Annotated in this window: 57 protein-coding genes (2 of these 57 only partly in view); 29 read left to right on the plus strand and 28 right to left on the minus strand. The window is 64.2% G+C overall.

What is annotated here, in order from left to right; genetic code table 11:
* Positions 1-473 carry the 3' portion of an aromatic amino acid exporter YddG gene (yddG, locus tag UP09_RS01820; protein ID WP_044536299.1) on the plus strand. 394 nt of this gene lie to the left of the window's left edge, so 473 of the gene's 867 nt are visible here — the last part of the coding sequence; the start codon falls outside the window, past its left edge; the stop codon is at positions 471-473.
* Positions 474-506: 33 nt separating this feature from the next.
* On the opposite strand, the gene UP09_RS01825 is transcribed toward yddG, so the two are convergent.
* On the minus strand, positions 507-938 hold the full coding sequence (locus UP09_RS01825; RefSeq protein WP_044536300.1) for a cupin domain-containing protein: 432 nt from the start codon (positions 936-938) through the stop codon (positions 507-509).
* Positions 938-1,705, minus strand: coding sequence for a hydroxyacylglutathione hydrolase (gloB, locus tag UP09_RS01830; RefSeq protein ID WP_044536301.1), 768 nt, complete (start codon positions 1,703-1,705; stop codon positions 938-940). The genes UP09_RS01825 and gloB overlap by 1 nt, the downstream gene beginning before the upstream one ends.
* Positions 1,706-1,834: 129 nt before the next feature.
* On the opposite strand from gloB, the gene UP09_RS01835 reads away from it, so the two are divergent.
* The gene (locus tag UP09_RS01835) at positions 1,835-2,563 is read left to right on the plus strand and encodes a methyltransferase domain-containing protein (RefSeq protein ID WP_044536302.1); all 729 of its coding nucleotides are present in this window, start codon (positions 1,835-1,837) and stop codon (positions 2,561-2,563) included.
* Between the two features lie 62 nt (positions 2,564-2,625).
* On the opposite strand, the gene UP09_RS01840 is transcribed toward UP09_RS01835, so the two are convergent.
* From UP09_RS01840 to UP09_RS01860, 5 genes are all read right to left on the minus strand, one after another.
* Positions 2,626-3,435, minus strand: coding sequence for a DUF4167 domain-containing protein (locus UP09_RS01840; protein ID WP_044536303.1), 810 nt, complete (start codon positions 3,433-3,435; stop codon positions 2,626-2,628).
* A 454-nt stretch (positions 3,436-3,889) separates the two neighbouring features.
* The gene (prmC, locus tag UP09_RS01845; protein WP_044536304.1) at positions 3,890-4,759 is read right to left on the minus strand and encodes a peptide chain release factor N(5)-glutamine methyltransferase; all 870 of its coding nucleotides are present in this window, start codon (positions 4,757-4,759) and stop codon (positions 3,890-3,892) included.
* Positions 4,756-5,835, minus strand: coding sequence for a peptide chain release factor 1 (prfA, locus tag UP09_RS01850; RefSeq protein WP_044536305.1), 1,080 nt, complete (start codon positions 5,833-5,835; stop codon positions 4,756-4,758). Before prfA ends, prmC begins: the two co-directional genes overlap by 4 nt.
* Before the next feature lie 54 nt (positions 5,836-5,889).
* Complete coding sequence (ptsP, locus tag UP09_RS01855; RefSeq protein ID WP_044536306.1) at positions 5,890-8,157, minus strand: phosphoenolpyruvate--protein phosphotransferase; 2,268 nt, start codon at positions 8,155-8,157, stop codon at positions 5,890-5,892.
* Between the two features lie 469 nt (positions 8,158-8,626).
* Positions 8,627-9,883, minus strand: coding sequence for an aspartate kinase (locus UP09_RS01860; RefSeq protein WP_044536307.1), 1,257 nt, complete (start codon positions 9,881-9,883; stop codon positions 8,627-8,629).
* A 220-nt stretch (positions 9,884-10,103) separates the two neighbouring features.
* Between UP09_RS01860 and UP09_RS01865 the strand changes: the two genes are divergently transcribed.
* The 4 genes from UP09_RS01865 (at position 10,104) to UP09_RS01880 (ending at position 12,809) form a co-directional block, all read left to right on the plus strand.
* On the plus strand, positions 10,104-10,571 hold the full coding sequence (locus UP09_RS01865; RefSeq protein ID WP_044536308.1) for a PH domain-containing protein: 468 nt from the start codon (positions 10,104-10,106) through the stop codon (positions 10,569-10,571).
* Between the two features lie 14 nt (positions 10,572-10,585).
* On the plus strand, positions 10,586-11,356 hold the full coding sequence (gene ubiG / locus UP09_RS01870) for a bifunctional 2-polyprenyl-6-hydroxyphenol methylase/3-demethylubiquinol 3-O-methyltransferase UbiG (RefSeq protein WP_044536309.1): 771 nt from the start codon (positions 10,586-10,588) through the stop codon (positions 11,354-11,356).
* Positions 11,357-11,458: 102 nt separating this feature from the next.
* Entirely contained in the window at positions 11,459-11,740 is a 282-nt protein-coding gene (locus UP09_RS01875) for a GIY-YIG nuclease family protein (RefSeq protein ID WP_044536310.1), read from the plus strand.
* Positions 11,741-11,909: 169 nt separating this feature from the next.
* Positions 11,910-12,809, plus strand: a complete 900-nt coding sequence (locus UP09_RS01880) for an EamA family transporter (protein ID WP_044536311.1) — start codon at positions 11,910-11,912, stop codon at positions 12,807-12,809.
* A 12-nt stretch (positions 12,810-12,821) separates the two neighbouring features.
* On the opposite strand, the gene UP09_RS01885 is transcribed toward UP09_RS01880, so the two are convergent.
* From UP09_RS01885 to UP09_RS01905, 5 genes are all read right to left on the minus strand, one after another.
* Entirely contained in the window at positions 12,822-13,262 is a 441-nt protein-coding gene (locus UP09_RS01885) for an EamA family transporter (protein WP_044536312.1), read from the minus strand.
* Positions 13,263-13,377: 115 nt separating this feature from the next.
* Positions 13,378-13,851 carry a DUF1178 family protein gene (locus UP09_RS01890; protein ID WP_044536313.1) on the minus strand — a complete coding sequence of 158 codons (474 nt, stop codon included), beginning with the start codon at positions 13,849-13,851 and terminating at the stop codon, positions 13,378-13,380.
* A complete protein-coding gene (locus UP09_RS01895; protein WP_044536314.1) occupies positions 13,848-14,726 on the minus strand; it encodes a carbon-nitrogen hydrolase family protein in 879 nt (292 codons plus the stop codon). Before UP09_RS01895 ends, UP09_RS01890 begins: the two co-directional genes overlap by 4 nt.
* On the minus strand, positions 14,726-14,998 hold the full coding sequence (gene grxC / locus UP09_RS01900; protein ID WP_044536315.1) for a glutaredoxin 3: 273 nt from the start codon (positions 14,996-14,998) through the stop codon (positions 14,726-14,728). Before grxC ends, UP09_RS01895 begins: the two co-directional genes overlap by 1 nt.
* Positions 14,999-15,031: 33 nt before the next feature.
* Positions 15,032-15,841: a ComF family protein gene (locus UP09_RS01905; RefSeq protein ID WP_044536316.1), complete on the minus strand. Its 810-nt coding sequence runs from the start codon at positions 15,839-15,841 to the stop codon at positions 15,032-15,034.
* A 76-nt stretch (positions 15,842-15,917) separates the two neighbouring features.
* Between UP09_RS01905 and UP09_RS01910 the strand changes: the two genes are divergently transcribed.
* Positions 15,918-16,760 carry a methyltransferase domain-containing protein gene (locus UP09_RS01910; RefSeq protein WP_044536317.1) on the plus strand — a complete coding sequence of 281 codons (843 nt, stop codon included), beginning with the start codon at positions 15,918-15,920 and terminating at the stop codon, positions 16,758-16,760.
* 18 nt (positions 16,761-16,778) lie between these two features.
* Here the strand turns inward: UP09_RS01910 and UP09_RS01915 are convergent, their stop codons facing one another.
* Positions 16,779-17,189 carry a (deoxy)nucleoside triphosphate pyrophosphohydrolase gene (locus tag UP09_RS01915; protein ID WP_044536318.1) on the minus strand — a complete coding sequence of 137 codons (411 nt, stop codon included), beginning with the start codon at positions 17,187-17,189 and terminating at the stop codon, positions 16,779-16,781.
* 173 nt (positions 17,190-17,362) lie between these two features.
* Here UP09_RS01915 and UP09_RS01920 point away from each other — a divergent pair, with 173 nt between their 5' ends.
* A complete protein-coding gene (locus UP09_RS01920; protein ID WP_044536319.1) occupies positions 17,363-18,718 on the plus strand; it encodes a TadE/TadG family type IV pilus assembly protein in 1,356 nt (451 codons plus the stop codon).
* Between the two features lie 102 nt (positions 18,719-18,820).
* On the opposite strand, the gene argJ is transcribed toward UP09_RS01920, so the two are convergent.
* On the minus strand, positions 18,821-20,062 hold the full coding sequence (argJ, locus tag UP09_RS01925) for a bifunctional glutamate N-acetyltransferase/amino-acid acetyltransferase ArgJ (protein WP_044536320.1): 1,242 nt from the start codon (positions 20,060-20,062) through the stop codon (positions 18,821-18,823).
* A gap of 160 nt (positions 20,063-20,222) precedes the next feature.
* Positions 20,223-21,140 carry a peptidylprolyl isomerase gene (locus UP09_RS01930; RefSeq protein ID WP_044536321.1) on the minus strand — a complete coding sequence of 306 codons (918 nt, stop codon included), beginning with the start codon at positions 21,138-21,140 and terminating at the stop codon, positions 20,223-20,225.
* Between the two features lie 344 nt (positions 21,141-21,484).
* On the opposite strand from UP09_RS01930, the gene secA reads away from it, so the two are divergent.
* Entirely contained in the window at positions 21,485-24,337 is a 2,853-nt protein-coding gene (secA, locus tag UP09_RS01935; protein ID WP_044536322.1) for a preprotein translocase subunit SecA, read from the plus strand.
* Positions 24,338-24,481: 144 nt separating this feature from the next.
* Here secA and UP09_RS01940 read toward each other — a convergent pair whose 3' ends face one another.
* Positions 24,482-25,132 (minus strand): glycoside hydrolase domain-containing protein, encoded by a 651-nt coding sequence (locus tag UP09_RS01940; RefSeq protein ID WP_044536323.1) that lies wholly within the window; start codon positions 25,130-25,132, stop codon positions 24,482-24,484.
* Positions 25,133-25,328: 196 nt separating this feature from the next.
* Between UP09_RS01940 and UP09_RS01945 the strand changes: the two genes are divergently transcribed.
* The 3 genes from UP09_RS01945 to UP09_RS01955 are packed head-to-tail and all read left to right on the plus strand — an operon-like array spanning position 25,329 to position 27,526.
* Positions 25,329-25,754 carry a hypothetical protein gene (locus tag UP09_RS01945; protein WP_044536324.1) on the plus strand — a complete coding sequence of 142 codons (426 nt, stop codon included), beginning with the start codon at positions 25,329-25,331 and terminating at the stop codon, positions 25,752-25,754.
* On the plus strand, positions 25,751-26,146 hold the full coding sequence (locus UP09_RS01950; protein ID WP_044536325.1) for a hypothetical protein: 396 nt from the start codon (positions 25,751-25,753) through the stop codon (positions 26,144-26,146). Before UP09_RS01945 ends, UP09_RS01950 begins: the two co-directional genes overlap by 4 nt.
* A 3-nt stretch (positions 26,147-26,149) precedes the next feature.
* Positions 26,150-27,526, plus strand: coding sequence for a lysozyme inhibitor LprI family protein (locus tag UP09_RS01955; RefSeq protein ID WP_044536326.1), 1,377 nt, complete (start codon positions 26,150-26,152; stop codon positions 27,524-27,526).
* A 92-nt stretch (positions 27,527-27,618) separates the two neighbouring features.
* On the opposite strand, the gene UP09_RS01960 is transcribed toward UP09_RS01955, so the two are convergent.
* Together UP09_RS01960 and UP09_RS01965 are read right to left on the minus strand one after the other, a co-directional pair.
* Positions 27,619-28,056: a VOC family protein gene (locus tag UP09_RS01960; RefSeq protein ID WP_044536327.1), complete on the minus strand. Its 438-nt coding sequence runs from the start codon at positions 28,054-28,056 to the stop codon at positions 27,619-27,621.
* 227 nt (positions 28,057-28,283) lie between these two features.
* Complete coding sequence (locus tag UP09_RS01965; protein ID WP_044536328.1) at positions 28,284-28,727, minus strand: MarR family winged helix-turn-helix transcriptional regulator; 444 nt, start codon at positions 28,725-28,727, stop codon at positions 28,284-28,286.
* 177 nt (positions 28,728-28,904) lie between these two features.
* On the opposite strand from UP09_RS01965, the gene UP09_RS01970 reads away from it, so the two are divergent.
* The 8 genes from UP09_RS01970 (at position 28,905) to UP09_RS02005 (ending at position 37,657) form a co-directional block, all read left to right on the plus strand.
* A complete protein-coding gene (locus UP09_RS01970) occupies positions 28,905-30,086 on the plus strand; it encodes a substrate-binding domain-containing protein (protein WP_044536329.1) in 1,182 nt (393 codons plus the stop codon).
* A gap of 51 nt (positions 30,087-30,137) precedes the next feature.
* Entirely contained in the window at positions 30,138-31,322 is a 1,185-nt protein-coding gene (locus tag UP09_RS01975; RefSeq protein WP_044536330.1) for a substrate-binding domain-containing protein, read from the plus strand.
* 174 nt (positions 31,323-31,496) lie between these two features.
* Positions 31,497-33,011, plus strand: a complete 1,515-nt coding sequence (locus tag UP09_RS01980) for an amidase (protein ID WP_044536331.1) — start codon at positions 31,497-31,499, stop codon at positions 33,009-33,011.
* A gap of 42 nt (positions 33,012-33,053) precedes the next feature.
* On the plus strand, positions 33,054-33,911 hold the full coding sequence (locus UP09_RS01985) for a branched-chain amino acid ABC transporter permease (RefSeq protein ID WP_044536332.1): 858 nt from the start codon (positions 33,054-33,056) through the stop codon (positions 33,909-33,911).
* Positions 33,912-33,915: 4 nt separating this feature from the next.
* Positions 33,916-35,136: a substrate-binding protein gene (locus UP09_RS01990; protein ID WP_044536333.1), complete on the plus strand. Its 1,221-nt coding sequence runs from the start codon at positions 33,916-33,918 to the stop codon at positions 35,134-35,136.
* Positions 35,137-35,144: 8 nt separating this feature from the next.
* Positions 35,145-36,239, plus strand: coding sequence for a branched-chain amino acid ABC transporter permease (locus tag UP09_RS01995; RefSeq protein WP_044536404.1), 1,095 nt, complete (start codon positions 35,145-35,147; stop codon positions 36,237-36,239).
* Positions 36,226-36,960 (plus strand): ABC transporter ATP-binding protein, encoded by a 735-nt coding sequence (locus UP09_RS02000; protein ID WP_044536334.1) that lies wholly within the window; start codon positions 36,226-36,228, stop codon positions 36,958-36,960. Before UP09_RS01995 ends, UP09_RS02000 begins: the two co-directional genes overlap by 14 nt.
* A complete protein-coding gene (locus UP09_RS02005; protein WP_044536335.1) occupies positions 36,953-37,657 on the plus strand; it encodes a branched-chain amino acid ABC transporter ATP-binding protein in 705 nt (234 codons plus the stop codon). The genes UP09_RS02000 and UP09_RS02005 overlap by 8 nt, the downstream gene beginning before the upstream one ends.
* A gap of 187 nt (positions 37,658-37,844) precedes the next feature.
* On the opposite strand, the gene UP09_RS37365 is transcribed toward UP09_RS02005, so the two are convergent.
* Positions 37,845-38,237 (minus strand): nuclear transport factor 2 family protein, encoded by a 393-nt coding sequence (locus tag UP09_RS37365; protein WP_044536336.1) that lies wholly within the window; start codon positions 38,235-38,237, stop codon positions 37,845-37,847.
* A 192-nt stretch (positions 38,238-38,429) separates the two neighbouring features.
* On the opposite strand from UP09_RS37365, the gene UP09_RS36705 reads away from it, so the two are divergent.
* A complete protein-coding gene (locus UP09_RS36705; RefSeq protein WP_197082582.1) occupies positions 38,430-39,149 on the plus strand; it encodes a TetR/AcrR family transcriptional regulator in 720 nt (239 codons plus the stop codon).
* Between the two features lie 16 nt (positions 39,150-39,165).
* Here the strand turns inward: UP09_RS36705 and UP09_RS02020 are convergent, their stop codons facing one another.
* Positions 39,166-40,635 (minus strand): NCS1 family nucleobase:cation symporter-1, encoded by a 1,470-nt coding sequence (locus UP09_RS02020; RefSeq protein ID WP_044536338.1) that lies wholly within the window; start codon positions 40,633-40,635, stop codon positions 39,166-39,168.
* 332 nt (positions 40,636-40,967) lie between these two features.
* On the opposite strand from UP09_RS02020, the gene UP09_RS02025 reads away from it, so the two are divergent.
* Both UP09_RS02025 and UP09_RS02030 read left to right on the plus strand, forming a co-directional pair.
* Positions 40,968-41,246 (plus strand): metal/formaldehyde-sensitive transcriptional repressor, encoded by a 279-nt coding sequence (locus tag UP09_RS02025; RefSeq protein WP_044536339.1) that lies wholly within the window; start codon positions 40,968-40,970, stop codon positions 41,244-41,246.
* 4 nt (positions 41,247-41,250) lie between these two features.
* The gene (locus tag UP09_RS02030) at positions 41,251-42,336 is read left to right on the plus strand and encodes a nickel/cobalt efflux transporter (RefSeq protein ID WP_044536340.1); all 1,086 of its coding nucleotides are present in this window, start codon (positions 41,251-41,253) and stop codon (positions 42,334-42,336) included.
* Between the two features lie 405 nt (positions 42,337-42,741).
* Here the strand turns inward: UP09_RS02030 and UP09_RS02035 are convergent, their stop codons facing one another.
* The 4 genes from UP09_RS02035 to UP09_RS02050 all read right to left on the minus strand — a co-directional run bounded on the left by UP09_RS02035 (position 42,742) and on the right by UP09_RS02050 (position 46,701).
* The gene (locus tag UP09_RS02035; RefSeq protein ID WP_044536406.1) at positions 42,742-44,193 is read right to left on the minus strand and encodes a L,D-transpeptidase family protein; all 1,452 of its coding nucleotides are present in this window, start codon (positions 44,191-44,193) and stop codon (positions 42,742-42,744) included.
* A gap of 229 nt (positions 44,194-44,422) precedes the next feature.
* On the minus strand, positions 44,423-45,385 hold the full coding sequence (locus tag UP09_RS02040; RefSeq protein ID WP_044536341.1) for an acetyl-CoA carboxylase carboxyltransferase subunit alpha: 963 nt from the start codon (positions 45,383-45,385) through the stop codon (positions 44,423-44,425).
* 168 nt (positions 45,386-45,553) lie between these two features.
* Positions 45,554-46,537, minus strand: coding sequence for a site-specific tyrosine recombinase XerD (gene xerD, locus UP09_RS02045; RefSeq protein WP_044536342.1), 984 nt, complete (start codon positions 46,535-46,537; stop codon positions 45,554-45,556).
* 17 nt (positions 46,538-46,554) lie between these two features.
* On the minus strand, positions 46,555-46,701 hold the full coding sequence (locus tag UP09_RS02050) for a hypothetical protein (RefSeq protein WP_016843561.1): 147 nt from the start codon (positions 46,699-46,701) through the stop codon (positions 46,555-46,557).
* A gap of 143 nt (positions 46,702-46,844) precedes the next feature.
* Between UP09_RS02050 and UP09_RS02055 the strand changes: the two genes are divergently transcribed.
* Genes UP09_RS02055 through UP09_RS02065 form a run of 3 tightly spaced genes read left to right on the plus strand, consistent with a single transcriptional unit; the run spans position 46,845 to position 49,953 of the window.
* Complete coding sequence (locus UP09_RS02055; protein WP_044536343.1) at positions 46,845-47,477, plus strand: shikimate kinase; 633 nt, start codon at positions 46,845-46,847, stop codon at positions 47,475-47,477.
* Positions 47,474-48,619 (plus strand): 3-dehydroquinate synthase, encoded by a 1,146-nt coding sequence (aroB, locus tag UP09_RS02060; RefSeq protein ID WP_044536344.1) that lies wholly within the window; start codon positions 47,474-47,476, stop codon positions 48,617-48,619. The genes UP09_RS02055 and aroB overlap by 4 nt, the downstream gene beginning before the upstream one ends.
* 23 nt (positions 48,620-48,642) lie before the next feature.
* Positions 48,643-49,953, plus strand: coding sequence for an HlyC/CorC family transporter (locus tag UP09_RS02065; protein ID WP_044536345.1), 1,311 nt, complete (start codon positions 48,643-48,645; stop codon positions 49,951-49,953).
* A 175-nt stretch (positions 49,954-50,128) separates the two neighbouring features.
* Here UP09_RS02065 and UP09_RS02070 read toward each other — a convergent pair whose 3' ends face one another.
* Together UP09_RS02070 and UP09_RS02075 are read right to left on the minus strand one after the other, a co-directional pair.
* Complete coding sequence (locus UP09_RS02070) at positions 50,129-50,572, minus strand: hypothetical protein (RefSeq protein WP_245301735.1); 444 nt, start codon at positions 50,570-50,572, stop codon at positions 50,129-50,131.
* A 157-nt stretch (positions 50,573-50,729) separates the two neighbouring features.
* Positions 50,730-51,005, minus strand: a complete 276-nt coding sequence (locus UP09_RS02075) for a BolA family protein (RefSeq protein WP_044536347.1) — start codon at positions 51,003-51,005, stop codon at positions 50,730-50,732.
* Positions 51,006-51,113: 108 nt separating this feature from the next.
* Between UP09_RS02075 and UP09_RS02080 the strand changes: the two genes are divergently transcribed.
* Entirely contained in the window at positions 51,114-51,755 is a 642-nt protein-coding gene (locus UP09_RS02080; protein WP_044536348.1) for a J domain-containing protein, read from the plus strand.
* Between the two features lie 164 nt (positions 51,756-51,919).
* Here the strand turns inward: UP09_RS02080 and UP09_RS02085 are convergent, their stop codons facing one another.
* The gene (locus UP09_RS02085; RefSeq protein WP_044536349.1) at positions 51,920-53,014 is read right to left on the minus strand and encodes a citrate synthase/methylcitrate synthase; all 1,095 of its coding nucleotides are present in this window, start codon (positions 53,012-53,014) and stop codon (positions 51,920-51,922) included.
* A 76-nt stretch (positions 53,015-53,090) separates the two neighbouring features.
* On the opposite strand from UP09_RS02085, the gene UP09_RS02090 reads away from it, so the two are divergent.
* Positions 53,091-54,314, plus strand: coding sequence for a citrate synthase family protein (locus UP09_RS02090; protein ID WP_044536350.1), 1,224 nt, complete (start codon positions 53,091-53,093; stop codon positions 54,312-54,314).
* A gap of 17 nt (positions 54,315-54,331) precedes the next feature.
* Here the strand turns inward: UP09_RS02090 and UP09_RS02095 are convergent, their stop codons facing one another.
* Positions 54,332-54,994 carry a DedA family protein gene (locus UP09_RS02095; protein WP_044536351.1) on the minus strand — a complete coding sequence of 221 codons (663 nt, stop codon included), beginning with the start codon at positions 54,992-54,994 and terminating at the stop codon, positions 54,332-54,334.
* A gap of 290 nt (positions 54,995-55,284) precedes the next feature.
* Here UP09_RS02095 and cobS point away from each other — a divergent pair, with 290 nt between their 5' ends.
* Positions 55,285-55,860, plus strand: partial view of a cobaltochelatase subunit CobS gene (cobS, locus tag UP09_RS02100; RefSeq protein ID WP_044536352.1) — the 5' portion only. The gene runs 423 nt beyond the window's last position; only the first 576 of its 999 coding nucleotides appear in the window; its start codon is at positions 55,285-55,287; its stop codon lies off the right edge, out of view.

Below are 55,860 nucleotides of genomic sequence, written 5' to 3' on the forward strand. Positions count from 1 at the left end.
CGGTGTTGCTGCTCGCCGGTAACACCGGCAGCTTCACGCAGGGCCAGATCCCAGGGTTCGCCGCGGCCTTCGTCGCCGCCTTTATCTGGGCGGCCTACTCGGTGATGTCACGCCGGCTCAAGGCGGTACCAACCGATGCGGTGGCGGGCTTCTGTCTGGCGACTGCGGTGCTCGCCGCGCTCGTACACATGCTGGTGGAGAGCACGGTCTGGCCGGCGACGCCGCTGCAATGGCTTGCGGTGATCGCGCTCGGCATCGGTCCGGTCGGTGCCGCGTTCTTCGCCTGGGACATCGGCATGAAGCGCGGCGACATCCGCGTGCTCGGTGCCGCGTCCTATGCCACGCCGCTGCTGTCGACCGCGTTCCTGATTCTCGCAGGCTTCGCCAAACCCAGCGCCAACATCGCGATTGCCGCGATCCTGATCGCCGGCGGCGGCCTGATCGCGGCAAAAGACATGGTGTTGCGAAAATGAATGTAGGATAGGTATCGCTTCGCTCCACCCATCCTACGAAGAGGGCTCCCAGCCCTTCGGTGCCAGCTCGAAATTCGCGAACTCGAATCCCGGCGCCACCGTGCAGCCGACCAGCGTCCAGTCGCCGGTGCTCTCGGCGGATTGCCATGTATCCGCGGGCACGACCGCCTGCGGCAACTCGCCCGCAGCGATGTCGGCGCCGAGTATGAATTTCCACTGCCCGTCGTCATCCGCAATCCTGAGCGTGAGCGGCGCGCCGGCATAGAAATGCCAGACCTCGACTGCATCGATACGGTGCCAGTGCGAACGCTCGCCGCATGCCAGCAGGAAATAGATCGCGGTCGAGCGCGCCCGCCCGTTGGCGTCGCAGCTTTTGTCGCGAAACGTCTCGCGATAGTGCCCGCCTTCGGGATGCGGCTTCAGTTCGAGCCGCGCGATGATCTCGGCAGCGGAGGGCTGAGACATCAGGACTTGTTCTTGCGCTCGCGCAGTTCGCCGAACACCGCGGCCGGGTCGGCGCCCTTCATGTGCAGCTTGGCCGCGACGGAGGGTTCGTCGGCGCGCAGGAACACGTTGGCCTTCTTCTCATCACCGAGCAGCACGGGGATCGTCGGCTTGTTCTCGGCACGCAGTTTTGTCACTTCCTCCGCGCGCGCCTGCAATGCCGGATTGTCTGCTTCGACTGACAGCGCGAACTTGACGTTGGAGGCGGTGTACTCGTGGCCGCAATAGAGTCGGAAGTCGTCCGGCAGCGCGCGCAGCTTCAACAGCGAATCCCACATCATGGGATAATTGCCTTCGAACACCCGGCCGCATCCGATCGAGAACAGTGTGTCGGCGGCAAACACCGCCTTCTCGCCATCGAACACGTAGGAGATGTGATCGAGGGTGTGGCCGGGCGTCTCCACCACCCGCGCCAAAAGACTGCCGACCTTGATCACGTCGGCATTGGCGGCGCGCAGGTCGACATTGGCGATCTTGGCCGATTTGTCGTGCGGTGCGACGACGCGGCAGCCGTATTTCTGCTTCAGCTCGGCGACGCCGCCGACATGGTCACCATGGTGATGCGTGATCAGGATATCGGTCAGCGTCCAACCCTCGCGCTCCAGCGCCTTGATGATCGGGCCTGCCTCGGGTGCGTCGATCGATGCCGTCGCCTTGGTCGCGGGATCGTGGATCAGGTAACCGAAATTGTCGGTCAGGCAGGTGAAGGTGCGAATTTCGGCGGCCATGTTATCTCCACGAACAAAAGGACGGGCGTTAACGCGCCCAATATAGGTGTGAAATATGGCGTTAACGCTCATGCGGCAACGCAATTTTCCGCGCGCCGTGGCCGTGAGCGGCATGTTAGATTGGGATTTATGGACGTCATCGACCTCCGGGACTTCTATTCGCAGCGCCTCGGCATCGTGGCCCGGCAGCTGATCAACCGTGGCATCCGTGCGCGATGGCCCAATGCGGAGGGCCTGCGGGTGCTTGGGCTCGGCTATCCGACGCCCTATCTCGGCCTGTTCCGCGAGTCCTGCGAGCGCTGCATCGCCTTCATGCCGGCGGCCCAGGGGGTGCTGAAATGGCCGACCGGCCGACCGGCGCTGGCGACCCTGATCGATGAATTCTCGATGCCGCTGCAGGATGCCGCGGTCGACCGCGTGCTGCTGGTGCATGCGCTGGAAATGTCCGACGATCCGGAGCGGCTGTTGCGCGAGGTCTGGCGCGTGCTGGCGCCGTCGGGGCGGCTGATCGCGGTGATCCCGAACAGGCGTGGCGTGTGGACGCGCACCGATGCCACGCCGTTCGGTCACGGCCGGCCCTATTCGCGCGGGCAGATCACGCAATTGCTGCGGCAGACCTGGTTCACGCCGACCTCGTGGAGCGAGGCGCTGTTCGTGCCACCGGTCGCCGGCGGCTGGTTCCTGCGTTCGGCGATGGCGTGGGAGCGGGTCGGTGCGGCGCTGTCGCTGCCGTTCGCCGGCGTGCATATCGTCGAAGCGAGCAAGCAGGTCTACCGCGCGATCCCGGCGCATCGCGAGCGCACGCCGCTGATCCCGTCGCTGCAGCCGGTGCTGGTGCCGTCGTCGCGACGCGGATAACAGAATCAAAAGAGCGGGTCGCCTGCGGCGCCCGCCCTTTTCTTCAGGATTGATCCGAAGCCTTATTCGTTGCCGGGATTGAAGTCCTCGCTCGGCGCAGGCTGCGTGGCCAGTTCTGGACGCGGGCCGTTTGGACGGCGGCGACGGCGCGGGAAGCGCTCACCACGCTCGCTGCGTTCAGCGCCGCCAGTGCCTTCAAAGGCGCCACTGACCGGGGGCTGCGCGCCGCCGGTGATGAAGGACGGCAGGCGATCGACACCGCCGGCATCGGCCAGCACCGGCTGCGGCTGATTCGGCGGCTGCGGCGCCTGATACTGCGGCTGCGGACGATGCTCGCGTTCGCGGTGCTCGCGCGGCTGCTGCTCACGCGGTTGGTGATCACGCGGCTGGTGCTCGCGCGGCGGCTGTTGGTCGCGCTGGTAGAGCTGCTGGCCGTTTTCGCGCACGTAGGGCTGCGGCTGCTGCGGCACGAAGCCCGGCTCCTGGCCGAAGTTCGAATAGCCGTCGCTATCGTCATCGCCGTCGTCGGACTGTGTCACCTCGCCGTCGGGACGCGGCGGTTGCTGATTCTGTCGGAATTGCTCCTGAGCGGTGGCAATGATCCGGTAATAATGTTCGGCGTGCTGGTAGTAGTTCTCGGCGGCGACCGGATCGCCGGAGGAGCGCGCATCGCGAGCGAGCTGAACGTATTTTTCGGCAACGTGCGAGGCAGTGCCGCGGATCTTGATATCGGGTCCGTTCGATTCGTACACCCGTGTCAGGGGATTCTGGCCGCGCCGGTTATTATTATTGTTATTATTATTGTTACTGCTGTTGTTATTGTTATTGTTATTGCGGTTGCGCATGCGCTTGTTGTTCTGACCGTTTCTCATATGTCGCCTTTATTCCAGCCCTGAAGTTATCAGTTCATAGCCTCGTTCGCTTCGGCGCGCAGTTATGCGTGCGGAATCGTCGTACCGTCCAAATTGGCTTCAATGTCGCCGACCATCTCGTTCAGCAAAGTCGCGTTCAACAATGACGCGTTCCCCAACCGCCAGCGGGTCTCGCCGGCGACCAAATCATTCCGCCCGTCGAGACAGGCCCAGTTCTCTCGCATAAGTCTTCAAGCGCAATTACAGGCTTTCGTTCGCTTGGCGGTCGAGAGCAGCACAGCTCCGGCTATTGCGCTCAATGTGACCTGCGGTTTGGAACCTTTTGATCGGCGGGCTCTCGCTCGAGAACCCTGGACACCACCCGTTCGCTACGGGGCCAGCACCGATGTTGTGGCCGGAACGTAGTCGTTCCCGGGGGATATTCCAAGAGGTTTTTTTGCGTTCCAATAGGACTTTATCGGGGCAACCGTCGGGCGGAAACCGCCCGCGGGATGCCCGCCAGGTCGGCTTTTGGCAGCCCGGTTGTGGTTAACCCGGCTGCCGTCATCAAGGCGTCAATGTCCCCGCTCTGGCCCTGGCCGGCCTCCACGACGAGGACGCCGTTGGGGGCCAGCAGGCCCGCGGATTGCGCGATCAGCGCCCGGTAAGCATCGAGTCCGTCGGCGCCGCCGTCGAGCGCCGCGCGTGGGTCATGGACGCGCACCTCGGTGGCGAGACCGGCGATGTCGGCGGAGCGGATATAGGGTGGATTCGAGACGATCAGGTCCAGGGAGCCGGACAGGCCAGCGGCGTAATCGCAAGCGATGAACGTCGCACGATCGGCGAGCCCGAGCCGCGCGGCGTTCTCGCGTGCCATCGCAAGGGCGTCCGTCGAAATGTCGGTGCCGAAGCCCCGTGCGTTGGGCAGTTCGGACAGCAGCGCCAGCAGGATCGCGCCAGAGCCGGTGCCGAGATCGGCCAACCGCAGCGGACGATCGATCGCGCGGTCGGCGCGCAATAGCTCCAGCGCGCGCTCGACCACCGTCTCGGTATCGGGCCGCGGCACCAGCGTCGCGGCGGAGAGTTTCAGCGGCAGCCCCCAAAACTCACTGACGCCGAGAATGCGCGCCACCGGCTCGCCGGCGAGACGGCGTTGCGCCAGGGCTTCCAGGTGGTCCGATTCGGCTGCGGTCAGGGTGCGATTCGCCGAAATGATCATGCCTGTCAGGTCAAGGCCGAGGGCGGTGCCGACCAGAAGCCGCGCATCGAGTTCGGCGGAGTCGTTGCCGGCGGCCTTGAGACGCACGGCGAGCGCGCGCCTGATGGCTTCGACCGTTTGGCTCACGCCGCCGCACCTTGCGCCGCAAGCTGCGCGGCCTGGTGCTCGGTGGTGAGCGCGTCGATCAGTTCGCCGATCGCCTCGCCCGCGATCACCTGCGGCAATTTGTAAAGCGTCAGATTGATGCGGTGGTCGGTGACGCGGCCTTGCGGGAAGTTATAGGTGCGGATCCGCTCGCTGCGGTCGCCGGAGCCGACCTTCTCCTTGCGGTCGGCCGAACGCACGGCGTCGATGCGTTGCTGCTCGGCGTCATAGATGCGCGAGCGCAGGATGTTCATCGCCGACGCCCGATTCTTGTGCTGCGAGCGGCTGTCCTGCATCATCACGACGATGCCGGTCGGGATGTGGGTGATGCGGATCGCCGATTCGGTCTTGTTGACGTGCTGGCCGCCGGCGCCCTGCGCCCGCATGGTCTCGATCCGCAAATCATCGCTCTTGATGTCGACGTCGACGTCCTCGACCTCCGGCAGCACCGCGACCGTTGCCGCCGAGGTGTGGATGCGGCCCTGCGTCTCGGTGTCGGGCACGCGCTGCACGCGGTGCACGCCGGATTCGAATTTCAGCTTGGCGAAGGCGCCGCGGCCCTGCACCTCGGCGATGATTTCCTTGTAGCCGCCGACGCTACCTTCGCTGGCCGAGATCACCTCGACCTTCCAGCCCTGCAAGGCCGCGAAGCGCTCATACATCCGGAACAGGTCGCCGGCGAACAGCGAGGCCTCGTCGCCGCCAGTGCCGGCGCGGATTTCCAGCACCACGTTGCGGTCGTCCATGGCGTCCTTGGGCAACAGCGCGACGCGGATCTTCTGTCCGAGCTCGTCGATACGCGCCTGCAGGGTTTCGAGCTCGGCTTCCGCCATGCTGCGCATTTCGGGATCGACGGCCGGATCCGTCAGTAGCGCCTCGGTGTCGGCAAGCTCGCTGCGCGCAGCGCGATAAGCCTTCACCGCATCGATCAGCGGATTGAGCTCGGCAAGCTCGCGCGTGATCGCAACGTAGCGCTCGGAGTTCACCTGGCCGAGCAGCTCGGCCTCCAGCGAGGCATGGTGGGCGAGCAGGATGTCGAGTTTGGCTTCGGGTAGCATGGCAGGTTCTCGAGTTGCAGAGGACGCAAGGTGGCTGAGGCGACGAGAGCGTCGCTACAAGGCCAGACCTTCGGCTTCTGCAAATTTCGTCAGTTGCTCGCGAATCGACACGCTGCCGGACGGCGCATCGAGCAGCGGCTCGATCATCGTCGCGGCTTTTTTGGCGTCGAGGTCGAGGATCATCGCCTTGACCGGGCCGTGCGCGGTGGCCGACAGCGACAGCGAGCGATAGCCGAGCGCGATCAGCGCCAGCGCGCCGATCGGCTTCGACGCCATCTCGCCGCACAGCGACGCGCTCTTCTTCGCGGCCTGCGCCTTGCGCACGATGTCGCGCAGCGCGCGCATGATCGGGGCCGACATGATGTCGAACCGTTCAGAGACCTTGGCGTTACCGCGGTCGACCGCGAACAGGAACTGGAACAGATCGTTGGAGCCGACCGAGACGAAGTCGACCTTCTTGAGGAGCTCGTCGAGCTGGTACAGCAGCGCCGGCACTTCCACCATGGTGCCGACGTCGATGCGCTCGGGCAGCGCGTGGCCATGCTGGCGCAGATAGGTCAGCTCGCGCTCGACGATCGCCTTGGCCTGGTCGAATTCGGCGACCTCGGAGATCATCGGGAACATGATCTTCAGCGCGCGGCCGCCGCCGGCGCGCAGCAGCGCGCGGATCTGGCCGCGCAGCAGGCCGGGACGGTCGAGGCCGAGGCGGATCGCGCGCCAGCCGAGCGCGGGATTTTCCTCGACCACGGTCTCCATATAGGGCAGCGCCTTGTCGCCGCCGATATCAAGCGTGCGGAAGGTGACGGGCTTTGCGCCGGCCGCGTCGAGCACGGTGCGGTAGAGCTGAAGCTGGTCGCTACTGCGCGGCAGGCTAGGGCTCACCATGAACTGCAATTCGGTGCGGAACAGGCCGATGCCGGCGCTGCCGGTGTCGTCGATATGCGGCAGGTCGATGGTCAGGCCGGCATTGATCAGAAGCTCGATCGGCTGGCCGTCCTTGGTCACGCAGGGCTTGTCGCGCAGCTCCGAATATTGCGCCTGCCGCCGCGCCCGGAAACGGACGCGCTCGGCATAGGCCGATTCGATCTCGGCCGAGGGGCGGATATAAATCTCGCCCGAGGTGCCGTCGACGATGATGGCATCGCCGGGATCCGCGATACCAGGCGCATTCGGTATCTCGCCGACCGCGGGGATGCCGAGCGCACGCGCGACGATCGAGACGTGGGAATTCGCGGTGCCTTCCTCGAGCACGAGGCCGCGCAGCCGCGTGCGGTCGTAGTCGAGCAGCGCCGCGGGACCCATCGCGCGGGCGATCAGGATGGCATTGTCGGGCAACTGCTCGCGCGACGGCGCGTGATTCTGGCCGACCAGCTGCCGCATCAGGCGATGGCCGAGATCCTCGAGATCGTGCAGGCGGTCGCGCAGATATGGATCGGTCGAGCGCAGCATGCGCGCGCGGGTGTCGGACTGCACGCGTTCGACGGCGGCCTCCGCGGTGAGGCCGGTGGCGACCGCCTCGTGCAGCTTGTGCGACCAGCCCTGGTCGTTGGCGAACATGCGGTAGGCTTCCAGCACCTCACGGTGCTCGCCGCCTTCGGCGACGTCGCCGCGCTCCAGCATGCGGTCGAGATCGGCGCGGAGGTTCGCCAGCGCGGTGTCGAGCCGCTTGATCTCCTTCGGCAGGTCCTCGGCGATGTAATTGGTGATGACGACGCGCGGCTCGTGCAGCACGACATGGCCGAGCGCGATGCCGTCGGAGAGGACTGCGCCGGTTTTGTGCAGCGAGTGCCGTGCCGCCGGCTCCGCGCCGGGCTGCGCCAGCGCGGCGAGCTCGCCCGAGGCGATCATCTCCGCCAGCACCATGGCGGTGGTCTGCAGCGCCTCGACCTCTTCCTCGACATAGGTGCGCTTGGCGCGATTCTGCACCACCAGCACGCCGAGCGTGTTGCCGGCGCGCAGGATCGGCACGCCGAGGAACGAGTGGTAGATTTCTTCGCCGGTCTCCGGGCGGTACGAGAACGCCGGATGGCTCTGCGCGTCGGACAGGTTCAGCGGCGTCGCCTCGCTGGCGACGAGGCCGACAAGGCCTTCATGCGCGCTCAGCACGGTGCGGTGCACGGCGTCGCGGTTCAGGCCCTCGGTGGCATATAATTCGAGCGTGGTGTCGACCCGCAGCACATAAGTCGAGCAGACCTCGGCCACCATGTTGGCCGCGATCAGCACCACGATCTTGTCGAGGCGTTCCTGGGCGGAGACTTGCTCCGCCATGGTTTCGCGGAGCCGTCTCAACAGGACGCGGGGGCCTCCCGACGCGCTCCGCATGTGCCTAAATCCTCCCCCGCAAGGCCGGCGTACCGAGGAACCGGCCGCTGGCGCAAAACGCGTCAAACCCGACAATTTTAGTGATTCGGCGTTGCCGCAAGCGCCGTTCTCCGCCGAATCAGGATCGCCAAAACTGTGGCACAGTTTGCGGCAGCCCACCTGACTGGCCGTATAGCCAATCGAGACTTGCTTTGCCAAGCAAAACGCCTGCCAGTAGCAAATAACGTCTGCGTCAGCGCAATGCTGCGACCGCTAAGAGAAATTCTAACTCTGGGCTGCGGTTGCTGGAGACCGCTTGTTCCGAGTGTGAGGGGCCGGGGCCTTCTCCTCGTCATTCCGGGGCGCGCCTTTTGGCGCGAGCCCGGAATCCATCGGACCACAAGTCAGTCGGTGGAACGGATTCCGGGTTCTCGCTTCGCGAGCCCTCAGGTGCGCAATTGCGCACCGGGGAATGACGAGGGAGAGATACCTACGCCTGATCGAGCCCGTACAGCGTGTGCAGCGTCCGCACCGCGAGTTCGGTGTAGGCGGCGTCGATCAGCACCGAGAACTTGATCTCGGAGGTGGTGATGGCGCGGATATTGATATTGCGCTCCGACAGTGCCTTGAAGGCCTTGGCCGCGACGCCGGCATGGCTGCGCATGCCGCTGCCGATCACCGAGACCTTGGCGACATCGGTCGCGGTGTCGAGCCGCTGATAGCCGATCTTCGCCTTGGAGGAGGTAATGGTATCCTTGGCGCGGTTGTAGTCGGTGGCCGGAACGGTGAAGGTGAGGTCGGTGGTCTTGCCGTCCTCCGACACGTTCTGCACGATCATGTCGACATTGATATTGGCATCCGCGAGCGGCCCAAAGATCGAGGCGGCGACGCCCGGCTTGTCTTCGATCTGGCGCACGGAGATCTGGGCTTCGTCCTTGGAGAAGGCGATGCCGGTGACGACGTGGCTTTCCATGATTTCCTCCTCGCTGCAGATCAGCGTGCCCGGCGGCTGGTTGGCGTGCGGGTCGATATCCTCGGGCTTGTCGAAGCTGGAGCGAACGAAGATCGGCATGTTGTGCACCATGCCGAGTTCCACCGAACGGACCTGCAGCACCTTGGCGCCCTGCGAGGCCAGTTCCAGCATGTCTTCGAACGCGATCCGGTCGAGCCGGCGCGCCTTCGGCACCACCCGCGGGTCGGTGGTGTAGACGCCGTCGACGTCGGTATAGATGTCGCAGCGGTCGGCATGCAGCGCGGCTGCGATCGCGACCGCCGAGGTGTCGGAGCCGCCGCGGCCGAGCGTGGTGATGCGGCCGGTCTGCGGGTTGATGCCCTGGAAGCCGGCGATCACGGCGACTTCCTTGCGGTCCTTGAATCGGCCGATGATCTCGGTGCCGTCGATGTCGAGGATGCGCGCCGAGGCGTGGGCGTCGGAGGTCTTGATCGGGATCTGCCAGCCCTGCCAGGAGCGCGCCTGGATGCCGATGCCCTGCAGCACAATCGCGAGCAGCCCGGAGGTGACCTGTTCGCCGGAGGCGACGATCGCGTCATATTCGCGCGCATCATGCATCGGCGAGGCGTCGGTGCACCAGGCCACCAGCTCGTTGGTCTTGCCGGACATCGCCGACACCACGACGGCGACCTCATGGCCGGCGTCGACCTCGCGCTTCACATGCTGCGCGACGTTGCGGATGCGATCGATATTGGCGACGGACGTACCGCCGAATTTCATCACGAGGCGGCCCATGACGACGCGTCTGTTCCCTTAAGAGGATAAGTAGGGTAACCCGCGCCGAAAACCGCAAGCGCAGGCACCGAAACGCGCGTATACATAGCGCCGCGCCCGGGGGCAAGCCGGTTCCTGCAGGTCTCTTATAGGTCTCCTGGGGGTCTCTTGTGGGGCTTTCGGGGGTCTTCCGGCCAGTTATGGGCGGGCTGTGGCGCGGCGGTAACTCGAGGCGGATGGTATGGGGCGTTATATCGACGATATCCTGCAGCCTGGCGAAAAGGTGCTGTATTCGACCAATGCGCACTGGGTGTTCTATTGGCCGGCGATCGTGGCCTGGATCGTGGCGGTGGCGCTTTTGATCGCCTCGCGCATAGTGACGGTGGACAGCCTCACGCTGGCGTGCCTTGCCTCTGCCGCGGTGGTGGCCATCGCAGCCCTGTACTGGTCCGCCACGGCCTGGTTCCACCGCTGGACCACCGAGACCGACGTGACCAATCTTCGCGTCGTGCACAAAACCGGATTCATCAAGCGGCGGACCTTCGAGATGAGTCTCGACAAGGTCGAGAGCGTCGACGTCAACCAGAGCATTTTAGGGCGCATCCTGAACTACGGCGACGTCACCATCCGCGGCGTCGGCGAGGGCTTCGAGAATATCCGCACCATCGCCTCGCCGCTAGCGTTCCGCAGTTCGATCACCGCGCGATAGGGGTGCGCGTAACCATGGCCATGCAGACAAGTCTTTCCAATTCCTCCGCCAATTCCTCGGCCAGCTCGGTCGATCCGGCCGAAATCGCGAAATTCTCGAAACTGTCGGACGAGTGGTGGGATCCGCGCGGCAAGATGGCGCCGCTGCACAAGATCAATCCGCTGCGGCTGACCTATATCCGCGATGCCGCCTGCCGCAAGTTCGAGCGCAACGCCAAGAGCCTGAGCTGCCTGTCGGGTTTGCGCATACTCGACATCGGCTGCGGCGCCGGGCTGTTGTGCGAACCGTTCACGCGGTTAGGGGCCCAGGTGATCGGAATCGATCCCTCCGTCAGCAACATCGCCGCAGCGAAACTGCATGCCGACAAGGGGCATCTGTCGATCGACTACCGCTGCACGACGCTGGAAGAGATGGACGTGCGCGAGCGCTTCGACATCGTGCTGGCGATGGAGGTGGTCGAGCACGTCGTCGACGTCGGCGCCTTCCTCAAGCGCTGCGCGGCGATGCTCAAGCCCGGCGGGCTGATGGTGGTCTCGACGCTGAACCGCAACTGGAAAAGCTTTGCGCTGGCGATCGTCGGCGCCGAATATGTGCTGCGCTGGCTGCCCCGCGGCACCCATGAGTGGAGCAAGTTCGTCACCCCCGCCGAGCTCGAGCGCTATCTCGCCGATGTCAGCCTGACCATCACCGAGCAGGCCGGCGTGGTCTACAATCCGCTCGCCGACAAATGGAGCATCTCGTCCGACATGGACGTGAATTACATGGTGGTGGCGGAGGACGTGTAACGTTGGCTTGCCAGCCCTGGCCACATAATCAGCGTCGTCCCTGCGAAAGCAGGGACCCATAACCACCGGCCCATGTGATTGGGCAAGGTCCGCGTTCCGAGCATGTATTACGTCTACATCCTCGCAAGCCGGCGCCATGGCACGCTATATATCGGCGTGACGAATTCCGTGCAGAAGAGGCTTGAGCAGCACAAGGCCGGCAAAGGTTCGTCATTTGTCAAAACCTACAGCGTCTATCGTCTCGTGCATGTAGAATCATATCAGCGCGCCGATGAAGCCATCGCGCGCGAGAAGCAGCTCACGAAGTGGAAGCGTGACTGGAAGATCGAATTGATCGAGCGCGATAATCCAGAGTGGCGTGATCTCAGCGATCTGCTTGTCTAGCCAGCCCGCCACAAACCACTCCCTGTGGTTATGGGTCCCTGCGTTCGCAGGGACGACACCGCCTTTGTTGATGCCGCGCAATCCTGTCATGCGCCGCGTCGGTTGACCGCATCGCCTGCAATCGGCACGGTGCGTCTTTAGTCCCGCCCCGCCGGCTCTCCTTTCGCACATGCTCACGATCGCCTCGCTCTGGATTCCCTTCACTATCGTTGCCGCGTTCGGGCAGGTGGCGCGCAATGCGATGCAGCGGTCGCTAACGGGGCCGCTCGGGACCTGGGGCGCGACCAACATCCGTTTCCTGTTCGGTCTGCCGTTCGCGGTGGTGTTCTTCGCGCTTGCCGTGATCGCCACCGGCGATCACGTGCCGTGGCCGTCACAGTCGTTCTGGCCGTGGCTCGTGCTCGGCGCACTGAGCCAGATCGTCGGCACCGGGTTCATGTTGCTGGCGATGAACGACCGCTCCTTCGTGGTGACCACGGCCTACATGAAGACCGAGGCGATCCAGACCGCGATCTTCGGTTTCATCTTCCTTGGCGATCACCTGACCACGGCCAAGGTGATCGCGATCGTGATCGCAACCGTCGGCGTCGTCGTCACGGCGCTGCGGCCCGGCGGCAATAAAAGCTACGCCGATTTGCGCCCGACGGTGCTCGGCCTCGGCGCCGCCGCGGTGTTCGCGCTGTCGGCGGTGAGTTTCCGTGGCGCGATCATTGCCGTGCCTGATGTCTCGTTCGTGACGGCGGCCTCCTACACGCTGGTGTGGAGCCTGTTTGTCCAGACGCTGATCCTGTCGATCTATCTCTTGCTCCGCGCGCCCGACGTGCTGCGGAAAATCATCGGCCTCTGGCGTCCCTCGATGTTCGCCGGCTTCATGGGCGCGTTCTCGTCGCAGTTCTGGTTCCTGGCGTTCGCGCTAACGGCGGCGGCCAATGTCCGCACGCTGGCGCTGCTCGAGGTGCTGTTCGCGCAGGGCGTAGCGTATTTCTCGCTGAAGCAGCCGTTCTCGCTGCGCGAGCTCGCCGGCATTATCCTGATTGTGGTTGGCGTTGCGCTGCTGATTGCCGCGTAGTTATCCGCGCAATTATCCCTTGGCCGCGATCAGCACCGCGCCGGCCGAGATCAGCGCAATCCCGATCCAGCCATAAAGCGAGGGGCGTTCGCCGAGGAAGACGACGCCGAACAGGGCCACCAGCACCACGCTCAATTTGTCGATCGGCGCAACCAGGGTCGCGGGGCCGAGTTTCAGCGCGCGGAAATAGCAGATCCAGGATGCGCCGGTGCCGAGCCCGGACAGCAGCAGGAACAGCCAGGTCTTGCCCGAGATCGGTCCCGGCTGGGTGAATTGCCCGGTCGTGAACAGGATCGCCGACAGCGTGATCAGCACGATCACGGTGCGGATCAGGGTGGCAAGATCGGAGTTGATGCCCTCGACGCCGACCTTGGCAAAGATCGCGGTGAGAGCTGCGAAGAACGCCGAAAGCAGCGCCCATGCTTGCCAGGAGGGGAAGGTGTCGGGGGTCATGCTCTTCCCAAGTCGTCATTCCGGGGCGGTGCGCAGCACCGAACCCGGAATCCAGAGGTTGCGGCGCGAGATTCCGGGTTCACGCTGTCGCGTGCCCCGGAATGACGCGAGCGCGTCAATTCCGATCTTCCGGCAGGGTCGGCAGCGGCGAGACCTCGACGCCTTCGTCGATCAGCGCGCGCGCCTCGTCCGGCGAGGCCTCGCCGTAGATCGGCCGATGCTCGATATCGCCGTAATGCATCTTGCGCGCTTCGTTGGGGAAGCGCTCGCCGACATTGTCGGCGTTCTTCACGATGTGGTCGCGCAATTCCTTCAGCTTGGCGCGCAGCTCGCGCTCCTGCGCCATCATCAGCGAGGTCGATTCGGTGGCCGGCGCCTCGGCGGGCGGTGCCGCGATTTCAGGCGCCGCCTTCGCGCGGCCCTTCTTGCCGATGATGCGCGGGGCCATGATGGCGCGCTCGACCTTGGCCGAACCGCAGGCCGGGCAGTTGATCAGGTGGCGCCGCTCCTGCGATTCATAGGCCGACGAACTCTGGAACCAGCTCTCGAACTCGTGGCCGGTCTCGCATCGCAGATTGTAGCGGATCATGCCGAGCCCCGGACGAGGTGCAGGTGCTCCGGGCCGGCCTTGGGGTCGGCGATGCCGAAGCGTCGTCCGTGCTGCAGCGACGGAATCGTCTTGCGCGCGGTCTCGACCTTGGCGGGATCGATCCTGGCCAGGAACACGCCGGGCTCGACGCCGCCCTCGGCGAGGATCTCGCCCCAAGGGTCGATGATGAGCGAGTGCCCAAAAGTCTCGCGCTTGTTCTCGTGCAGGCCGGCCTGGGCTGCTGCGAACACGAAGCAGCCGGTCTCGATGGCGCGGGCGCGCAGCAGGGTGTGCCAATGCGCTTCGCCGGTCTTGCGGGTGAAGGCGGAGGGCACGGTGAGGAACGACGCGCCGGATTCGGCCAGCGCGCGATAGAGCGCCGGGAAGCGTACGTCATAGCAGATCGTCAGCCCGATCCGGCCCCAGGGCAGGTCCGAGATCACGGCGGTCTCGCCCGGCTGATAGTTGGCGGATTCGCGGTAGCTCTCGCCGCCGGGCAGATCGATATCGAACATATGGATCTTGTCGTAGCTGGCGAGCAAATTGCCGTCGGGCCCAATCAGGAACGAGCGGTTCACCGCCTTTTCCGGCGAGAAGCGCAGCGCCAGCGAGCCGATATGGAGATGGATCTTCAGCTCAGCTGCGAGCGCGCGATAGGCTTTCAGCGATTTGTCGTCCTCTTCGCTGGCCAGATGCTCGAACAGCGCCTTGCGGTTGAGCTGCATCATATTGCTGACTTCGGGCGTCAGCACGTAGTCGGCGCCCTGCGCGGCCGCCTCGCGGATCAGCCGCGTGCCCTGCTCCAGGCTCGGCTCAGGGAGAAGCCCGGTGCGCATCTGCACCATGGCGGCGGTGAAGCTCATGTCCGTGGTCATCAGGCGCCGCCTCCGTTGGCCAACAGGCCGTCGAGCTTGCCCTCGCGGTCGAGCGCGTAGAGCTCGTCGCAGCCGCCGATATGGGTCTTGCCGATGAATATCTGCGGGAACGTCGAACCCGCACCGGCGCGGCCGTACATTTCGTCGCGATAGGATGGGTTGCTGGCGACGTTGAGTTCGGTGAATTCAGCGTTCTTGCGTGTCAGCAGCGATTTGGCCGCGCTGCAATAGCCGCAGCCCGGACGGGTGTAGATTTCAATGGCAGCGGTCATGCACTGTGCGCTCGGGTGAACCAGAATGTCAGATTATATGGGAGCACGGTGGCTCTCGACAACCCGGGCGAACACCAGCACGTCGACCTGCGCAGCTTTGGCCCGCAGCAGCGCCCGCGCGCAGGCATCCACCGTGGCGCCCGAGGTCAGGACGTCGTCGACCAGGATGATTCGGCGGCCCTGGATGTCTGATTTGCGCTCGTCGGCCACCTTGAACGCGCCCTGGACGTTGCTGGCGCGCTGCGGGCGCGACAGCCCGATCTGCTGCTCGGTGGCGCGGACGCGCCGGAGCGCCTCCGAGGCCATCCTGACGCCGCTCTGGCGCGAGATCACCTTGGCCAGCGCGCCGGACTGGTTGTAGCGCCGGCTCCAGCCGCGCTGCCAATGCAGCGGAACCGGCACCAGCGCATCGGCACCGTTTAGCAAATCCTTCCCCGCCCGCGCCATCCAGCGGCCCATCGCGGGCGCCAAATCGGTGCGGTCCTGGTATTTCAGTGCGTGCACCAGCGTGCGCGCGACGTCGTCATAGCGTACCGCGGCGCGGGCGCGCTGGTAGGCCGGTGGATGGGCAATCGCCTCCATCGACAGCAACTCGGGGCCGGGGTCATAAACGAAGGGTATGCCGAGCCGCGGACAAAACGGCGGCGCGATGAACGACAGTTTCGACCAGCATTCCGCGCAGACGCCCTCGCCGGCGACCGGCTCGCGGCAGGACACGCAGAGCGTCGGCAGCGCGATGTCGAGCGCGAGCCGCGCGGTGCGCAGCCATGCGCCGCCGACAGCGCCGAGCGCGCCGCGCAGATGGCTCGCGATCGAGCGTGACGGTGATGCCTCGGCGTCCATCTGATCAAGCTAGCGCTGCCAGGAGCGGCGCTCAAGGCGGATTGTCAGCAGCAATCGTCCAGCGTAACCAACCGGCATGGCTCCGAACCCGACCACGGCCCCCATCCTGTTCGATCGCGCGCTGCTCGCCGCGCGGCTCGCGCGCGCGCGACGTGATGGCGCGGTGACGTTCCTGCTCGATCGTGCCGTCGAGGATTTGGCCGACCGGCTGCAGGCGGTGTCGCGCAGCTTTGCTGGCGCGGCCGATCTCTGGACGCCGGGCACCGAGCTTGCAGAGGCGGTGCGCGGGCGCGCCGGTTCGATCCGCCGGATCGCGTTCGATCCGTCGGAGACGCTCGGGCTATCACCTGAATCGCTCGACCTCGTCGTCTCGGCGCTGGCGCTGCAGTTCGTCAACGATCTCCCCGGCGTGCTCGCACAAATCCGCCGCGCGCTGAAGGGCGACGGCCTGTTGCTCGCGGCGATGCTCGGCGGCGATACGCTGACCGAGCTCCGGCAGAGTTTTGCCGCGGCGGAAGCCGAATGCGATGGCGGCGCGTCGCCGCGCGTCGCACCGTTTGCCGATCTGCGTGATATCGGTGCGCTGTTGCAGCGTGCCGGCTTCGCGCTGCCGGTCACCGATGTCGATCGCGTCGTGGTGCGCTACGCCAGCGCATTCGCGTTGATGCAGGATTTAAGGCGCATGGGCGCGACCAATATCTTGCGTGAGCGCCGCCGCACCGCGACCCGCCGCGCCACCATGCTGCGGATGGCACAGATCTACAGTGAGCGCTTTGCCGATGCCGACGGTCGCATCCGTGCCACCTTCGACATCGTCTGGCTGTCCGGCTGGGCGCCGCATGACAGCCAGCCGAAGCCGTTGAAGCCGGGCTCGGCAAGAGCGAGTCTGGAAGCGGCGGTGAAGGGCGCGAAACGTTAGGGACGCAGAAGGCGCCCCCTACAGCAACAGATCAATCAGATGCGGCAGCAGCGGAATATCCGCCGGCGGCATCGGGTAGTCGCGCAGCTTGTTGGCGCGGACCCAGGCCAGGGTCTGGCCCTCGCGCGCCACCGCGATGCCCTCCCAGCGGCGGCAGATGTAGAGCGGCATCAGCAAATGGAAGGTCTCGTAGGCGTGGCTGGCAAAGGTCAGCGGCGCCAGACATGGCTCGCTCACCGTGATGCCGATCTCCTCGTGCAGTTCGCGGATCAGGGTCTGTTCCGGCCGCTCGCCGGGCTCGAGCTTGCCGCCAGGGAATTCCCACAGGCCGGCGAGCGCCTTGCCTTCGGGGCGCTGCGCCAGCAGCACACGCTTGTCGGCATCGACGAGCGCGCAGGCGACGACGAGGGTTAGTTTGATATCGGCCATGTGATGCGCATTGTCTGAAATCGGGCAAGCCTTCATTAACCAGCAATCGTGGCAGGGCAAAACGTTTTGTTCCCGCTCGCCTTTCTGCGATCGCGATAAGTTCCCTTTAATCCGTCACCGGCAGGGTCAGGGACGGTCATATACCGATAGAAACCCATACACCCATAAATCCGATGCGCACCTTGATGTCGATCCTCCGCCGCTTTCGCCGCGATCGCTCCGGCAATGTCGCAATTGTCTTTGCCCTTCTCGCGGTGCCGGTGCTGGGCGCCGTCGGATGCGCGATCGACTATTCGCGTGCCAACCAGATCCGCAGCAAATTGCAGTCCGCTGCAGACGCCGCGAGTGTCGGATCGATCGCCAAGGCGTCGCCCGGCTTTATCGCCGCCGGTGCGATGACCTCGGATGGCCCGGTCCCGGCGGGCGTCGCCGACGCCACCAAGATATTCACCGGCTATGTCGCCAACCAGGGCGGTTTCACCCTCGGCAGCGTGACGCCGGCCGTCAGCAAGAGCGGCGGCGCCCTCACGTCGACGGTGCAGTTCTCGGCCACCGTCTCGACCATGTTCCTCGGCCTGATGGGCAGCAAGACGGTCACGGTGACGGGTACGTCGACCTCGACCGCCAACATGCCGCAATACATCGACTTCTATCTGCTGCTCGACAATTCGCCGTCGATGGGCGTTGCGGCGACGCCGACGGACGTTACGAAGATGGTCAGCAACACGCCCGACCAGTGCGCCTTCGCCTGTCACGATCTCAGCACTGCCAATAACTACTACAATCTCGCAAAGACCCTGGGCGTGACGACCCGGATCGACGTGCTGCGTACGGCGACCCAGAATCTGATGGACACGGCAAGCCAGTACGCGACCTATCCGAGCCAGTTCCGGATGGCGATTTATGATTTCGGCGGCACGTCACAGGCCATGGGCCTGAGATCCCTGTTCTCGCTCTCGTCTAGTCTCTCCAGCGCCAAGACGGCTGCGGGGAATATCGACTTGATGGGGGTTTGGGCTAATGGCGGGGATAACGACATCTATACTGGGGACAAGAACACGCTCTTCGGCACCCTGCTTCCCGCCATCAACAACGTCATCAGCAACCCCGGTTCGGGAACGTCCTCCTCGCCGCTGAAATATCTCTTCTTTGTTTCCGACGGTGTCACCGACGAAAGCAACGCGTCGTGCCCTAAGACGATGTACAATAAGGATTGGGGCAACATCTCCCCCCGCTGCCAGGCGCCGATTGATCCTGCACTGTGCGCCACGCTCAAGAATCGGGGCATCAAGGTGGCCGTGCTCTACACGACCTATCTCCAGTTGCCGTCAAACACTTGGTACATGGACTGGCTCGATCCATTCAATCAGGGACCGTTCGGACCCTCGCCGAACAGCCAGATCGCGCAGAATATGCAAACCTGCGCGTCGCCGGGCCTGTACTTCGAGATCACCCCGACCCTGGGCATCTCGGACGCGATGACCGCACTGTTCAAGAAGGCGGTCGCCGACGCGCGGATCAGCAGCTAGCAATTGTTCCGTCATTGCGAGCGAAGCGAAGCAATCCATCGCTCCGCATACTCGGAGAGATGGATTGCTTCGTCGCTTCGCTCCTCGCAATGACGATACCGTCTAAGACCTGTAGTCGCCGTTGATCGCGACATATTCCTTGGTGAGATCGCAGGTCAGTACGCGGTCGCGGCCCTTGCCGAGGCCGAGCGCGACCTTGATTTGGATCTTCGGCGCCTTCATCGCTTCCGAGACTTCCTTCTCGTTGTAGGACGGATCGCGCGCGCCGCTCTTGGCGACGCGGATGCCGTTGAAGGAGATCGACAGCTTGTCGCGATTGGCGGGCTCGCCGGCCTTGCCGACCGCCATCACGACGCGGCCCCAATTGGCGTCCTCGCCGGCGATCGCGGTCTTGACCAGCGGCGAATTGGCGATCGACATCGCGATTTTTCGCGCCGACGGTTTTGTCGTCGCGCCCTCGACGATGACCTCGACCAGCTTGCGCGCGCCTTCGCCGTCGCGCGCCACTTGTTCAGACAGATTTGCGAGCACGCCGTGGAACGCCTTGGCGAACGCCTTCAGCCGCGGGTCGCCGGCGCGGCTGATCTTCGGCGCGCCATGGGCTGCTGCGGCGCCGGTCGCAAACGCCAGCAGCGTGTCCGAGGTCGAGGTGTCACTGTCGATGGTGATGGCGTTGAAAGTGTCCTCGACGCCGGCCTTGAGCAGCGATTGCAGCACGGCTGACGACAGCGGCGCGTCGGTGAAGACGAACGACAGCATGGTCGCCATGTCGGGCATGATCATGCCGGCGCCCTTGGCCATGCCGTTGATCGTCACCTTGGCCTTGCCGAGCTTCACGGTCGCGGTCGCGACTTTCGGGAAGGTGTCGGTGGTCATGATCGCCTTCGCCGCGTCGATCCAGTGGTCGGGCGTCGCTGCCTCGGCAAGCGTCGCCAGCACGCCGTCGAACTTGGTAGCGTCGAGCGGCTCGCCGATCACGCCTGTCGAGGCGAGGAAGATCTCGCCGGCGGTGCAGCCGACCGCCTTTGCCGCGATCTGCGCGGTCAGCGCGGTGGAGTGCTTGCCGGTCTTGCCGGTGAAGGCGTTGGCGTTGCCGGAATTGACCACCACCGCTCTTGCCTGTCCGCCCTTCAGCTTGGCGCGGCACCATTCGACTGGCGCCGACGGGCATTTCGACTTGGTGAAGACGCCGGCCACCGTGGTGCCCTTGTCCAGGAGCGCCAGCAGCACGTCGGTGCGCCCCTTGTAGCGGATGCCGGCGGCAGCGGTCGCAAGCCTCACGCCCGCGATCTCGGGCATGTTGGGAACGTCAGTCGGGGCGAGGGGGGAGACGGCGGTGGACATGGGACGGCTTCCGGCTACGAGGAGGGAAGCGCTGCTTACCATCTCACTCGTCGAAACGGGAGAGGGGCAAGGCCCACGAATGCAGCTGTCATCAATCGTTCAAAAATGCAGATGGCCGGGACATGCCCGGCCATCGCAACTTCAACTCGGTTCGCGTCGCTTACTTCTTCGCCGGCGCCATCTTGCTGTCGGACGGCTTCGGCGCGTCCTTGGCGGCCTCCGCCGGGGCGGCCGGCGCGTCGGTGCGCTCGATCTTGGCGGCCTCGCGCAGCTTGGCGACATAGTCGGCCTGCGCCTTGCGGGTCACATAGGTCTCGATCTGGCCCTTCACCTGATCGAAGTCCGGCGCCTTGCGGTTGCGCTTTTCCTCGACCTTGATGATGTGCCAGCCGAACTGCGACTTCACCGGATCGGAAATCTTGCCCGGCTCCATTGCGAAAGCCACCGCGGAGAATTCCGGCACCATCTGCTCCTTGGTGAAGAAGCCGAGGTCGCCGCCGTCGGCAGCACCCGGATCCTTGGACTTCTTCTTGGCGAGCTCGGCGAAATCGGCGCCCTTGTCGAGCTCGGCCTTGACCGCCTTGGCCTCGTCCTCGGTCTCGACCAGGATGTGGCGGGCGCGCACTTCCTGCTCGCCGGTGATCTGCTTGGCGGCGTCGTCATAGACCTTCTTCATGGCCTCGTCGGTGGTCGCAGCCTTGCCCTCGGCGGCGAGCAGGCTGTCCATCAGCAGGCGGCTGCGGGTGAAGGCGAGGCGCTTCTTGAAGTCCTCGTTGTTCTCGACCTTCTTGTCCTCGGCGGCCTTGGACACGATCTTCATGTCGATCAGGAAGGACAGCACGTTCTCCTTCTTGGTCGCGGGGTCCATCTGCGCGAGGCTCGGTCCCAGTTCTTCCTCGGCGAGCGCGACGTCGCTGGCGTGAATCTCGGAACCGTTCACCTTCGCGACCACCGGGTCGGAATCGGCAGCCCGGACCGGCAGGCCGGCGGCCAGGAGGGCGCCAAGGCAGCCCGCTACGGCCAGTGTGGCCAAGCCGAGGCGCAGGCCGGTTTTCGTTTCCGGAAGCGAGGTGGTCATGCAAAATCCTTGTCTCAAAGGGGGTAAGTGCGAGCGCGGCGGACACTCGCCCAATCGCGTAGCCTTGGCAACGCGAAAAGTCTGTCAAAATGATGAATTCCTTGACATCTTGCCGAAGTTGACAACCCCCCGACCCGGCCATATCTGATGCCCCATCGTGTCAATGGCGAGAGCGCTTATTTTGCTGCGTTTTTGGCCGTTGAACCTTGGATGGCCTGTTTCCCACTCAATTGGCGGATGAGCCCCCGGTCGGGGCCCGAACCGCGGCGCGTCACGGTGAGTTGATGGGCGATCCGGTGGACTACATCAGGCTGTAACGCAAGACCGAAGAACAGGAATTTCGCATGATCGGCGCGCTCGCCCGCAAGTTTTTCGGCTCCTCCAATGACCGTCGGGTCAAGGGCTATCAGTCCCGCGTCAACGCCATCAACGCGCTGGAGGACGAGCTCGTCAAATTGTCCGACGAGGCGCTGAAGGCCCGTACCGACGAATTCAGGCAGCAGCTCGCCGACGGCAAGACGCTCGACGACCTCCTGGTTCCGGCCTTCGCGACGGTGCGCGAGGCGGCGAAGCGGACGCTCGGCCAGCGCCATTTCGATGTCCAGCTGATCGGCGGCATGGTGCTGCATGAGGGCGACATCGCCGAGATGAAGACCGGCGAAGGCAAGACGCTGGTCGCAACGCTTGCGGTCTACCTCAACGCGCTCGCCGGCAAGGGCGTCCACGTCGTCACCGTCAACGACTACCTCGCCCGCCGCGATTCCGGCTGGATGGGCCAGATCTATTCGTTCCTCGGCCTGACCACCGGCGTGATCGTGCACGGCCTCGACGATTCCGAGCGCAAGACGGCCTATGCCTGCGACATCACCTACGGCACCAACAACGAATACGGCTTCGATTATCTGCGCGACAACATGAAGTACCGCCTGGAGGACATGGTCCAGCGCGACCACTTCTACGCCATCGTCGACGAAGTCGACTCGATCCTGATCGACGAAGCGCGCACGCCGCTGATCATCTCCGGTCCGCTCGACGACCGCTCGGACTTCTACAACACCATCGACACGTTCTTTCCGCAACTCGACAAGACCGACTACGACGTCGACGAGAAGCAGCGCACGGTGACGTTGACCGAAGCCGGCATGGAGAAGCTGGAGAACCTGCTGCGTGACGCCGGCCAGCTCAAGGGCGATTCTCTTTACGACGTCGAGAACGTCTCGGTCGTGCACCACGTCAACCAGGCACTGCGCGCGCATACGCTGTTCAACCGCGACAAGGACTACATCGTCCGCGACGACGAGGTCGTGATCATCGATGAGTTCACTGGCCGCATGATGCAGGGCCGGCGCTATTCGGAAGGCCTGCACCAGGCGCTGGAAGCCAAGGAGCACGTCCAGGTCCAGCCGGAGAACCAGACGCTCGCCTCGATCACCTTCCAGAACTATTTCCGGATGTACGGCAAGCTGGCCGGCATGACCGGCACGGCGCTGACCGAAGCCGACGAACTGTTCGACATCTACAAGCTCGAGGTCGTCGAAATCCCGACCAACGTTCAGGTCGCGCGCCTCGACGAGGACGACGAGGTCTATCGCACCCAGGGCGAAAAATACGCCGCGATCCTCGCCGAGATCGAGCGTGCCAACAAGCGGCTGCAGCCGGTGCTGGTCGGCACGGCGTCGATCGAGAAGTCGGAAGTGCTGGCCGAATATCTCAAGAAGCACGGCTACAAGCAGATCGACTTCGGCGCTGAGTCCGGCATGGACAAGCTCTATGCGGCGGCGCGCGCCGGCAAGCCGGCCAAGCTGTTCGCAGTGCTGAACGCGCGCTTCCACGAGCAGGAAGCCTACATCGTGGCGGAAGCCGGCGTGCCCGGCGCGATCACGATCGCGACCAACATGGCCGGCCGCGGTACCGACATCAAGCTCGGCGGCTCGCTCGAGATGCGGATCCAGCAGGAGACCGGCGACATCACTGACGAGGCCGAGAAGGCCGCGAAGATCGAGCAGATCAAGGCCGACATCGAGCGCTTCCGCGAACTCGTGCTGAAGGCGGAGGAAGTGGTCGAGATCGAGCCCGCCAAGGGCTCCAGGCCGGCCAAGACCGTGACGAAGCCCGGCGGCCTCTACATCATGGGCTCCGAGCGCCACGAATCCCGCCGCATCGACAACCAGCTGCGCGGCCGTTCCGGCCGTCAGGGCGATCCCGGCCGCTCGAAATTCTTCCTGTCGCTGGAAGACGATCTGATGCGCATCTTCGGCTCCGACCGCCTCGACAGCATGCTGCAGCGGCTCGGCCTGCAGGAAGGCGAGGCCATCATTCACCCCTGGATCAACAAGGCGCTGGAGAAGGCGCAGCAGAAGGTCGAGGCGCGTAACTTCGACATCCGCAAGAACCTCTTGAAGTTCGACAACGTCCAGAACGATCAGCGCAAGGTGATCTTCGACCAGCGCGTCGAGCTGATGAAGAGCGACAGCGTGGCCGAAATGGTCGCGGACATGCGTCATGATTTCATCGACGACATCGTCGCCAAGCATGTGCCGGAACACGCCTATGCCGAACAGTGGGACGTGGCGGGCCTCAAGGAAGAATTGAAGCGCGTGCTCGACGCCGACCTGCCGGTCGAGGACTGGGCCAAGGAAGAGGGCATTGCCGACGAGGAATTGCTGACGCGCATCGAGAAGCATGTCGACGAGCACATGGCGGCCAAGGTCGCGCAATGGGGTCCCGACGTGATGCGCTACGTCGAGAAGACCATCCTGCTGCAGACGCTGGATCATCTCTGGCGCGAGCATCTGGTGATGCTCGACCATCTGCGCCAGGTGATCGGGCTGCGCGGCTACGGCCAGCGCGATCCGTTGCAGGAATACAAGTCGGAGGCCTTCGGCCTCTATGAGGCGATGACCGCGCATCTGCGCGAGGCGGTGACGGCGCAACTGGTACGGGTCGAGATCGTCCCGCCGGAAGAGCAGCAGCCGGTGCTGCCGCCGATGGAAGCGCACAAGCTCGATCCGAACACCGGCGAGGACGAGATGGCGTTCGCGCAAGCCAATTTTGCGCAGGCCTCGCTGGTGCCGAAAACCCCGGCCTCCGACCGCGATCCGAACAACCCGGCAAGCTGGGGCAAGATCGGCCGCAACGAGGATTGCCCCTGCGGCTCAGGCAAGCGGTACAAGCACTGCCACGGGCGGTACGGTTAAGCGGCTGCGACAAGGTTTTAGGGTGGGCAAAGCCAACGGGTCGCGCGAACGCGCGCCCGATGACAGACTCGGCGTGCCCACCAGTTCTTGCTTCGCTCGTGATGGTAGGCACGGCACCACGCGCCTTTGCCCACCCGCTCTGATTTATGCGACAGGTGGATTGGCCAGGAACGAGCCAAACTCGTTCTTCGCAAAATCGACATCAATCTCCCATCGAGGCGCTTTTGGAGCGACTTTCCAACTAGGAATTTTCCACGTCTTGATATCCAGCGGCCCCACTTGCGCGATCGTCCAAAGACCGCTGGAGTAAAAATCCCAAGTCCCATCGTGCCCGTATGAGGCGGCAGCAAGCCACGTGTATTTGACTAGGCCGGCCTGGAGCAACGAACCGCAGGGCGTGCCGTTGCTGTAGATCCCAATGTCAAATTTACCGCCGATCGTTCTCTTGATGTCGGTGAAGTACGTGCTTATTCGCGGCAGGTCGCCTGACTCGAACCCGCCGTCCTTCTCAATGCCGAAATAGATGCCACTCCCTTGAGGTTGCCCGATGCTGTTGGCGCAATTCATTGCCGTGGTCGCGTGATCCGCGCCTTTCGACAGGTCTACAGAGCCGGCCTCGAACACTGTGAAGAGGCGGATATTCGCCTTTGCAATCTGACCTGCCTCCTTGGGCGAGATCAACTTATAGGCGGTCGGATCGTTTGATTTGCAATAGTACCGGCCGACTGTATCGATGTTGTTTTTCGTCAGGGTATTCACAAAATTCTCGAAGCCGACATCACAATCGATGATCATTTTGGTTCGCTCCCAAAAAGGTCCGTTTCAAAAATCAGTGCAGCAAGAAGGAATAACAACCAGAAGTAATAATCCGCCCGCAGCGGTCTGCCAAGACTGGCAGCAGTTCCATCTTGCCTTGCCCGCGAGGAGGCGTAGGATCGCTGTTTTCAATCTAAGATAGTTGATTCAAATGAATAGGTCCGCAGCTTTAAGAGTGCTCGCGTCGGTTACGGCATTTGCTGTCCCCACGTTATCATCCGCGCAGCAGGTTCCGTCCGATCTGCCGTCAAACCCGGTTGCCGGGGCCGGCAATCTGCCGGACGTGCTGTTCAAGAAGACGCCGTATGAGCTGTGGCTGACCTGTCTGATCGTTGCCTTCGGTCTGATCGTGATCTGCCTGTACATCTATGCGGTCCGCAATATCCGCGACAAGCGACCGGAAGACGTGTCCCGTGCCATGATCGTCGTCACGGTCATCACCGCCTCCCTGCTGCTCATTACCGCAGGATACTCCAACGAGCAGATCGCGCCTGCCTTCGGTCTGTTCGGGACCATCATCGGTTACATGCTGGGCCGAATGAGTCAGCCCACCGGACCAAAGGAAGCGCCACCAGCTGAGAAGGGTGATCCGAAACCATGATGCGAGCCGGCAAACTGGCGGTCGTGCTGTGCGCTTGCCTTGGCTGGTTCGGTTGTTCCTCGCGCGCGGATGAGCTTCGCAGCTCCAATCAGATCCCGAAAGCTGCGTTGGCAAACACGGTCATCCTGTTGAGCGTCGCGAAGGCTCCAATCAACCTGTCTTATCTCGACGGCGACTGGAAACAGATCGAGATATCACCCGGGCAGTTTGTGACGCTGCCGAACAACGGCGGCGCCGTGTCGGTTGCCTATCATGACGGCGCAGCGATTCAATCCACGAAGTTGGCGCCGGGGACTCAATACGTCTTCTATTGGGATGCGCAGCGGAGCCGGTGGTCGATCGATTCCTATGACGCAGTCATGCGGGAAGGTACCGGACTCCGCTCGAGGTAGACGATGCGAAACGCAGTCTTTGCCTTGGTCGCGATGGTGATCGGAGTCCCGGCCTTGCCGCCGAAGGCCTGGACGGCCGACTTCACTGTCGATTTGAAGCGGACCGATTGCCAGTTGCGGATGGACGGTGAAATCGCTGCGGGGGACTTCGACAAGTTCAGGCAGAAGCTCCCCAAAAACTATCCGCCGATTGAAACGGGGCCGACGCTATGCCTGAATTCACCGGGCGGCGACTTCGTTGAAGGCTTGAAGATCGCCGATTTCGTCTCAGGCGGGATATCAACCTCGATCGCTGCAGGTGCTGCCTGCGAGTCGGCCTGTGGCTGGATCTTTCTTGCAGGTTTGAGTCGCAACAGGGCAGGGACCGAGTTGAGCCGCGCGATGGATGCGCACGCGACGCTGTCTTTCCATGCCCCCTATATCGACGTCGGTAACGCGACGATCACTCCGGGGAACCCGGCCACGTCAAATTCACTCAACCTGAAGGCAGAGATTCAGGCCTACAACCAGGCTGTCGGTGAAATCGGACGCAATCTTCTTGCCCTGGCGCAAAAATACGCGACGCTCGATGTATCACAACCGCTGGTCCCCGCGGCGCTGCTGGCGGAAGCCCTGGTCAAGGTTGGAAACGACAAGCTGCTGGTCAATACGACCGGTGCGGCAATCCGTTGGTCGATCCGGGTGAACGGCTACAAGGGGCTCGTGCCGCGGACAAAGGCAGACGTGGTGCGGGCCTGCATCACGGCATCGGCGGCGGCCGATCAATTCTGGGACGACGACTTCCTGACGGCATCTGCATATGACGAGTATCTCGCGTATTACGATGCAGGCTCCAAGACGCTTGTCGCGGAAGTCGTCGTTTCCGGTATCAAGGGGATCGCATGCGAGCTGGAGTTCAAATTCGCCGACGGCTTCGCAAGTCTGACTGATGACATCACGGTGAAGGCAAATATCGAACTGGACGAAAGCGTCACCAAAACCTGGATCAGGGATCATTACGGTCCAAAGATGATCTATCTGCCGGATTTCGGGGTCCTCAATCCAAAAACGCTGCTGAAGGATTTGCCTGGTGCGGCGGGCAAGCCCGTCGATCCCCGAAGCCTGGCCACTATTCAGGGGCCCGCCTGGTGTGCCACCCGAACGACAAAGATGAAGGATGAGGAAGCTATCTGCGCCAGCAGCAAACTATCCGTCTATGATGTGCTTCTGTCCCGCTACTATGCCGAGGCAATTGCGAAAGGCGGCAATGCGGCCAAATCGAAGCTGGAGTCGGAACAGCGGACATGGCTGGAGTGGCGACGTGCGTGCGCCGACGAAAGTGACTGTCTGGTGGCCACCTATCATTTGCGGATCAAGCAAATGAAAGATCGATTGCAATGATGCGAGGCGACGGCCTCGATCATCCGCGGACGGCTGTCGAGGCCCGAAGCTGCGAGCGAATTCCGGGAAGGTCTCGGAATGTCGCGGGGATCTCACCCCGCAAACGCCTTGTCGAGATCGGCGATGACGATCTTCCGCATCTTCATCATGGCCTGCATCGCGCGATCGGCTTTCGCGCGATCGGGGGCGCCCAGATAGTGGCCGAGTGCCGTCGGCACGACCTGCCAGGACAGGCCGAATTTGTCCTTCAGCCATCCGCAATTGCCTTCCTCGCCGCCATCGGCGGTCAGCCTCGTCCAGAAGTAGTCGACCTCCGCCTGGGTCTCGACGCTGATGAAGAAGGACACCGCTTCATTGAACTTGAATTTTGGGCCGCCATTGAGGGCGTTGAACCGCTGCCCCTCGAGCTCGAAGGTCGCCATGAAGTCGCTGACGGTCTCGATCCTGGCGTTGGGAAATACCGATTTGTAGAAGGTGACGGCCTCGCGGACGTTGTTGTCGAGCCAGAGGAACGGCGTGATCGACGTCATGAATGGATGTCCTCGCTAACGGGGCAGATGAACTGGAACCTTCGCGCTTGGTCGCGAAGGCTGTACCGCGGGCGGAACCGAAGACGGCATAGGTTCCGTTGGCGCGGTGCATCCAAAGGACGACCCGGCGGACGGGAGCCCGACATTGGCCCAGGGTTCTTTTTCGATGGTCCGGTGCGGCGGTACCCAGCCGGTGAGGGCTAGTCGTGCGGGGCGGCGGCCCCGCGTCAGTTCGCGGTGCCGATCAGGCTTTCCAGCAGGCGCTTGAGCTCGGTGGTCGACTTGTCGCCATAGCTCTCGACGATGTGCTCTTCCTGGCTCACCGCCAGCGAGTTCAGCCGCCTCGAGAGCGCCTTGCCGCGATCGGAGACGAACATCAGTACCTTGCGGCGATCCTTGGGATCCTGGACGCGATAGACCAGCGCGTCCGACACCATGCGGTCGATCATCTTGGTGAGGGTCGGGTGGTTGAGCAGCACCGCATCGGCGAGCTCGCCCATCGAGTGTCCCTCGCCATCGGACAGCACCTTCAGGATGCGCCACTGCTCGACCGGGACGCCTTCCTTGCTCAGGCGCGTCTCCAACTGCCGGTTGATCTCCCGGTTCGCTTGCGCGAGCAGGTAGGCGAGATGTTCGGTGATCGGGGAATTTTCTTTCGGCGGTTTAGCCACGGCTGCGACCTGGATCCTGATCCGGTTGAGTGAATGTCCGGCAACTCATGCCGTTTCTATATGCACTTCAATTGTTGAATATTCAATATTTTCACATAGAATATTCCCCCAACCAGGGGCGGATGCCGCGGCCGCCCCGCTGGTGGTGTTGCGTATTGCTCCCAGACAGGAGTTGGCGTGCTCTCGACGGTTACTTTCCAGGCACACGGCGGCTTGCCGGTCGCGCCGCCGCTGCTGTTCAGAAATCCGTCGTCCTGCGCGGACGATCTCGCATTGACCCTTAGGCCGGGCTCCTCGCGCCGTCGCGGCACCGACAGCAAGCTTCGGGTCGGCAATTTCATCACCTTCTCGGGTGCGCCCGGGATCTGGGGCCCGAGCTCGACCAACAGCGTGCTGCTCGCGGTTGCCGAGATCAACAAGCGGGGCGGCATCCTCGGCCGTGAGATCGAGCTGTCGATGTACGACGCCGGCGGCCCGATGGACGACGTGGTCGACCGCGCCGAACGCGCCATCGCCCGCGACGAGATCGACCTCGTCATGGGCTCGCATATCAGCGCGGTCCGCGTCGCGCTGCGCAAGGTCACAAGTGGCCGCGTGCCCTATATCTACACACCGGTCTACGAGGGCGGCGAGCGTACTCCGGGCGTGATGGCGATCGGCGAGACACCGCGCGCGGAGTCCAGGCCGACAATCCATTGGCTGGCCGACGTCAAGAAAGCGAAGCGGTGGTACCTGATCGGCAGCGACTATGTCTGGCCCTGGCAGTCGCACCGCGCGGTGAAGAAATACATCGCCGAGGCCGGCGGCCAGGTCGTCGGCGAGGAATTCGTTCCGCTCGGCGAGGACGATCACGAGGCGCATCTGGCGCGGATTCGCGCCGCCAAGCCCGACGTGGTGCTGATCACGCTGATCGGGACCGACAGCATTACCTTCAACCGCGCCTTCGCCGCGTCCGGGCTCGCCGCCACCACGCTGCGTTTCGCCGGCGCAATGGACGAGACGGTGCTGCTCGGCATCGGCTCTGACAGCACCGAGAACCTGTTCTGTTCCTCCGGCTATTTCAGTTGTGTCGGCTCGCGCGCCAATGACGACTTCCGGATCCGCTATCGCGCCATGTTCGGCCCGCATGCGCCGCCGATCGGCTCGGTCGGGCAGTCCAACTATGAGGGGTTGCGCTTCCTGGAGGCGGTGGCCAACCGCGCGCGCTCGCTGTCGATGGGGCCGCTGCTCGCGGCGGCGCGCAACGTCGTCTACAGCGGCGCCCGTGGCGCCGTCACGATTCGCAATGGCCGGGCTGAAATGCCAATCTATCTCGCCGAGGCCGATGGCCTCGACTTCAAGGTGATCAAGACGAACTAGCGCGATGCCGCGGTGGCCGGCCGAATGTGCTGGTGCCAGACAGGAGATGGTGTGCTCTCGACGGTCAACGTCCCGGTCCGCGGCGGTCCTGCATTTCCGCCGTCCATGCTGCTGAAAAACCTGTCGCCGCCGGCCGGCCGGCCGATGGCGCCGGACGATCGCGCCTCGTGGCAACGGCGCGGCGCCAACAGCCGGCTACGGGTCGGGGCCTTCATCTGCTGCACCGGCTCGCCCGGGGTCTGGGGTCCGTGCGCCACCTCCAGCGCGCAGCTCGCGGTCGCCGAAATCAACAGGCGCGGCGGCATCCTCGGACGCGAGATCGAGCTGTCGGTCTATGACGCCGGCGGACCGATCGACGAGGTCGTCGATCGCGCCGAGCAGGCGATTGCGTTCGACGAGGTCGATCTCATCATGGGCATGCACACCAGCGCGGTCCGCGTCGCGCTGCGTGACCTCATCACCCGCAGCCGAATCCCCTACATCTACACGCCGGTCTATGAGGGCGGCGAGCGGACGCCGGGCGTCATCGCGATCGGCGAGACGCCGCGCTGGCAGAGCCGGCCGTCGATCCATTGGCTGGCCGAGGCGAAGCGTGCCTCGCGCTGGTACCTGATCGGCAGCGATTATGTGTGGCCATGGCAGTCGCATCGCGCCGTGAAGCGCTACATCAAGGAGACCGGTGGGCAGGTGGTCGGCGAGGAATTCGTGCCGCTTGGCGAAGACGATCACGAGCCGCATCTGGAGCGGATCCGCGCGGCGAAGCCCGACGTGGTCCTGATCTCGCTGATCGGCACCGACAGCATCACCTTCAACCGCGCCTTCGCCGACGCCGGTCTCGCCGCCACCACGCTGCGCTTTGCCGGCTGTGTCGACGAAACCGTGCTGCTCGGCGTCGGCGCCGACAAGACCGAGAACCTGTTCTGCGCCTCCGGCTATTTCCCCTCTGTCGGCTCGCACGCCGGCGACGATTTCAGGGATCGCTATCGCGCGATGTTCGGTGCCTTCGCGCCGCCGGTCGGGTCATGCGGCGAGTCCGCGTATGAAGGCTTCTGCTTGCTCGAGGCCGCCGCCAACCGCGCCGGCACGCTGAACATGCGGCCGCTGCTCGCGGCTGCGGACAATCTCGTCTATCGCGGGGCGCGCGGACCGGTCACCGTTCGCGACGGCCACGCCAGGATGCCGATGTATCTCGCCGAGGCCGACGGGCTCGATTTCAGGGTGATCAAGCCGATCTGACGGGAGGTGCGGCAACAATTCGGACCCGATATCCGAAATAATGCTTGAAAAGGAAAATATTTCCGTTTTGAATAGTGTCACGAGGCAAGCGGTTCGCGATCGTCAAGCGGACCGCGGCTTCGTGCCCAGGGAACGCCAGGGTTCATCAGGGATCATAAGCTTCAGGAGAGCGCCGTGACAGTTGTCCTTCCCACGCCAACGCAACTTCGTGCCGTCGCCGAGCAGTGCGGCCTGAACCTGACCGATGAGGACGTGACCTCGTTCCGCGGCCTGATGCAGGGCTCGATCGAGGCCTATAATCTCGTCGGCGCGATGCCCGACGAGGTCCCCGTGGTGAAATATCCGCGTACGCCGGGCTACCGGCCGTCGCCGGAGGAGAACCCGCGCAACGCCTGGTACCGCAAGTCGACGGTGAAGGGCGCGGCGTCCGGCAAGCTCAAGGGCAAGACGGTGGCGCTGAAGGACAACATCATGCTGGCCGGCGTGCCCATGATGAACGGCTCGGCGACCTTGGAAGGCTATATGCCGGATTTCGATGCCACCATCGTCACGCGCATGCTCGACGCCGGCGCCGAGATCGCCGGAAAAGTGCATTGCGAATCCTTCTGCATGTCCGGCGGCAGCCACACCGGCGCGGTTGGAGCCGTGCATAATCCGCACAAAATGGGCTATTCGGCCGGCGGCTCGTCGTCGGGCTCCGGCGTCGTCGTGGCGCTCGGCGAGGTCGACATGGCGATCGGTGGCGACCAGGGCGGCTCGATCCGCATGCCGTCCTCGTTCTGCGGCACCTACGGCATGAAGCCGACCTGGGGGCTGGTGCCCTACACCGGCATCATGCCGATCGAGATCTTCGTCGACCACACCGGCCCGATGACCGCGACGGTGGAAGACAACGCGCTGCTCTTGGAGGTGCTCGCCGGCGATGACGGCTACGACCCGCGCATCAAGGCGCCGAAGGTCGAGGATTACACCAAGGCGCTGGGGGCCGGCGTCAAGGGCATGAAGATCGGTATCCTCAAGGAAGGTTTTGAGCAGGCGGGCGCGGAAGCCGCGGTCAATGAAAGCGTCCGCGAGGCGGCCAAGCGCTTCAAGGACCTCGGCGCCTCGGTCGAGATCGTCTCGATCCCGATGCACATGGCGGGCCCGGCGATCTGGACGCCGATCGGCACCGAAGGCATGACCCAGACCATGATGTATGGCGACGGCTACGGCCTCAGCCGCTCCGACCTCTATTCGACGTCATTGATGGATTTCCATCGCGGGTGGCGCCAGAAGGCGGATTCGCTGTCCGAAACCACAAAGCTGTTCCTGCTGCTCGGCACCTACATCAACAACAATTTCGGCCCGCGCTATTACGGCAAGGCGCTCAACGTCTCGCGCCGCCTGACCGCGGCCTATGACAAGGCCTTCAACGACTACGACCTGCTGCTGCTGCCGACCACGCCGATGAAGGCAACGAAGTTGCCCGAGCCCAATGCCAGCCGCGAGGATTATGTCGCCCGGGCGCTCGAGATGATCACCAACACCGCGCCGTTCGACATCACCCATCACCCGGCAATGTCGCTGCCCTGTGGCATGGTCGACGGGTTGCCTGTAGGCCTGATGCTGGTCGGCCGGATGTTCGAGGAATCGACCATCTACCGCGCGGCGCACGCCTTTGAGCAGGCCGGCGACTGGAAGAAGATGTGAGGCACTCCTTGTCGCAGACGCTGATGGGACGGATCGGACACCATGGCTAGCAGTTTCGCCGCGGCGTTCGAGATCGTGAGCTTCGGGGCGATCATCGTTTTGGTCGTGCTCGGGCTCGGCATCATCGCCAGCATGATGGGCATCTTCAACTTCGCGCAGGGCGAGTTCGTCCTGCTCGGAGCCTATGTCACCTATCTGGCGTATGCCCACGGCGTGCCGATCTGGGCCGGCATGGTCGCCGCGCCCTTCGTGGTCGGCGCGCTCGGCTTCGTGCTGGAGGCGCTGATCATCAGGCGCTTCTACGCCGCGCCGATCGTGGCGATGCTCGGCACCTATGCGCTAGGGCTGATCATCCGCGAGAGCGTGCGCACCTTGATCGGCGGCTTCTATCTCACGGTGCCGGAGCCGATCGGCGGCTCGATCGACATCGGCTCCATCCATCTCTCGGCCTGGCGCTTTACCATCATTATCATCACGCTGCTGGTGATGGGCGCCTGCTATCTCCTGCTGTCGCGCACCAGCTTTGGGCTGCGCGTTCGGGCGACGCTGGAGAACCCGGCGCTGGCGCGGGCGTCGGGAATTTCCACACCGTTGATCTACGGCACGACCTTCGCGTTCGGCGCGGCGCTGGCCGGGCTTGCCGGCGCGCTGATCGTGCCGGTGTTCAGCCTGTTCGCCGATCTCGGCATCCGCTTCCTGATCCAGGGCTTTGTCGCCGTCATGGTCGGCGGGGTCGGATCCTTCATCGGGCCGGTCGCCGGCGCCGGCGTGATCGGCACGCTCAGCGCGGCGCTGCCATGGGTCATGTCGCCTGTCGTCGCCGACGTGCTCGTCTTCGTACTCGCCATCGCCTTCATCAAATTCCGGCCGCAAGGCCTCATTGCTGGAAAAGGGGTTTAATCAGATGTCCAAAGATCGCCTCAATCTCACCCGCCGCCGCTTCATGAGTAACTTCGCGTTCGCGACCGGTGCGCTCGCGACCGGCGTCGGAAGCTGGGTGATCCGGCCCGACTGGGCCAACGCCGCCGAAGGCCCGATCAAGGTCGGCATCGCGACCGATTTGACTGGCCCGATCGCCTATGCCGGCAATGCCGACGCCAACGTCGCCAAGATGGTGATCAAGGAGATCAACGCCGGCGGCGGCCTGCTCGGCCGGCCGCTCGAGCTCTATATCGAGGACACCGCGTCGAACGAATCGGTCGCGGTCGGCAACGTCCGCAAGCTGATCCAGCGCGACAAGGTCGACATGGTGCTCGGCGGCATCACCTCGTCGATGCGCAACGCGATCAAGGATCCGATCGTGGCGCGCGGCAAGACGCTCTACATCTATCCGCAGCTCTACGAGGGCAAGGAATGCACGCCCTATCTGTTCTGCACCGGACCGACCCCGGCGCAGCAGTGCGACGAATTCATTCCGTGGCTGATCAAGAACGGCGGCAAGAAGTTCGCGCTGCCAAGCGCCAACTATGTCTGGCCGCACACGCTCAACGTCTATGCCCGCAAGGTGATCGAGGCCAATGGCGGCGAGGTGGTGTTCGAGGAATACTACCCGCTCGACCAGGTCGACTTCTCCTCGACCGTCAACCGCATCATCTCCAACAAGGTCGACGTCGTCTTCAACACCGTGATCCCGCCGGGCGTCGGCCCGTTCTTCAAGCAGCTCTATGAAGCGGGTTTCCTCAAGAACGGCGGACGGCTCGCCTGCGTCTACTATGACGAGAACACGCTGGCCATCAACCAGGCCAACGAGATCGAAGGGCTGGCGAGCTGCCTCGACTATTTCAAGGTGCTGACCAAGGACGATCCGGTCAGCGCCAAGATCCAGGCGGCCTATGACAAGGACTTCCCGGGAACCTTCCTGTTCGCCGCCGGCAGCGCCGCGACCGGAACCTATCGCGGCCTGAAGCTGTGGGAGGCCGCGGTCAAGGAGGCCGGCAAGGTCGACCGCGATTCGGTGGCGGCCGCGCTCGATCACGCCAAGATCGCCGAGGGTCCGGGCGGGCCCGCCGAAATGGTGCCGGGCCAGCGCCATTGCAAGATGAAGATGTATACTGCCGTCGCCAAGGGCGGGACTTACGAGGTCGTGGCACGCAGCAACGGCCTCGTCGATCCCAAGGAATGCTGAGCGGCACGATGGTTGCAGCAAAGCAGGCCGTCGCTGAGCTCAGCGAAGGACCGGATGTCGTGACGGGTGAAAGTGCACCGGCCGCCAAATTGCCGGCGGGACGAGCGACGGCAGGACGAAAGGTCCTGCCGATCGTGGAAGGGCTGGTGCTGCTGATCGCACTGGTGCTGCCGCTCGTCCTGCAGGATTACCTGACGGTGTTCGCCACCCGCGTGGTCATTCTCGCGTTGTTCGCACTGTCGTTCGATCTGGTGTGGGGCTATGCCGGCATTATGAGCTTCGGCCAGGCCTTGTTCTTCGGCTCCGCCGGCTACGGCGTGGCGCTCTTGGCGCGCGATCTCAATGTCACCTCGATCTTCCTGATCCTGCCCGCCGGCACACTGATCGGGTTGACCGCGGCACTTCTGCTCGGCGGCTTCCTGCTGCTCGGCCGGCATCCGTCGAGCGTGATCTTCGTCTCGCTCGGCACCCTGACCGGATCCTACGCGGCCGACCGGCTGGCGCGCGGCTGGTACTATCTCGGCGGCCAGAACGGCATCCCGTCGATCCCGTCGCTGACGCTCGGCTCGACCGAAATCTCGGAAGGGCCGGTCTATTACTACATGGCGCTCGGCATCCTCGTCGTCGTCTATCTCTTGTGCCGCTTCCTGGTGCGCTCGCAATTTGGCCTGGGGCTCGCAGGCCTCCGCGAGAACGAGCAGCGCATCGCCTTCTTCGGCTACAAGGCGCAGCATCTGAAGGCGATCGTGTTCGCGGTCGGCGGCGCCATCGCCGGCCTTGCCGGCAGCCTCTATGCCTTCCACGAAGGCTTCGTCTGGCCCAACATGCTGGGCGTCGTGTTCTCGACCCAGGTCGTGCTCTACGTTTTGTTCGGTGGCTCCGGCACGCTGATCGGCGCCGTCATCGGTACCGTCATCGTCGAGGGCGTCAGCTTCTGGCTGTCGGACAATTACCGCGACGTCTGGCCGATCATCCTCGGCGTGCTGCTGCTGCTCGTGATCATGTTCCGCCCGCTCGGGCTGATCTCTCTCGTGCTCGGCGAGCGCGAACGGGTCGGCAGGTTCGGCAAAGCCCCGAAGGAGACGCGCAATGCCGCTCCTTGAGGCCACAGGCATCAGCAAGATATTCGGCAAGCTCACCGCACTGGATGGCGCTGGCCTCACCGTCGGCGAGAACGAGTTTCACGGCCTGATCGGTCCGAACGGCTCGGGCAAGAGCACGCTGATGAAATGCGTCGCCGGCGCCGAGGTGCCGACCACGGGCAAGGTCTCTTTCGTCAACACCGACATCACCGCGTACACGCCGACCGAGCGTGCCCGCGCCGGCATGAGCCTGAAGTTCCAGATCACGTCGGTGTTGCCGACGCTGACGCTGTACGACAACATCCTGCTGGCGCTGCAGGCGCAGTCCTCGCTCTTGGACCTGGTGTTCTCGCGCACCCGCCGCGCGCTGCACGACCAGGTGATGACGATGCTGACCCAGTTCCGTCTTGCCGATCGCGCCCATGACGCCGCCGCGAATCTCTCGCACGGTCAGCAGCAATGGCTGGAGATCGCGATGGCGCTGGCCGGCAAGCCGCGGCTATTGCTGCTGGACGAGCCGACCGGCGGCATGAGCCTCGAGGAGCGCCGCGTCACCGGCGAATTGCTGCAACCGATCAAGCAGCATTGCTCGCTCGTCATCGTCGAACACGATCTGGATTTCATCCGCGACATCTGCGACCGCCTCACCGTGCTCGACCAGGGCAAGGTGCTGGCGTGCGGGACGGTCGCGGAGATCCAGGCCAACAAGAGCGTCCAGGAGATTTATCTGCGCCGTGCCTGACCAGTCATTCCTCGATATCAGGCATCTCGATGCCGGCTATGGCCGCAGCCAGGTGCTGTTCGACGTCAATATCGGCATTCCCTGGCGCGGCGGCGTCGCCGTGCTTGGCCGCAACGGCGCCGGCAAGACCACGCTGATGAAGACCATCGTCGGCGAGCTCGCAAGCTCGAAGGGCGAATTGTTCTTCGACGGCCGCGACATCACGCGCCGCCGCACCGAGGAGCGGGTGCGCTCCGGCATCGGCTACGTGCCGCAGGAGCATTCGGTGTTCGCCCGCCTCTCGGTGCGCGACAATCTCGCGGTCGGCTCGCTGTCCAATCCGGATGCGGCGCGCGCCGTCGATCGGGTGCTGGCCATCTTCCCAAAACTCAGCCAGCGCCTCGACCAGCCTGCCGGCACGCTGTCCGGCGGCGAACGCAAGATGCTGGCAGTCGGCCGCGCCTTGCTCGGCAATCCCAAGCTCTTGTTGCTGGACGAGCCGACCGAGGGCGTCTGGATCGGCGTCATCGAGGAGATCACCGAGCGGCTGATCGAACTCGCCAAGGAGATCGCGGTCGTCATCGTCGAGCAGCATCTCGACCTCGCGCTGCGCGTCGCCGACTACGCCTATGTGCTCGACCGCGGCCGCGTCGCGCTGCAGGGCGCCGCCGGCGAAGTGCGGAGCGATCCGGAGTTGCTGCGGTATTTGGCGCCGTAGCCGGAACAATCTCTCCCCCGTCATTCCGGGGCATGCGAAGCATGAGCCCGGAATCCATCAGGCCGCGGGTTTGGAGAGGAATGGATTCTCAGATGCGCAATTGCGCATCATAGTTCGCGCTGCGCGCGCCCCGGAATGACGAATGATGGGCTGTGGCTGCTGGACGGGCAAACTCAGCAGAGATCCATCAAGACCCTTGCGCAGAAATCCGCTCGACCAGATGCGCACGCGAGGGGCCGGGCTGAAATCGCTCCGCGAAATATTGCGTTTCGTGGGCCACAAGTCCGTCGCGGAATTCCATGATGCTCACGGTGTAGGACGGGATGCCGTCATAGGTCAGCACAAACTCCGTGACCCAGAGATCGCCGCTGCCGATCATCCGCCGGATCGTAAAACGCTTCTTGTTTGGCTGGACGGTTCGGCTTTCCTGGATGTTGCGCCGGCCGCGGATTCGCTCACCCGATTGCGGATATTCGAGCACGGCATCCTCATGGTAGATGTCATGCTCGACCTCGAAATCGCTTGCGTCCGACGCATCCCAATGGCGCTGCAGCGCCGCTCGCACGGTTTGATCGTCCATTTCAATCTCCCCACTTGCGCGCCCAGCTTGGCTTCAAGGATACGCCTGTGGGACGTCCGCGACAATGCGCCGAGGCGGGCCGGATGTGTCATCACGTTGCAGGCGAAAGCCAGATACCGTGTTGCGCAAGGAGCAATCGTCTGGCACGCATCAGGGGTTCGCAAGTCCACGAATCGGAAAGCCACGCCGACGATGTCTCCGGACAAACCTCTGTTCAAGATTCGCAAGCCGTCCCGCCGGGATCACAAGCCGCCTCCCGGCCCCGATATGGGAGCGCGCATCCTTGATGCCGCCGAGTTCGTGTTTGGTCACTTTGGGCTCCGTGGCGCAACCACCGCGCTGATCGCCAAGAAGGCTGGTATCGCCAAGCCGCACATCTATTACTACTTCGAGGACAAGGACGACCTCTACCGCGCCATCCTGGAGCGGGCCATGAACAAATGGGCCCGAGACATCGACAAGCTCGATGCGCATTCCGACCTCGTGACGATCCTGACCGAGTACATCGACCGCAAGGTCGATTTCTCGCGTGATTATCCTTATCTATCGCGGATTTATGCCACCGAGATCATCAGCGGTGCGCCCTATATCGGAGAATTCATCTCGAAGATATCGACGCCGCTGCTGTTGCAGAAGGTCAAGGAGGTCGACGCCTGGGCCGCGCGGGGTCTGATCGCGCCGATCAGCGCGACGGACCTGTTCTTCTGCATCTGGGCGATGACCCAGGCTTACGCCGACTTCTCCAGCCAGATGTGCATCATGAAGAAGAAGCGCGCGCTTGATGAGGCCGACTACGCCGCCGCGAAAGCCACCATCGTGCAATTGGTGCTTGGCGGGCTTGGCCTCGCGGTTGCAGGAGAGCGCAAGGCTGCGGGCCGTCCGCGCTCACGCGCAGCGCGGCCCGCCGGTTAGAGGCGCATAGAGGGCCTTACTCCGCGGGCACGGACGCGACCTGCGACGTCTGCGTCATCAACGCAACGTGCAGCAGTCCGCCAAGCGCCGCTCCGATCAGCCAGCCCCAGTCGCCGACATTGGGGATGACCTTGTAGGCCCCGAGCAGCGACAGTCCGATCGAGATCGTCCCCGAGATCGCCAGCGCAATCAACGCCCGCCGGTTCCAGCCGTTCTCGAAGTAGAGCGAGCCGGATGGCGACATGGTGTAGAGGTCCTCGACCACGACGTGCTGCTTCTTCACGAAGTAGTAGTCGCCCACCATGATGCCGAACATCGGCCCGAGGATCGCGCCGAAGATGCTGACGAAGATCGTGATCGCCTGCGGGCTCGACACGAACAGCCAGGGACAGACCATGACCGACAGGATCGAGGTGATCAGGCCTCCGAGCCGGAAGTTGATCTTCTGCGGGTTCAGATTCGAGATGTCATAGGCCGGCGACACGAAATTGGCGACGATATTGATGCCCATCGTCGCGACGATGAAGGTGATCGACCCCAGCGCCACGATCCAGGGATTGCCGATCTTCTCGACGATCGCGACCGGATCCATGATGGCCTCGCCGAAGACTTTCACGGTGCCCGCCGTCACGATCACCGTGATGACGGCAAAAACGATGAAGTTGAGCGGCAGCCCGAGCAGGTTGCCGACCTTCATGGCTCGCTCGTCGCGGCCGAAGCGGGAGAAGTCGCCGAAGTTGAGCAGCAGGGCGGCGAAGTAGGCCACGATCAGCATCGCGGCGTTGGCCATGTGGCCGAGCGACGAGCCCTCGGCCGGCGGACTGAGCTGGAGGTCGAGGCTGGAGAAGCCGGTTTGCGACAGGATCCAGATCGCTAACGCGAACATCACGACGTAGACGACCGGACCGCAGAAATCGATGAACTTGCGGATCGTCTCCATGCCATTGAGGAAGATCAGCAGCTGGAAGATCCACATGAAGCCGAAGCTGAACCAGCCGAGCGTCGACAGGCCGAGGATGCTGTTGTGGGTCAGCGTTTCAGCTTGGGGAAACCAGGTCAGGACCAGAACCTGGACGGCCTTGGATGCAAAATAGGTCTGCACGCCGTACCAGACGATTCCGACGACGCCGCGAAGGACGGCGGCGAGATTGGCGCCCATCACGCCAAACGACATGCGCGCGACGACCGGAAACGGCGTGCCGTATTTCAGTGACGGGCGGCCGATCAGGTTCATCAGGAAGTAGACGGCGGTGATGCCGACCACCATCGAGAGCAGCACCTGCCATCCGGTCAGGCCGAGGAAGAACAGGCTTGCCGCGAAAGTGTAGCCCCCGACCGAATGCACGTCCGACATCCACATCGCAAAGATGCTGAAGACGCCCCAGGTCTTGCCCTCCGGGGCAGTCGGCGCGAGGTCATGGTTGTAAAGTCTCGGATGGGCACCCGTGATGGCGATGACGGGCGGTGTCGCATGTGATCCGGCCATTTGGCTTCTCCCTGGGGTTTCCAGGTGCGATGCAAGCGATATGCCATTTCTTGAACGATCGGTAAAAACTCTTTTTCCGATCGTTCAGGAGGCGCCGCGGCGCCTCCGGCACGCCGGAAGCCCGGTCTCGGATCGATCAAAGCCGCCCGGGCCCCGGTGCGGGTGCCCAACCTCCGACCGCGCCTGCCGCCAATCTGGGCAGCCATCCTTGCGAACGGTTAGGGACGTTCGCACCCCCGTCTGCCCCGCAGGCAGGCTCCCATGGAGTGAGGGCGTGGCCCGGATGCCAATTGCGACTTGATCAGAATAGGGTACCCCCCTATACTAGGTTCATGTCGCACACCATCAAGCACAAGTCGAAGCTCGTCGGCCGCGTCAGGCGCATCAAGGGGCAGATCGAAGCGGTCGAGCGTGCGCTCGAGTCCGAGCTCGGCTGCGCTGACGTGTTGATGCTGGTCGCATCGGTGCGTGGCGCGGTGAACGGGCTGACTGCCGAGCTACTCGAGGACCATATCCGTCATCACGTCGTCGATCCCGCGCATGAGAAGGATCCGGAGAAGGCGCAAGGCGCCGCGGATCTGATCGACGTCGTCCGCACTTACCTGAAGTGAAGCCATGACCGGACTCTCCGAACTGTTACAGCAGGGCTCGGCGCATGCGTGGCTGTTCGTGCCGAGCGCCATTCTGCTTGGCGCGCTGCATGGCATGGAGCCGGGCCACTCCAAGACGATGATGGCAGCATTCATCATCGCGGTGCGCGGCACCGTGCTGCAGGCGGCGCTGCTCGGCCTTTCGGCTGCGATCTCGCATACGGCGATCGTATGGGCGGTGGCGCTCGGCGGCTTGTATTTCGGGCGGCAGTGGAGCGGCGAACAGAGCGAGGCGTACTTCCAGATCGCCTCGGCCGTCGTGATCATCGGCATCGCGATCTGGATGGCGTGGCGGACCTGGCGCGAGCAGAACGCCCAAGATCTTGACCAAGACCACGATCATCATCATCACCATGACGAGGTGATCCAATTCGCAACCGGCGACGGCGTGCTCACGCTCGAGATATTCGAGGACGGTGTGCCGCCGCGCTGGCGTGTTCGCGCCGAACGCGGTCTGCTGCCGGCGCCGGAAGCGATCGTGCTGGACACGTTGCGGCCGGACGGCGTGAGGCAATCCTTCAGCTTCGTCAGCCGCGATGGATTTCTTGAAAGCGTCGACGAGGTACCCGAGCCCCACGCTTTCAAGGCGAGGCTGTCGCTGCGCGGACGTGCCGAAGCGTTCGAGACGAGCTTCGAGGAACATGACCACGACCATTCTCACATGAACCTCGGCGAGGAGGACGACGCCCACGCCCGCGCGCATGCCGCCGACATCCGCAAGCGCTTTGCGGGACGGACGGTCACGACCTGGCAGATCGTGCTGTTCGGACTATCCGGCGGCCTGATCCCGTGCCCGGCGGCGATCACCGTGCTCTTGCTCTGCATCCAGCTCAAGCAGTTCAGCCTCGGTTTCACGCTGGTCGTGTGCTTCGGGATTGGCCTCGCGATCACCATGGTTTCGGCCGGCGTGCTGGCCGCGCTGAGCCTGCGCCACATCGAGCGCCGCTGGACCGGCTTCAGCCGCTTCGCGCGCCAGGCGCCCTATGCTTCGGCGGCGCTGATCGTCCTCGTCGGGCTCTACACGGGATGGCTGGGTTTCAGCGCGATCTAGGGCGGGACGAAATCGGAGCGAACAGGAATCGCGAAGCAGTGAGGTGAGCAGAACGGCCCGGGCGCAAACGCCATATGCGATAGTCAGGGGCGAGGCGCGATTTCGGAATAATGGAATAATGTCGCTGATTTGCCCGACATGTCAAGTATTCGTGTCGAGCGCCGGCACCGGCCGACTACTTTGCATGGGGTTGTTTTCGATATTTTGGCTGTGCGCCATGCGCGGGTGACGACAGCAACGGCTGTTGATGGGTGGTGAATCGATACCCATCCCCGTCGTCCTGGCGAAAAGCCAGGACCCATACGCCGCGGCCCTCGGAAAAGGCACAAGCGGCATCGGCTTCTCTTGCAACTTAATTCGGTGGCTATGGGTCCCGGCCTTCGCCGGGACGACGAAGGGCCGCGCCTACTTCATTGCCGAGAAGCGGGTGTCGAACGAGTTCGACTGCACCACTGGAGAAGAGCCGGCGAGCTGCGTGCCGGTCGCGGCGGCAGGCGCCGCCGGAGCGGACGTGGCGGTATCGGTGACCGAGGGTTTGAGTGCCGGCTTGGCGGCCTGCTTGGTCGCGGGCTTCGGTGCGACGCGCACCACCGATTGGGGTTTTGCCTCGGCGAGTTTCGGCTTCGCCGGTGCGGGGGCGGCGGACGCGGGGGTCGCATCGGCGGTGCCGCCGATACCGACCTTGCGGGCGAAGCTGGAGAAGAATCCTTCGGACTGGCCGGCGGGCGCCGCCGTCGCAACGCGTGTCGGTGTCGCTGACGCCGTCGTCGCCACCACCGGTTCTTCCGGCTGGGCTTCGAGCTTCGGCCGCGGCGGATTGACCGTTCCGGGGATCGTGCCGGGGGCACGTGCCAGCGACATCGATTGCAGGCTCTGGCTGTCGCCGCCTTCGGAGAGCCCGGTGTTGCCTTCCGGGATCTTCGAGGCGAACACCGCGTTCATGCCGCCGTCGATGCCGGTGTTGAGGCGCGCCACCGGCGTGCCCTTGGCGATCAGCTTCGCGGTCTCGGCGGCGTCCTGCTGCTCCCTCTCGCGCACGGCGCTCGCGATCTCGTCGGGGATCACATAGGCCGGGCACTTCGCGGACGCGTTAAACACCGGATCGCGCGTCGCGTTCGGGTCCTTGACCGCGTCGAAGACGTATTTCTTCTCGCAGAAGTCGACCTTCGGCTCTTGCTTCGTCACCTCGAAATGATCGTAGCCTTCCTTGATCATCTTCCAGAAAGGCATGTTCGGGTTGTTGCGGTGCCTGGCCATGTTGACCGGCGTCATCCGGAACGGATAGGCCTGAAACTGAAACGCGCGCTGGCCGCCGAAGAAAGACTCGCGGCCGAGCGAGTAGATTTCTGCGATCTGCTCGTCGGTCATCGCGTAACAGCCGCGCGACGAACAGTCGCCATGCACCATCAGCTCCGAACCGGTGCGGCCGAGCGCCTTGTCGAAGGCGTTGGGATAGCCGGTGTTGAACGAGAGGTAATAGGCCGACTGCGGATTCATCTGGCTGGGGTTGATGGAGTAGAACCCCTCGGGCGCCTGGCGGTCGCCTTCGCGCACCTTCGGGCCGAGATCGCCGGACCAGCGGCAGATCGGATAGGTCTTCAGGAGCGCCATGCGGCCGGAGCGGTCCTGCTTCCAGACCTCGAGCTCTGCCTCCTGCTTGAACAGCCGCACCAGGATCGGCGACTGCATGTCCATGTCCTTCTCGAGCATGGCGGCGACAAGCTTCGGCGGCACCGGCTGGTTGGCCTTGGCGTTGGTGGCGAGCGAGACCTGGTCAGTGTCACAGCCGGCCAGCAGCACGCTCACCGCGAGAGCGGCGGAGGTGACAAGCGCGCGAACGAGCGTGCGATGAATCAAGTCGAAGCTCCACACCCACCGGGCAATCTTCGCGACCCCAACACGGCGAATATGCCCTGAAGCCATTGTCTAAAATATTAGCCTTCGGCCCCCCTGCTCGCAACCCGAACAGAGGTTACCCGCCGCCATGGTAGCGGGCATGGTTCAAGGAACGTTAAAGACCCGCCTCTGGGCCTAATTGCGGCCAAATTGGCCGATTTGGGGAAAAATCCACCCCGTTCCGGGCCGGCTAGCCGAGCTTCCGGCCGATATCGAGGAACTTCTGCCGCCGCTGCTTGCGAACCGCGTCCGGATCAAGATTTCGTAGGTCGCCGAAGGCCTGGGCGATCGCGTCGCCGGTGGTGGCGATCATGGCCGCCGCGTCGCGGTGGGCGCCGCCGGCGGGTTCTCTCAGGATCTGGTCGATCACGCCGAAGCGCAGCATGTCCTGGGCGGTGATCTTCATGCTGTTGGCGGCTTCCTGCGCCTTGGTGCCGTCGCGCCACAGGATCGAGGACGCGGCCTCCGGCGAGATCACGCTGTAGATCGCGTGTTCGAACATCAGGACGCGGTTGGCGGTGGTGATGGCGATCGCGCCGCCCGACATGCCTTCGCCGGTGATGATCGCGACATTGGGCACGCCGAGCGACAGGCAGGCATCGGTCGAGCGCGCGATCGCCTCGGCCTGGCCGCGCTCCTCGGCGCCGATGCCGGGATAGGCGCCGGCGGAATCGACGATCGACAGCACGGGAATGCCGAACCGGTCGGCCATCTCCATCAGCCGCACCGCCTTGCGATAGCCTTCGGGCCGCGCCATGCCGAAATTGTGCTTGATGCGGCTCTCGGTGGTGGCGCCCTTTTCCTGGCCGACCACGCAGATGCTTTCGCCGCGGAAACGGCCGAAGCCGCCGATCAGCGCCTCGTCGTCGGCGAATTTGCGGTCGCCGGCCATCGGCGTGAATTCTGATATCAGCGCGTTGATGAAATCGGAGAAGTGCGGGCGCTGCGGATGGCGCGCGACCAGCGTCTTCTGCCACGGCGTCAAATTGGCATAGAGCTCGGTGAGCGCTTGCGCTGCCTTGTCCTCGATCCGTGCGACCTCGTCGCCGATGTCGCTGCCCGAGGCGGCAAGCGCGCGCAACTCGTCGATCTTGGATTCAAGCTCGGCGACGGGTTTTTCGAAGTCGAGATAGCTGCGCATCGGGTCGGCCATCAACTCAATATAAGGAGGAACGGTGCGAGGGGCGAAGCGGTTTCGGCGGATAACAGAGAAGTCTCACAACTTCAATTGGTTAACGTGTATTCGAGCCGAACGCACGCTTCACGGTCGCGGGCAGGTGACGCTCTTTCTGCGGAGATGCCGCCGAAGTCAAGGCGGCCGTTATTTTTCCGCCAGCGGATGCAGGTCGCGGACCAGGCTCTTCAGCCGTTCCTCGACCACATGGGTGTAGATCTGGGTGGTCGAGATGTCGGTGTGGCCGAGCAGGGTCTGCACGATGCGCAGGTCAGCGCCGTTGTGCAGCAAATGGCTGGCAAAGGCGTGGCGTAGCACATGCGGCGAGACCAGCCGCGGCGCGAGGCCGGAAGCGGCTGCAAGCTCCTTGAGGTCGCGGGCAAAATGCTGCCGGGTCAGATGGCCGCTCTCGCCGAAGGACGGAAACAGCCATTTCGACGGCGCGGCTTTCTGTTCTTGCTTTTCTTGCGGCTTCATCACCTCGAGCGCCGCCAGATAATCCGCCATCGCTTGGCGCGAGGCGTCATTGAGCGGCACCAGCCGTTCCTTGTTGCCCTTGCCGCGCACCACGATCATCCGCGCGTCGCGCCGCGCGGCGGCTGATGGCAGTGACACCAGTTCGGAGACGCGCAAGCCCGTCGCGTAGAGCACTTCGAGCAGGCAATAAAGCCGCAGCGCCCGCAGCCGCTGCGCCGGCGAGACGTCGGTCCGGGTGAGCTCCTGCGCGCGCGTCAGCATGCGGTCGACGTCTGCGATCGACAGCACCTTGGGCAGGCCGCGGCCGCGCTTCGGGCCCGATAGAATCGCGGCCGGATCGTCGCTGCGGATCCGCTCATTGAGCAGGAAACGATAAAGATGCCGCATCGCCGACAGCCGCCGCGCCACGCTTGTCGATTTGAAGCCGCGCGTGTCGAGGTCGGCGAGATAGCCGCGCAGCGCCTCGGTGTCGGCGCCGACGAAGCCTTGACTGGATCGGGCGAGGAAGTCGGAGAAATCGGTGAGGTCGCGCCGGTAGGCGTCGAGCGTATTGGCGCCGGCGCCCTGTTCCGCGGCGAGCATGTCGAGGAACAGCGCGATCAGGCTGGAGTCAGTGGTCTTGGCGGAGGTCCTGGCAGGAATCTTGGCGCTCATGCCAGGAACCATAGCGGCTATTTCTTGAGGAACTTATCCGGCGGGATGGTCACCGTCATTTCCCGCGGCTTCGGGTGCACGAAATTTGCCAGCGCGAAAACGATGCCATAGCCGATCCCGAAAATCACGGCGACGACCGTCAGGAAGCGGAACAGGCTGGGCATGGAGGCGGCTCGGGGGGCAAATTAACCAATGAAATCATCCAACATGTTCCCCGCGCCGTTGCAAGAGTCGCTGGTAACGGTATCGCCGGCGGTAGTATAGGTGGCTCGAAATCCGGCAAATCGTCCGATAACAGAGCTTTTTGATGTCCGAAACCGCCGTACCTGTAACGACCAACCCGACCCTGGAGGCCGACATCGCGGCCGCGCTGGGGCTGCGGTCGATCGTGCTGGTGGGCATGATGGGGGCGGGCAAGTCGACCATCGGCCGGCGGATGGCCGCGCGGCTTCGGCTGCCATTTACCGACGCCGACACTGAGATCGAGACGGCGCATCGGATGTCGATCCCGGAGATTTTCGAGACCCATGGCGAGCCATATTTCCGCGACGGCGAGGCGCGGGTGATCGCGCGTATCCTCGATAGCGGGCCGGTCGTGCTGGCAACCGGCGGCGGCGCCTTCATGCGCGAGGAGACCCGCAACCGGATCCGCGAGCGAGCGATATCGATCTGGCTCAAGGCCGATTCCGATATCATCATGCGCCGGGTCCGCCGCCGCGCCGACCGTCCGTTGCTGCAGACCACCGACCCCGAGGCGACGGTCAATCGCCTGCTCGTCGAGCGCGAGCCGGTCTATCAAAATGCCGATTTGACGATCGCCTCGCGCGACGTGCCGCATGACCGCATCGTCGACGAATGCCTCGAGGCCCTGCACGCGCATCTCGGCGGCACGCCTCCGGCCATCGAACCAACACATGATGGATTGAACACGACCTCATGACTGCGCCCCTGAAACATTCCGCGTCTGTAACGGTCGACGTCGCGCTCGGCGATCGCGCCTATGACATCGTCATCGGCCGCGACGTGCTGCAGACGTTGGGCGCGCGCGTCGCCGCGCTGCGGCCCGGCGTGCGCACCGCCATCGTCACCGACCGCACGGTTGCAAAGCATTGGCTGGAGCCGACCGAGGCGTCGCTCGCTGCTGCCGGCATTCCGACATCGCGGATCGTCGTCGAGGAAGGCGAGGGCTCGAAGAGCTATGCCGGGCTGTCACAGGTCAGCGAAGCGCTGATCGCGGCGAAGATCGAGCGCAATGATCTCGTGATCGCGCTCGGCGGCGGCGTGGTCGGCGATCTCGCCGGCTTCGCGGCGGCAATCCTGCGCCGCGGTGTCGATTTCGTGCAGGTGCCGACCTCGCTGCTCGCGCAGGTCGATTCCTCGGTCGGCGGCAAGACCGGCATCAACTCGCCGCAGGGCAAGAACCTGATCGGCGCGTTCCACCAGCCGGTGCTTGTGATCGCCGACACGTCGGTGCTGGACACGCTGTCGCCGCGCCAGTTCCGGGCCGGCTACGCCGAGGTCGCGAAGTATGGCATCCTCGGCGATGAGGCCTTCTTCGGCTGGCTCGAGGCAAATCACGCCGATATCGTCGTAGGCGGCGCGGCGCGCGAGCATGCGATCGCGACGTCCTGCCGGGCCAAGGCGGCGATCGTCTCCCGCGACGAGCGCGAGACCGGTGAGCGCGCGCTGCTCAATCTCGGCCACACCTTCGGCCATGCGCTGGAAGCCGCGACCGGCTTCTCCGACCGCCTGTTCCATGGCGAGGGCGTCTCGGTCGGCATGGTGCTGGCGGCGGAATTTTCCGCGCAACTGGGTATGATCCCGGCCGACGATGTGGCGCGGATCGCGCGTCATCTTTCCGCGGTAGGATTGCCGACGCGCCTGCAGGATATCGCGGGCTTCACCCAGGAGGGCCTCGCCGATGCCGACGCGTTGCTGGCGCTGATGGCGCAGGACAAGAAGGTCAAGCGCGGCAAGCTCACCTTCATCCTGCTGGAGGCGGTCGGTCGCGCCGTGATCGCCAACAATGTCGAGCCGTCGCTGGTGCGCGACTTCCTGCAAGTCAAGCTGGCGAGGCACTAGGCACAACGTTCGGGTGAACGAAGTTGGACTGGATAACCGTCTGCATCGTCATTGGCTGCCTGCTGGTTTCCGCCTTCTTCTCGGCGAGTGAAACCGCGCTGACGGGCGCCTCGCGCGCCAGCATGTTACGGCTGTCGAAACAGGGCAACAGCGACGCCACCCTCGTGTCCAGCCTGATGGCCGTGCGCGAGCGAATGATCGGCGCGCTGCTGCTCGGCAACAATATCGCCAATATCGGCGCCTCCGCGCTCGCAACCGGCATCTTCACCGCATGGTTCGGCGACGTCGGCGTGCTCTACGCCACCGGCGTGATGACGGTGCTGGTGGTGATCTTCGCGGAAGTGCTGCCCAAGACTGTCGCGATCAACGCGCCGGAGCGGGTGTCGCTCGCCGTGGCGCGGCCGATGCGGCTGACGGTCTTTGTGCTCGGTCCACTCCTGACCGTCATCGAGGCCATCGTCCGCGTCCTGATGCGGCTGCTCGGCATCAAGATCGGTGCGTATCAGGCGATTCTGTCGCCCACCGAACGACTGCGCGGTGCGGTCGACCTGCTGCATCACGAGGGCAAGGTCGAGAAGCAGGACCGCGACATGCTCGGCGGCCTCCTCGACCTGAGCGAGCTGCAGGTCTCGGACGTCATGGTCCACCGCACCGAAATGACCACGGTCAATGCCGACCTGCCGCCGGAGGAACTGGTGCGCGAGGTGCTGGCGAGCGAATACACCCGCATCCCGCTGTGGCGGGAGAAGCCGGAGAACATCGTCGGCGTGCTGCACGCCAAGGATTTGCTGCGCGCCATCCGCGCCAACGAAGGCGACATGTCGGGGATCGATGCCTCGGCGATCGCGCTGCCGCCCTGGTTCGTGCCGGAGATGCGCCCGGTTTCCGAGCAGTTGAAGGCGTTCCGCCGCCGCAAGACCCACTTCGCCCTCGTTGTCGACGAATATGGCGAGGTCGAAGGCATGGTGACGCTGGAGGACATCCTGGAGGAGATCGTCGGCGACATCTCCGACGAGCATGACGTCGTCGTGGCCGGCGTACGCGCCCAGCCCGACGGCTCGGTCGTGGTCGACGGCTCGGTTCCGATCCGCGATCTCAACCGCGCGATGGACTGGCGCCTGCCGGACCAGGAGGCGACCACGGTCGCCGGTCTCGTGATCCACGAGGCGCGGTCGATCCCCGACCGCGGCCAGAGCTTCACCTTCCACGGTTTCCGCTTCCGCGTGCTCCGCCGCGAGCGCAACCGCATCACCGCGTTGCGCATCGTCGCGGTGCCGCGCGAGGGGGCCGAACTCGATGAGAAGAAGCCGAAGCGAGCCGGCACGGCGTTCTAGTTCAAGCCACGTAGTCGATTAGGTCCGTCACCCTGAGGGCTGCGAAGCAGCGTCTCGAAGGGTCGACGGCCACCAGCCGGGCCGTGCATCCTTCGAGACGCGCGAAGACGCGCTCCTCCAGCGACAAAGGCGAAGCCTTTGCGCGGGGATGACGGGTCTGATAGGCGAGCCAGTGCTACTCGATGTCGATCGAGACGCCCGAGAGCTTCCATGCGCCGTCGGAGGGGAAGAAGCCGAGCTGATACTTCACCTGCTTGGGCGTGGTGTCGAAATGGCCCTTCAACTGCAGCACGCCCTTCTCATCGATCTTGGCGTCCTCGTCGAGAATGATCGGCTTGGCGACGACGGCATCGAACACCGCGTGCTTGTCGACCAGATCCTTGAAGATTGTCTTCAACTTGTCCGGCGGAAACTGGTCGTGGAACGGCTTTGAGATCTTGGCGTGGAACACGGTGAAATTGTCTGATGCCACCGCATCGTTCAGCGATACCAGGATGCTCTTGATCAACACTTCCTGAACAAAGGGGCTCGGCATGTCCAGCGCCGAGGCCGGAAGGGTTGCGGGTATCAGCAGCAGGCCGGCGGCAGCGATCGACCGGAAGCGTGCCCAACGGATCATCAAACGAGGGATTATCAAGCGAGGGATCATCAAGCGGCCCCATCAAATCGGTGGCGACGTGATCCAAAACCGACCGCCCTTGTGGAGCGGGTCCATCGCCGGTGGCATCTCATCTCAATAGATCAAAACCGCTGCGGCGTCTTGAGGCAGGCGCGAACTAGCCCCGCTTTTCCCCGGGTGCGTGTGCATGGATTGCCAGCGCGTGCACGGAGCCGGCGAGTTCCTGCGTCAGCGTCGTATTTATCATGCGGTGACGTTCGATCCGGGTCTTCCCTTCGAAGGCCAGCGACACAATATATAGCCGAAAGTGCGTCTCGCCGCCCGGCCTGTGGCCGGCGTGGCCCTCATGCAGATGTGACTCATCGACGACGTCGAGGCTTTCCGGCGAGAAAGCTTCACGCAACTTGTTTATGATAGCGTCTTTGGTGCTCATGTTGGCGGCATTACGTTCGCGACGGCTTTTCGTCAATGGTGCAGCGGGAAACGAGGTCTGCGCAATGTCAAGACTTGAAGAATTGTGCATTGCGTAGTCAAAGAGAGCATGGCGATCGATTCATCCAAATTCTTCGACTCCATTCGCATCAAGCCGACCAAGGTGAGTGCGAAGCGTCAGGCGCAGGCCGGCGCAGAGGCGGTCGCTTGCGAGTGGGCAGGGTGCCAGAACAAGGGCGCGCATCGCGCCCCGAAGGGCCGTGAGAACTCGCGCGAGTACTGGCACTTCTGTCTCGATCACGTCCGCGAGTACAACCAGTCCTACAACTTCTTCCAGGGCATGAATCCGGACGACGTCGCGCGCTACCAGAAGGATGCGCTGACCGGCCATCGTCCGACCTGGAAGATGGGGGCCAATGGCGCCAAGAAGGGCGAAGGCGATATCGAGGCCGGGTCCGATCCGTTCCACATGTTCTCCGAGCTCAACGGCCGCGGCCGTTGGCGGCCCGGTCCGGGTGGCGCGCAGGAGCCCAAGCCGGAAGTGCGCAAGGTCATGAACGCCGAGCGCAAGGCGTTGCAGGTGATGGGGCTCGGCGCCGGCGCGACGCTCGACGTCGTCAAGGCGAAATATAAGGCGCTGGTCAAGCAGCACCATCCCGACGCCAATGGCGGCGACCGCTCCACCGAGGATCGCCTGATCGAGATCATCAAGGCGTATAATTACCTGAAGACCGTGGTGCGCGAGGCCTGATCTCTCGCTGTCGTCGCCCCTGCGAAAGCAGGGGCCCATAACCACCGGCAGCTATTGCTCACACGAGATGTCTGCCCGATCGCCCGATTGATGGGCCGCGGCGTATGGGTCCCTGCTTTCGCAGGGACGACGGCGGAGAGTGTGGCTCCGCTGTCGACTTTCATTTAGCTCTTCGGCATTACCCCGACATAGGACGAACTCGGCCGGATCAGCCGTCCGGTGCGCTGCTGTTCCCTGGCGTGCGCGGTCCAGCCGGCGGCGCGGGCTGTCGCGAAGATCGGCGTGAAGGCCTGCCGTGGGATCGCCAGCGCGTCGAGCAGGATCGCGGTGAAGAACTCGACATTGGTCTCGAGCGGCCGGTCCGGATTCTTCCGCCGCAGTGCTGCGCGGATATAGGCCTCGACCTCGCCGGCAAAAGGAAGGTCGGCACCGTCGGTCTCGAGACGCTCGATCGCAACCTTCAGCACATCGGCGCGCGGGTCGCGCACGCGATAGACGCGATGGCCAAACCCCATCAGCCGTTCGCCCCGCGCCAGCGCGTCGTCGACCCAGGGCTTGATCCGCTCACGCGTGCCGATCGCATCGAGCATTTCCAGCACCGGCTCCGGCGCGCCGCCATGCAGCGGACCCGTCAGCGCGCAATAGCCGCCAGTGACGGCAGCGAACAGGTCTGCCTGGGTCGACGCGATCACCCGCGTGGTGAAGGTCGAGGCGTTCATGCCGTGATCGCAGACCGTGACGAAATAGGCATCCAGCGCGGCGACCTCGCGCGGCTCGACCTTGAGGCCCCGCAGCATGCGCAGCGTATCGGCGGCGTGGCTGATATTTGCATCCGGCGCGATCGGATCGTGTCCCTTGGCGCGCTGCACCAGGGCACCCGCGATCACCGGGAAGGCGCCGACGATGGTCGCCTCATGCTCGAGCCCGTTCTCGCCGCGCAGTCCGGCGATCGCGGCGCGGAAACCGTCGACGATCGACATGCCGCGCGTCGCCGGCAGCAAATCCGGCAGGCGCGCAAACGCCCGTTCGCGGGCAGCGCCGAGGCTGGCGCGAACATTGGCCTCGCTCAGCGTCGTCCCGGTGCCGCCGTTCCAGAGCCGCGCGGTGACGCCCTCGAAGCCGGATTTGCCCGCGAGGTCGGCGACGTGCTCGCCGGCGATGATGAGCTCGCCGCGCTCGCCGTCGACATGGCTCAACACGGTCTCGGCGGCGGGAACGCCGTCCAGACCGATCTGGCTCTTGGTGAGAAGCATGTTCATGGCCCGATCTCCTGTTTCACATCTGGAAAGATCGGGCCTCTCGACGAGTTGATCAATCTTGATTATATAAATCAATATGAAAAAATCGCCCGCGCTTTACCTCTCCGCCCCGGAAGCCGCCGCCGAACTCGCGATCTCGCCGGCGACCCTTTACGCCTATGTCAGCCGCGGGCTGATCCGCTCCGAGCCGTCGCCGGATTCGCGCAGCCATCGCTACCGCGCCGAAGACATCAGGGGATTGAAGGAGCGCCGTGCGCCCTCGCCGGAGCCGCGCGGCTTGCGGAATTTCGACGCGGATTTGCCGGTGATGGATTCGGCGATCGCGACCATCACCGAACAGGGGCCGATCTATCGCGGTGTGAACTGCGTCGATCTCGCTGAGCGGGACACGCTGGAGCACACCGCGACGCTGTTGTGGGACGTCACCGGCGTCGATCCGTTCGCTCCGGACAATTGTCCGCACATCTCCGACGAGATGCGCGCGATCGCGGAGGCCGCGCGCCGCGCTGCGCCGATTGACCGGACGGTCGCGGTGCTGGCGCTGGCGGCGAGCGCCGATCCCGGGGCGTTCACCCGCGCGCCCGACGGCCGCGCGATGGTTGGTGCCCGGATTTTGCGGCTCCTGGTCGCAACCATGCTGAACGCGCCGACATCGGCAGATCCGCTGCATGAGCAGGTCGCGCGGGTCTGGATATCAGGCAACAAGCACGCGCCCGACCTGATCCGCCGCGCGCTGGTACTGCTCGCCGATCACGAGCTGAATGCCTCGACCTTCACCGTGCGCTGCGCGGCGTCGACCGGCCTCAATCTCTACGACGCAATCATCGCGGGCCTCGTGGCGCTGAAGGGCCCGAAGCATGGCGGTGCTGGCGTGCTCGCCTCGCACCTGGTCAGGACGCTGATCGACAATGACGTCGCCCCGGTGATCCGCGAGCGCGTCGCGCTGGGCGAACGTTTCGCCGGCTTCGGCCACGGCGTCTACAAAAAGGGCGATCCGCGCGCGATTTCGCTGCTCGAGGCACTGACGCGCGCCGGCGCGCCGCGCAAATTCACCCGGGAAGTGCCGGAGCGGATCGCGGAAGCGACCGGCGAGTTCGTCAACATCGATTACGCGCTGGCCGTGCTGGTGCACGCTCTGAGAATGCCGGCGGGCAGCGAGCTGGCGCTGTTTGCGATGGCGCGCTGCGTCGGCTGGATCGCGCATGCCAGCGAACAGCTCCAGCACGGCAAGCTGATCCGGCCCCGTGCGCGTTATGTCGGCCCGGCGCCCGGCCGCAGTGGAACGACCAACAGCCTCTGACGGCTATTTTGCGGAGGCTATTTCGCAGACTTGGCCGGCTCGATCAGGCCGCCGCCGTTACGGCGGCGGATGGTCCAGACCGCGAGCGCGAGGATCACGGCACCGCCCGCGACCGCAAACATCCAGAGATGCTTGCCGATATGCTCATGATGCGGCAGGCCGGCATAGTCGTGCAACGCGGTCACGGCGAGCACGCCGGGCAGCACATGCGCCGGCGCCCAGAGCAGGATCGCGGGGATATTGATGGCGTAGAAGCGCGCCGGCGGCATATCGAGCGCGCCTGCCGTGATCGGCACGAAGGCGCGGATCGGCGGCACGAAGCGGGCGAAGAACACTGCGAGCCCGCCCCAGCGGTTGAAAAAGGCCTCGCTCTGCGCGACCACGCCAGGGTAATTGGACAGCGGCCAGGCCGAGAGAATCTCGCGCTGGCTGCGATGGCCGATCAGGTAGGCGGTGCCGTCGCCGAGCAACGCACCGGCTGCGGCGGCCGCGAGCACCGGCCACAGCTTCAGTTCGCCGCCGGGCACCAGCGCACTCAGCGCCAGGATGATGGTCGAGCCCGGCACCAGCGAGCCGACCACCGGGACCGCTTCCAGCAGCGCGGCGAGGAACAGCGTGAGGTAGGCAAGCCAGGCATGGGCCGAAACGAACGCGATCAAGGGGTCAAGGAAAGAAGTCACAAAAATCCTGTGTGGCGGTGGCGCGATTGCAGACCTAACAACTCCCCGCCGGGGTGAAAAGTGCCAAGCGGGGAGGTCTCTGGGACGGAGCGGCGAAAGTACGGCGTGATTTGCAGGGCAGCCTTCCAAAAACCGAGGTCCGCCCCTATCTTCATGATTGAACAACGGAACTTTGATTAGCCCGCGGGCTTCTGCCAGCCGTTGCTCTCTGCTAGGCTTATGCTTAGCACCCAATCCGTAGCCAAACGACAAATCTGGTTTCGGGAAACGCCCGGGACCTCGGAGGATGAATGACGACCGCCGTCCAGACCAAAGCGCAGGAACCCGTCGGTTTGCCCGACATGAAGGTGTCGGTTCGGCAGGTCTTCGGGATCGATACCGACCTGGAAGTTCCCGCTTATTCCGAAGTCGATCCGCACGTGCCGGACATCGATAGCGATTATCGCTTCGACCGCGCCACCACGCTCGCCATCCTTGCCGGTTTCTCCAGGAACCGCCGCGTGATGGTCACCGGCTATCATGGCACCGGCAAGTCGACCCACATCGAGCAGGTCGCGGCGCGCCTCAACTGGCCCTGCGTGCGCGTCAACCTCGACAGCCACATCAGCCGTATCGATCTCGTCGGCAAGGACGCGATCGTGGTCAAGGAGGGCAAGCAGGTCACCGAATTCCGCGACGGCATCCTGCCCTGGGCGCTGCAGCACAACATCGCGCTGGTGTTCGACGAATACGACGCCGGCCGCCCCGACGTGATGTTCGTGATCCAGCGCGTGCTGGAAGTCTCGGGCCGGCTCACCCTGCTCGACCAGAACAAGGTAATCAAGCCGCACCCGGCGTTCCGCCTGTTCTCGACCGCCAACACGGTC

The organism is Bradyrhizobium sp. LTSP885 (genome assembly GCF_000938305.1).
Lineage (GTDB): Bacteria > Pseudomonadota > Alphaproteobacteria > Rhizobiales > Xanthobacteraceae > Bradyrhizobium.

Coding starts and splice junctions, on each gene's coding strand:
- UP09_RS01825 (WP_044536300.1), bottom strand. CDS start 938: ATGTCTCAGCCCTCCGCTGCCGAGATCATCGCGCGGCTCGAACTGAAG.
- gloB (WP_044536301.1), bottom strand. CDS start 1,705: ATGGCCGCCGAAATTCGCACCTTCACCTGCCTGACCGACAATTTCGGT.
- UP09_RS01835 (WP_044536302.1), top strand. CDS start 1,835: ATGGACGTCATCGACCTCCGGGACTTCTATTCGCAGCGCCTCGGCATC.
- UP09_RS01840 (WP_044536303.1), bottom strand. CDS start 3,435: ATGAGAAACGGTCAGAACAACAAGCGCATGCGCAACCGCAATAACAAT.
- prfA (WP_044536305.1), bottom strand. CDS start 5,835: ATGCTACCCGAAGCCAAACTCGACATCCTGCTCGCCCACCATGCCTCG.
- ptsP (WP_044536306.1), bottom strand. CDS start 8,157: ATGCGGAGCGCGTCGGGAGGCCCCCGCGTCCTGTTGAGACGGCTCCGC.
- UP09_RS01860 (WP_044536307.1), bottom strand. CDS start 9,883: ATGGGCCGCCTCGTGATGAAATTCGGCGGTACGTCCGTCGCCAATATC.
- UP09_RS01865 (WP_044536308.1), top strand. CDS start 10,104: ATGGGGCGTTATATCGACGATATCCTGCAGCCTGGCGAAAAGGTGCTG.
- ubiG (WP_044536309.1), top strand. CDS start 10,586: ATGGCCATGCAGACAAGTCTTTCCAATTCCTCCGCCAATTCCTCGGCC.
- UP09_RS01875 (WP_044536310.1), top strand. CDS start 11,459: ATGTATTACGTCTACATCCTCGCAAGCCGGCGCCATGGCACGCTATAT.
- UP09_RS01880 (WP_044536311.1), top strand. CDS start 11,910: ATGCTCACGATCGCCTCGCTCTGGATTCCCTTCACTATCGTTGCCGCG.
- UP09_RS01885 (WP_044536312.1), bottom strand. CDS start 13,262: ATGACCCCCGACACCTTCCCCTCCTGGCAAGCATGGGCGCTGCTTTCG.
- UP09_RS01890 (WP_044536313.1), bottom strand. CDS start 13,851: ATGATCCGCTACAATCTGCGATGCGAGACCGGCCACGAGTTCGAGAGC.
- UP09_RS01895 (WP_044536314.1), bottom strand. CDS start 14,726: ATGACCACGGACATGAGCTTCACCGCCGCCATGGTGCAGATGCGCACC.
- grxC (WP_044536315.1), bottom strand. CDS start 14,998: ATGACCGCTGCCATTGAAATCTACACCCGTCCGGGCTGCGGCTATTGC.
- UP09_RS01905 (WP_044536316.1), bottom strand. CDS start 15,841: ATGGACGCCGAGGCATCACCGTCACGCTCGATCGCGAGCCATCTGCGC.
- UP09_RS01910 (WP_044536317.1), top strand. CDS start 15,918: ATGGCTCCGAACCCGACCACGGCCCCCATCCTGTTCGATCGCGCGCTG.
- UP09_RS01915 (WP_044536318.1), bottom strand. CDS start 17,189: ATGGCCGATATCAAACTAACCCTCGTCGTCGCCTGCGCGCTCGTCGAT.
- UP09_RS01920 (WP_044536319.1), top strand. CDS start 17,363: ATGCGCACCTTGATGTCGATCCTCCGCCGCTTTCGCCGCGATCGCTCC.
- argJ (WP_044536320.1), bottom strand. CDS start 20,062: ATGTCCACCGCCGTCTCCCCCCTCGCCCCGACTGACGTTCCCAACATG.
- UP09_RS01930 (WP_044536321.1), bottom strand. CDS start 21,140: ATGACCACCTCGCTTCCGGAAACGAAAACCGGCCTGCGCCTCGGCTTG.
- secA (WP_044536322.1), top strand. CDS start 21,485: ATGATCGGCGCGCTCGCCCGCAAGTTTTTCGGCTCCTCCAATGACCGT.
- UP09_RS01940 (WP_044536323.1), bottom strand. CDS start 25,132: ATGATCATCGATTGTGATGTCGGCTTCGAGAATTTTGTGAATACCCTG.
- UP09_RS01950 (WP_044536325.1), top strand. CDS start 25,751: ATGATGCGAGCCGGCAAACTGGCGGTCGTGCTGTGCGCTTGCCTTGGC.
- UP09_RS01955 (WP_044536326.1), top strand. CDS start 26,150: ATGCGAAACGCAGTCTTTGCCTTGGTCGCGATGGTGATCGGAGTCCCG.
- UP09_RS01960 (WP_044536327.1), bottom strand. CDS start 28,056: ATGACGTCGATCACGCCGTTCCTCTGGCTCGACAACAACGTCCGCGAG.
- UP09_RS01985 (WP_044536332.1), top strand. CDS start 33,054: ATGGCTAGCAGTTTCGCCGCGGCGTTCGAGATCGTGAGCTTCGGGGCG.
- UP09_RS01990 (WP_044536333.1), top strand. CDS start 33,916: ATGTCCAAAGATCGCCTCAATCTCACCCGCCGCCGCTTCATGAGTAAC.
- UP09_RS01995 (WP_044536404.1), top strand. CDS start 35,145: ATGGTTGCAGCAAAGCAGGCCGTCGCTGAGCTCAGCGAAGGACCGGAT.
- UP09_RS02000 (WP_044536334.1), top strand. CDS start 36,226: ATGCCGCTCCTTGAGGCCACAGGCATCAGCAAGATATTCGGCAAGCTC.
- UP09_RS37365 (WP_044536336.1), bottom strand. CDS start 38,237: ATGGACGATCAAACCGTGCGAGCGGCGCTGCAGCGCCATTGGGATGCG.
- UP09_RS36705 (WP_197082582.1), top strand. CDS start 38,430: ATGTCTCCGGACAAACCTCTGTTCAAGATTCGCAAGCCGTCCCGCCGG.
- UP09_RS02020 (WP_044536338.1), bottom strand. CDS start 40,635: ATGGCCGGATCACATGCGACACCGCCCGTCATCGCCATCACGGGTGCC.
- UP09_RS02025 (WP_044536339.1), top strand. CDS start 40,968: ATGTCGCACACCATCAAGCACAAGTCGAAGCTCGTCGGCCGCGTCAGG.
- UP09_RS02030 (WP_044536340.1), top strand. CDS start 41,251: ATGACCGGACTCTCCGAACTGTTACAGCAGGGCTCGGCGCATGCGTGG.
- UP09_RS02040 (WP_044536341.1), bottom strand. CDS start 45,385: ATGGCCGACCCGATGCGCAGCTATCTCGACTTCGAAAAACCCGTCGCC.
- xerD (WP_044536342.1), bottom strand. CDS start 46,537: ATGAGCGCCAAGATTCCTGCCAGGACCTCCGCCAAGACCACTGACTCC.
- UP09_RS02050 (WP_016843561.1), bottom strand. CDS start 46,701: ATGCCCAGCCTGTTCCGCTTCCTGACGGTCGTCGCCGTGATTTTCGGG.
- UP09_RS02055 (WP_044536343.1), top strand. CDS start 46,845: ATGTCCGAAACCGCCGTACCTGTAACGACCAACCCGACCCTGGAGGCC.
- aroB (WP_044536344.1), top strand. CDS start 47,474: ATGACTGCGCCCCTGAAACATTCCGCGTCTGTAACGGTCGACGTCGCG.
- UP09_RS02070 (WP_245301735.1), bottom strand. CDS start 50,572: ATGATCCGTTGGGCACGCTTCCGGTCGATCGCTGCCGCCGGCCTGCTG.
- UP09_RS02075 (WP_044536347.1), bottom strand. CDS start 51,005: ATGAGCACCAAAGACGCTATCATAAACAAGTTGCGTGAAGCTTTCTCG.
- UP09_RS02080 (WP_044536348.1), top strand. CDS start 51,114: ATGGCGATCGATTCATCCAAATTCTTCGACTCCATTCGCATCAAGCCG.
- UP09_RS02085 (WP_044536349.1), bottom strand. CDS start 53,014: ATGAACATGCTTCTCACCAAGAGCCAGATCGGTCTGGACGGCGTTCCC.
- UP09_RS02090 (WP_044536350.1), top strand. CDS start 53,091: ATGAAAAAATCGCCCGCGCTTTACCTCTCCGCCCCGGAAGCCGCCGCC.